The 56,521-nt window shown below is 72.0% G+C and carries 50 protein-coding genes (2 of these 50 cut by a window edge); 22 read left to right on the plus strand and 28 right to left on the minus strand.

Annotated elements, in window-relative coordinates:
* From ACFRKB_RS13485 to ACFRKB_RS13510, 6 genes are all read left to right on the plus strand, one after another.
* Positions 1-2,609 carry the 3' portion of an FtsX-like permease family protein gene (locus ACFRKB_RS13485; RefSeq protein WP_383105777.1) on the plus strand. 802 nt of this gene lie to the left of the window's left edge, so 2,609 of the gene's 3,411 nt are visible here — the last part of the coding sequence; the start codon falls outside the window, past its left edge; it ends in the stop codon at positions 2,607-2,609.
* A gap of 1 nt (position 2,610) precedes the next feature.
* Complete coding sequence (locus tag ACFRKB_RS13490) at positions 2,611-5,424, plus strand: ABC transporter permease (protein WP_383105779.1); 2,814 nt, start codon at positions 2,611-2,613, stop codon at positions 5,422-5,424.
* Positions 5,421-6,482, plus strand: a complete 1,062-nt coding sequence (locus tag ACFRKB_RS13495) for an ABC transporter ATP-binding protein (RefSeq protein ID WP_383105781.1) — start codon at positions 5,421-5,423, stop codon at positions 6,480-6,482. The genes ACFRKB_RS13490 and ACFRKB_RS13495 overlap by 4 nt, the downstream gene beginning before the upstream one ends.
* 150 nt (positions 6,483-6,632) lie before the next feature.
* Positions 6,633-6,989 (plus strand): YciI family protein, encoded by a 357-nt coding sequence (locus ACFRKB_RS13500; RefSeq protein ID WP_383105783.1) that lies wholly within the window; start codon positions 6,633-6,635, stop codon positions 6,987-6,989.
* A gap of 48 nt (positions 6,990-7,037) precedes the next feature.
* On the plus strand, positions 7,038-8,270 hold the full coding sequence (locus tag ACFRKB_RS13505; RefSeq protein ID WP_383105784.1) for an RNA polymerase sigma factor: 1,233 nt from the start codon (positions 7,038-7,040) through the stop codon (positions 8,268-8,270).
* Between the two features lie 68 nt (positions 8,271-8,338).
* Positions 8,339-8,530 carry a DUF1059 domain-containing protein gene (locus tag ACFRKB_RS13510; protein WP_030355315.1) on the plus strand — a complete coding sequence of 64 codons (192 nt, stop codon included), beginning with the start codon at positions 8,339-8,341 and terminating at the stop codon, positions 8,528-8,530.
* A gap of 18 nt (positions 8,531-8,548) precedes the next feature.
* Here the strand turns inward: ACFRKB_RS13510 and ACFRKB_RS13515 are convergent, their stop codons facing one another.
* Positions 8,549-9,325 (minus strand): VOC family protein, encoded by a 777-nt coding sequence (locus ACFRKB_RS13515; RefSeq protein ID WP_383105786.1) that lies wholly within the window; start codon positions 9,323-9,325, stop codon positions 8,549-8,551.
* 157 nt (positions 9,326-9,482) lie between these two features.
* Here ACFRKB_RS13515 and recQ point away from each other — a divergent pair, with 157 nt between their 5' ends.
* Together recQ and ACFRKB_RS13525 are read left to right on the plus strand one after the other, a co-directional pair.
* Entirely contained in the window at positions 9,483-11,426 is a 1,944-nt protein-coding gene (gene recQ / locus ACFRKB_RS13520; protein WP_383105788.1) for a DNA helicase RecQ, read from the plus strand.
* Positions 11,427-11,504: 78 nt separating this feature from the next.
* Positions 11,505-12,284, plus strand: a complete 780-nt coding sequence (locus ACFRKB_RS13525) for a hypothetical protein (RefSeq protein WP_383105790.1) — start codon at positions 11,505-11,507, stop codon at positions 12,282-12,284.
* A gap of 36 nt (positions 12,285-12,320) precedes the next feature.
* Here the strand turns inward: ACFRKB_RS13525 and ACFRKB_RS13530 are convergent, their stop codons facing one another.
* Both ACFRKB_RS13530 and ACFRKB_RS13535 read right to left on the minus strand, forming a co-directional pair.
* Positions 12,321-12,896, minus strand: coding sequence for a histidine phosphatase family protein (locus ACFRKB_RS13530; protein WP_383105791.1), 576 nt, complete (start codon positions 12,894-12,896; stop codon positions 12,321-12,323).
* A 126-nt stretch (positions 12,897-13,022) separates the two neighbouring features.
* A complete protein-coding gene (locus ACFRKB_RS13535; protein ID WP_376581134.1) occupies positions 13,023-14,459 on the minus strand; it encodes an aminotransferase-like domain-containing protein in 1,437 nt (478 codons plus the stop codon).
* Here ACFRKB_RS13535 and ACFRKB_RS13540 point away from each other — a divergent pair.
* Positions 14,458-15,426, plus strand: coding sequence for a DMT family transporter (locus tag ACFRKB_RS13540; RefSeq protein WP_383105793.1), 969 nt, complete (start codon positions 14,458-14,460; stop codon positions 15,424-15,426). The two genes, ACFRKB_RS13535 and ACFRKB_RS13540, sit on opposite strands and share 2 nt — an antisense overlap.
* Positions 15,427-15,530: 104 nt before the next feature.
* Here ACFRKB_RS13540 and ACFRKB_RS13545 read toward each other — a convergent pair whose 3' ends face one another.
* On the minus strand, positions 15,531-16,769 hold the full coding sequence (locus ACFRKB_RS13545) for a glycoside hydrolase family 10-like protein (RefSeq protein ID WP_383105795.1): 1,239 nt from the start codon (positions 16,767-16,769) through the stop codon (positions 15,531-15,533).
* Between the two features lie 194 nt (positions 16,770-16,963).
* Here ACFRKB_RS13545 and ACFRKB_RS13550 point away from each other — a divergent pair, with 194 nt between their 5' ends.
* Entirely contained in the window at positions 16,964-17,824 is an 861-nt protein-coding gene (locus tag ACFRKB_RS13550; RefSeq protein ID WP_383106038.1) for a 3-hydroxybutyryl-CoA dehydrogenase, read from the plus strand.
* 175 nt (positions 17,825-17,999) lie between these two features.
* Positions 18,000-18,257, plus strand: coding sequence for a hypothetical protein (locus tag ACFRKB_RS13555; protein WP_383105797.1), 258 nt, complete (start codon positions 18,000-18,002; stop codon positions 18,255-18,257).
* A 29-nt stretch (positions 18,258-18,286) separates the two neighbouring features.
* On the opposite strand, the gene ACFRKB_RS13560 is transcribed toward ACFRKB_RS13555, so the two are convergent.
* The 10 genes from ACFRKB_RS13560 to infC all read right to left on the minus strand — a co-directional run bounded on the left by ACFRKB_RS13560 (position 18,287) and on the right by infC (position 29,478).
* Positions 18,287-18,817 (minus strand): NUDIX hydrolase, encoded by a 531-nt coding sequence (locus tag ACFRKB_RS13560; protein WP_383105799.1) that lies wholly within the window; start codon positions 18,815-18,817, stop codon positions 18,287-18,289.
* 85 nt (positions 18,818-18,902) lie between these two features.
* On the minus strand, positions 18,903-20,243 hold the full coding sequence (locus ACFRKB_RS13565; protein ID WP_383105800.1) for a transcriptional regulator: 1,341 nt from the start codon (positions 20,241-20,243) through the stop codon (positions 18,903-18,905).
* 392 nt (positions 20,244-20,635) lie between these two features.
* Entirely contained in the window at positions 20,636-21,760 is a 1,125-nt protein-coding gene (locus ACFRKB_RS13570; RefSeq protein WP_383105802.1) for a PP2C family protein-serine/threonine phosphatase, read from the minus strand.
* Positions 21,761-21,964: 204 nt separating this feature from the next.
* The gene (gene pheT / locus ACFRKB_RS13575) at positions 21,965-24,493 is read right to left on the minus strand and encodes a phenylalanine--tRNA ligase subunit beta (RefSeq protein WP_383105804.1); all 2,529 of its coding nucleotides are present in this window, start codon (positions 24,491-24,493) and stop codon (positions 21,965-21,967) included.
* Positions 24,493-25,620, minus strand: a complete 1,128-nt coding sequence (pheS, locus tag ACFRKB_RS13580) for a phenylalanine--tRNA ligase subunit alpha (protein WP_383105806.1) — start codon at positions 25,618-25,620, stop codon at positions 24,493-24,495. The genes pheT and pheS overlap by 1 nt, the downstream gene beginning before the upstream one ends.
* A 135-nt stretch (positions 25,621-25,755) precedes the next feature.
* Positions 25,756-26,961, minus strand: coding sequence for a sensor histidine kinase (locus ACFRKB_RS13585; protein ID WP_383105807.1), 1,206 nt, complete (start codon positions 26,959-26,961; stop codon positions 25,756-25,758).
* An 84-nt stretch (positions 26,962-27,045) separates the two neighbouring features.
* Positions 27,046-27,885 carry a TrmH family RNA methyltransferase gene (locus ACFRKB_RS13590; protein WP_383105809.1) on the minus strand — a complete coding sequence of 280 codons (840 nt, stop codon included), beginning with the start codon at positions 27,883-27,885 and terminating at the stop codon, positions 27,046-27,048.
* Between the two features lie 118 nt (positions 27,886-28,003).
* A complete protein-coding gene (gene rplT, locus ACFRKB_RS13595) occupies positions 28,004-28,390 on the minus strand; it encodes a 50S ribosomal protein L20 (RefSeq protein WP_030355332.1) in 387 nt (128 codons plus the stop codon).
* 101 nt (positions 28,391-28,491) lie between these two features.
* The gene (gene rpmI / locus ACFRKB_RS13600; protein WP_030355333.1) at positions 28,492-28,686 is read right to left on the minus strand and encodes a 50S ribosomal protein L35; all 195 of its coding nucleotides are present in this window, start codon (positions 28,684-28,686) and stop codon (positions 28,492-28,494) included.
* Between the two features lie 129 nt (positions 28,687-28,815).
* Positions 28,816-29,478, minus strand: a complete 663-nt coding sequence (gene infC, locus ACFRKB_RS13605) for a translation initiation factor IF-3 (RefSeq protein WP_365975446.1) — start codon at positions 29,476-29,478, stop codon at positions 28,816-28,818.
* Positions 29,479-29,845: 367 nt separating this feature from the next.
* Here infC and ACFRKB_RS13610 point away from each other — a divergent pair, with 367 nt between their 5' ends.
* A complete protein-coding gene (locus tag ACFRKB_RS13610; RefSeq protein WP_030355335.1) occupies positions 29,846-30,208 on the plus strand; it encodes a DUF1844 domain-containing protein in 363 nt (120 codons plus the stop codon).
* A gap of 14 nt (positions 30,209-30,222) precedes the next feature.
* On the opposite strand, the gene ACFRKB_RS13615 is transcribed toward ACFRKB_RS13610, so the two are convergent.
* Entirely contained in the window at positions 30,223-30,957 is a 735-nt protein-coding gene (locus ACFRKB_RS13615) for an SseB family protein (protein WP_383105811.1), read from the minus strand.
* Between the two features lie 41 nt (positions 30,958-30,998).
* Here ACFRKB_RS13615 and ACFRKB_RS13620 point away from each other — a divergent pair, with 41 nt between their 5' ends.
* Complete coding sequence (locus ACFRKB_RS13620) at positions 30,999-31,679, plus strand: serine hydrolase (protein WP_383105813.1); 681 nt, start codon at positions 30,999-31,001, stop codon at positions 31,677-31,679.
* On the opposite strand, the gene mycP is transcribed toward ACFRKB_RS13620, so the two are convergent.
* Positions 31,654-32,892 carry a type VII secretion-associated serine protease mycosin gene (gene mycP / locus ACFRKB_RS13625; RefSeq protein ID WP_383105815.1) on the minus strand — a complete coding sequence of 413 codons (1,239 nt, stop codon included), beginning with the start codon at positions 32,890-32,892 and terminating at the stop codon, positions 31,654-31,656. The two genes, ACFRKB_RS13620 and mycP, sit on opposite strands and share 26 nt — an antisense overlap.
* Before the next feature lie 44 nt (positions 32,893-32,936).
* Entirely contained in the window at positions 32,937-33,809 is an 873-nt protein-coding gene (locus ACFRKB_RS13630) for a hypothetical protein (protein ID WP_383106040.1), read from the minus strand.
* 822 nt (positions 33,810-34,631) lie between these two features.
* On the opposite strand from ACFRKB_RS13630, the gene ACFRKB_RS13635 reads away from it, so the two are divergent.
* Complete coding sequence (locus ACFRKB_RS13635; RefSeq protein ID WP_383105817.1) at positions 34,632-35,834, plus strand: amino acid deaminase/aldolase; 1,203 nt, start codon at positions 34,632-34,634, stop codon at positions 35,832-35,834.
* A gap of 37 nt (positions 35,835-35,871) precedes the next feature.
* On the opposite strand, the gene ACFRKB_RS13640 is transcribed toward ACFRKB_RS13635, so the two are convergent.
* From ACFRKB_RS13640 to ACFRKB_RS13655, 4 genes are read right to left on the minus strand one after another with little or no spacing between them, the layout of a single operon-like run.
* Entirely contained in the window at positions 35,872-36,768 is an 897-nt protein-coding gene (locus tag ACFRKB_RS13640; protein ID WP_383105818.1) for a DUF2510 domain-containing protein, read from the minus strand.
* Between the two features lie 34 nt (positions 36,769-36,802).
* Positions 36,803-37,594 carry a 3-oxoacyl-ACP reductase gene (locus ACFRKB_RS13645; protein WP_365975456.1) on the minus strand — a complete coding sequence of 264 codons (792 nt, stop codon included), beginning with the start codon at positions 37,592-37,594 and terminating at the stop codon, positions 36,803-36,805.
* Positions 37,595-37,600: 6 nt separating this feature from the next.
* Positions 37,601-38,977, minus strand: coding sequence for an aldehyde dehydrogenase family protein (locus ACFRKB_RS13650; RefSeq protein ID WP_383105820.1), 1,377 nt, complete (start codon positions 38,975-38,977; stop codon positions 37,601-37,603).
* Between the two features lie 8 nt (positions 38,978-38,985).
* Positions 38,986-40,350 (minus strand): glutamine synthetase family protein, encoded by a 1,365-nt coding sequence (locus tag ACFRKB_RS13655; protein WP_383105821.1) that lies wholly within the window; start codon positions 40,348-40,350, stop codon positions 38,986-38,988.
* Positions 40,351-40,449: 99 nt separating this feature from the next.
* Here ACFRKB_RS13655 and ACFRKB_RS13660 point away from each other — a divergent pair, with 99 nt between their 5' ends.
* The 3 genes from ACFRKB_RS13660 (at position 40,450) to ACFRKB_RS13670 (ending at position 43,618) form a co-directional block, all read left to right on the plus strand.
* Positions 40,450-41,181, plus strand: coding sequence for a FadR/GntR family transcriptional regulator (locus ACFRKB_RS13660; RefSeq protein WP_383106041.1), 732 nt, complete (start codon positions 40,450-40,452; stop codon positions 41,179-41,181).
* A gap of 174 nt (positions 41,182-41,355) precedes the next feature.
* A complete protein-coding gene (eat, locus tag ACFRKB_RS13665) occupies positions 41,356-42,840 on the plus strand; it encodes an ethanolamine permease (RefSeq protein WP_383105823.1) in 1,485 nt (494 codons plus the stop codon).
* A gap of 73 nt (positions 42,841-42,913) precedes the next feature.
* Positions 42,914-43,618, plus strand: a complete 705-nt coding sequence (locus ACFRKB_RS13670; protein ID WP_383105825.1) for a gamma-glutamyl-gamma-aminobutyrate hydrolase family protein — start codon at positions 42,914-42,916, stop codon at positions 43,616-43,618.
* Between the two features lie 131 nt (positions 43,619-43,749).
* On the opposite strand, the gene ACFRKB_RS13675 is transcribed toward ACFRKB_RS13670, so the two are convergent.
* Entirely contained in the window at positions 43,750-44,679 is a 930-nt protein-coding gene (locus tag ACFRKB_RS13675; protein WP_383105826.1) for a LysR family transcriptional regulator, read from the minus strand.
* Positions 44,680-44,750: 71 nt separating this feature from the next.
* Here ACFRKB_RS13675 and ACFRKB_RS13680 point away from each other — a divergent pair, with 71 nt between their 5' ends.
* Positions 44,751-45,902, plus strand: coding sequence for a TDT family transporter (locus tag ACFRKB_RS13680; RefSeq protein WP_383105828.1), 1,152 nt, complete (start codon positions 44,751-44,753; stop codon positions 45,900-45,902).
* Between the two features lie 43 nt (positions 45,903-45,945).
* Here the strand turns inward: ACFRKB_RS13680 and ACFRKB_RS13685 are convergent, their stop codons facing one another.
* The 3 genes from ACFRKB_RS13685 to ACFRKB_RS13695 form a co-directional block, all read right to left on the minus strand.
* The gene (locus tag ACFRKB_RS13685; RefSeq protein WP_365975467.1) at positions 45,946-46,491 is read right to left on the minus strand and encodes a helix-turn-helix domain-containing protein; all 546 of its coding nucleotides are present in this window, start codon (positions 46,489-46,491) and stop codon (positions 45,946-45,948) included.
* Positions 46,492-46,745: 254 nt separating this feature from the next.
* Complete coding sequence (locus ACFRKB_RS13690; protein ID WP_383105830.1) at positions 46,746-49,382, minus strand: ABC transporter permease/substrate binding protein; 2,637 nt, start codon at positions 49,380-49,382, stop codon at positions 46,746-46,748.
* Complete coding sequence (locus ACFRKB_RS13695; RefSeq protein ID WP_383105832.1) at positions 49,375-50,520, minus strand: quaternary amine ABC transporter ATP-binding protein; 1,146 nt, start codon at positions 50,518-50,520, stop codon at positions 49,375-49,377. The genes ACFRKB_RS13690 and ACFRKB_RS13695 overlap by 8 nt, the downstream gene beginning before the upstream one ends.
* Positions 50,521-50,828: 308 nt before the next feature.
* Between ACFRKB_RS13695 and ACFRKB_RS13700 the strand changes: the two genes are divergently transcribed.
* Complete coding sequence (locus ACFRKB_RS13700; protein WP_383106042.1) at positions 50,829-51,734, plus strand: 5'-3' exonuclease; 906 nt, start codon at positions 50,829-50,831, stop codon at positions 51,732-51,734.
* A 48-nt stretch (positions 51,735-51,782) separates the two neighbouring features.
* Positions 51,783-52,628: a siderophore-interacting protein gene (locus ACFRKB_RS13705; protein WP_383105833.1), complete on the plus strand. Its 846-nt coding sequence runs from the start codon at positions 51,783-51,785 to the stop codon at positions 52,626-52,628.
* Positions 52,629-52,708: 80 nt separating this feature from the next.
* Here the strand turns inward: ACFRKB_RS13705 and ACFRKB_RS13710 are convergent, their stop codons facing one another.
* From ACFRKB_RS13710 to ACFRKB_RS13720, 3 genes are all read right to left on the minus strand, one after another.
* A complete protein-coding gene (locus ACFRKB_RS13710) occupies positions 52,709-53,488 on the minus strand; it encodes an ABC transporter permease (protein ID WP_383105835.1) in 780 nt (259 codons plus the stop codon).
* On the minus strand, positions 53,485-54,537 hold the full coding sequence (locus ACFRKB_RS13715) for an ATP-binding cassette domain-containing protein (protein ID WP_383105837.1): 1,053 nt from the start codon (positions 54,535-54,537) through the stop codon (positions 53,485-53,487). Before ACFRKB_RS13715 ends, ACFRKB_RS13710 begins: the two co-directional genes overlap by 4 nt.
* 230 nt (positions 54,538-54,767) lie before the next feature.
* On the minus strand, positions 54,768-55,448 hold the full coding sequence (locus ACFRKB_RS13720; protein ID WP_383105839.1) for a PadR family transcriptional regulator: 681 nt from the start codon (positions 55,446-55,448) through the stop codon (positions 54,768-54,770).
* A gap of 238 nt (positions 55,449-55,686) precedes the next feature.
* On the opposite strand from ACFRKB_RS13720, the gene ACFRKB_RS13725 reads away from it, so the two are divergent.
* Positions 55,687-56,271, plus strand: coding sequence for a sigma-70 family RNA polymerase sigma factor (locus tag ACFRKB_RS13725; protein ID WP_383105840.1), 585 nt, complete (start codon positions 55,687-55,689; stop codon positions 56,269-56,271).
* Positions 56,268-56,521, plus strand: partial view of an anti-sigma factor gene (locus tag ACFRKB_RS13730; RefSeq protein ID WP_383105842.1) — the beginning only. It continues 502 nt past the right edge of the window; 254 of the gene's 756 nt are visible here — the first part of the coding sequence; the start codon lies at positions 56,268-56,270; its stop codon lies beyond the right edge, outside the window. The genes ACFRKB_RS13725 and ACFRKB_RS13730 overlap by 4 nt, the downstream gene beginning before the upstream one ends.

The raw sequence follows: 56,521 nt of genomic DNA on the forward strand, positions 1-56,521 counted from the left end.
AACCGGCTCTCGGGCAGAACACGACGGTGACCACCGCGCTGCCGTCCCTGCTGGACCGGACCGAGCGGGCGCTGCTCGTGTCCCGGTCCACGCTGCTGATCGTGGCCCTGCAACTGCTCCTGCTGGCCGGGTACGCGCTGCTGCTGGTGGCCCGGGTCCTCGGCGCGGAACGGGCGGGCGAGACCGCTCTGCTGCGGGCGCGCGGTGCCTCGCGCGGCCGGCTCGCCGCTCTCGCCGTGCTGGAGGCGCTGCTGCTCGCGGCTCCGGCCGCGCTCTGCGCCCCGCTGCTGTCGGGTCCGCTGACCGGCCTGTTCGTACGGCGGTCCGCGCTCGGCGAGGGCGCCGGGGGGCGGTGGGGCGAGCTCGCGGCCGGGCCGGTGTGGCTGGTCTCGGCGGCGGTCGCCGTCTGCTGTGCGGCGGCGGTCGTCTCGCCCGCGCTGGCCGCGACGGCCGGCCCGGCCTCCGGGACGCGGCGTGGCCGCGCCGCCGCGCTGCCCGGCCCCGTACGCGCGGGGGCGGACGTCGCGCTGCTGCTGATCGCGGCGGTGGCCTACTGGCAGCTGGACCAGCAGACCCGGACGTCCGGCGGTGGAGCGCTCAGCGGCGACCGCCAGGGCGTTCTGGGCGTGGACCCGCTGATGGTCATGGCGCCCGCGCTGGCACTGCTCGCCGGAACCGTGCTCACGCTGCGGCTGCTGCCTCCCGCAGCGCGGCTCGCGGAGCGGCGGGCCGCCGGAGGCCGCGGACTGACGGCCGCGCTGGCAGGCTGGCATTTCAGCCGCGGGACGGTGCGCGGCGCCGGGCCCGTCCTGCTGCTGGTGCTGGCCGTGGCGATGGGGATGCTCGCGATCGGCCAGAGCGCGTCATGGGACCGGTCCCAGCGCGACCAGGCCGACTTCGGTACGGGTGCCTCGGTACGGGTGCTGGACAACAGGCCCGCCGGGCCCGGTCAGGCCGGGCTGTACGCGTCGCTGCCGGGGGTACGGCAGGCTGCGCCCGCCCACCGTACGGTCACGGATCTGTCCGGCGCCCGTACGGCGACGGTCCTCGCGCTGGACACGGCGCATGCCGACGAGCGGATGCTGATGCGCGGGGATCTCGCCGACGAGCCGGTGGCGGGGCTGCTGCGGGCGGCCGGGCCGCGGAAGGCCCCCGCGCGGGCGGTGGTGCCGTTGCCCGACGGCACCCGCCGGCTCGCCCTCGACCTGCGGATCGAGAATCTCGACGCGCGGAGCGAGAAGAGCGAGAAGGAGGAAGCGGCGAAGGCGGGAGCGGCGCCGGGCCGGGCCGCCTCCGGGTTCGCGCCCCAGCTCCAGATCACGGTCGAGGACCGCTACGGCATTTCCTACCGGCTGAGCGGCGGGCAGGTGCCCGTCGACGGCCGTGTCCACCGGGTCGTCGTCGATCTCGACACCACCACGTCGGGCACGCGCGGCGCCCCCGCCGGACCGCTGGGCGTGACCGGGTTCCAGCTCGGCGGTGAGGTCCCGGCCCAGGGGTCCGAGCGGCACCGGCTGAGTGTCGAGCGGCTGCTGGCCACGGGCGCCGACGGCGCCGAACGCCCGGTGTCCGTACCCGGCGAGGTGCGCTGGCGGGGCAGCCTGAGCGTGACGGCGAACGAGGAGGAGGGCACAGCGATGGCGCTGAGCCCGGCCGCGTCGCGGACCGCGCCGCTGACCGTCCCGTACACCACGGGGAGCGCGGGCGAGAGCGGCGGCCATCTCTCCGTACAGCTCGATGTCGCGCGCGCCGCCGCCCGCGAGGGGATCTCGGCCGTCGCCACGGACGGCTTTCTGCGCGCGTCCGGGGCCGGGCTCGGGGACAGCGTCGATCTGAATCTCGCCGGGGAGCAGCTCCGGGTGACGATCGTCAAGGCGGTACGGGAACTGCCCACGACCGGGAGCGCGGTGGCCTCCGGTGGCGGCGCCGCCCCGGTGACCGCCGCGGGTGAGGGCGACGACGCGGCGGCCGGCGGCGCGCTGCTGGTGGATCTGCGGGCCGTCAACGCGGTGCTGGCGGACCGCGCGGGCGCGGCTCTCGCGCCCAACGAGTGGTGGCTGAGCACCGCCCCCGGCGCCGCCGCGGACGTCGCGTCCGCGCTGCGCGACCGCCCGGACAGCACGCCCGGACAGGTGCTCGTACGCGACGAAGTGGCGGCCGGTCTGGCCGGCGACCCGCTCGGCAGCGGGCCGCGCTCGGCGCTGATGGCCGTCGCGGTGGCCGCCGCCGCGCTCGCGGCGGTGGGGTTCGCGGTGAGCGCCGTGGGTTCCCTGCGGGAGCAGTCCGCCGAACTCTCCGTCCTGCGTGCCCTCGGGGCATCGCGCCGGAGCCTCGCCCGACTGGTCGCGACGAAGCAGGGGCTGCTGATCGGTATCGGTCTGCTCGCCGGCGCGGTGCTCGGAACGCTCCTGACCCGGGCCGTGGTGCCGCTGGTCGTCCTGACCGCGCAGGCGGCCCAGCCGGTGCCCCGGGTGCTCGTGGAACTTCCGGTGTCCCAGGTCGCCCTGTTCCTCGCGGGCGTCGCCGCCGTGCCCCTGCTGATCACCGCGGCCATCGCCGTCCGGCGCGCCGATCCCGTCGGCTCGCTTCGCCACCAGGGGGACAACTGAGATGACACGCGGGCCAGTCGATGTACGTACGAAGGGCGCGAAAGGCACGGGGCGCGCGGAGCGCCCGGGGCGCCCGGTCGCGCCATGGGTCCGGACGCGGTTGCGGACAGCTCCCGGGGCGACCGTGGCCTTCGGTCTGCTCGTGCTGATCACGGCGTTCCTCGCCGCCGCGCTCCCGCGGGCCGTGGACTCCTACGAGACCGGAGGACTGCGGCGGGAGATCGCCGGCGCTCCCCCGAGCGCGACCGCGCTCCAGCTGACCACACCCCAGCCCGGACTGGAGATTCCGCTGCCCTCCCGTGAGGAGGAGATGCGGCCCGCCGCGCTCTCGGCAGTCCACCGCGAGGTGCTGGCGAGTCTGCCGGCACCGCTGCGGGCGGACGCGGCGCAGTCGGCGTACGGGGTACGGACCTCCGAGGCCCTCAGCGGCCAGGACCGCTGGCTGCCGCGTCCCGACGGGGTTCCTCCCGCGTTCACGCTGGCCGCGCAGTCGGACCTGGCCGACCACGCCGCCGTGCGCGAGGGGCGGCTGCCCGCCACCGACGGGCCGGTCACGGCGCGGACGAAGGAGCTGGAGGCGGCCGTGACCTCGGCGACCGCCCGTGATCTGCGTCTGCGGGTCGGCTCGGTGATCCGGCTGAGTGACTCCACCGGGTCCACGGATCTGGCCGTACGGATCACCGGGATCGTCGAGCCCCGTGATCCGCGGGGCAGTTACTGGTCCGTCGAGCCGGTCCTGCGCACCCCTGGTCTGACGGTCCTGCCGAGCAGCCCGCCGCTGTACCACTGGAGGGCGGGCCTCCTGCTGGCGCCGGACGCCGCGCCCGCCCTCCTCGGCACCCAGTCGATGCCGGAGAGGTACTGGCGCGTCGCGCCCGCGACCGAAGGGCTCACCGCGCAGGACACGCCCGGACTCCTCCAGCGGATCGCGTCCCTCGAAGGCGGACCCGAACTGCTGAAGATGCGTGAGATCGCGGGCGGCACCGCGGTCCTGAGCACCGACCTGGAGACGGTGGTCGGCTCCCATGTCGCGACGCGTGAGGCGATCACCCGCATCGTCGTCGTCGCGGCCTTCGGGGTCGGGTCGGTCGCCGCCGTCGTGCTCGCGATGGCCGGTGGTCTGATCGCCGCGCGCCGTACCGACGAACTCGCCCTCCTGCGCTCGCGTGGCGCCTCCCTGCGCGGCATCGGCGGACGGCTCCTCGCCGAAACCGCCGTGATCGCGCTGCCCGCGTCCGGGGCCGGTCTGCTGCTGGCCCTGGTCGCGGTGGACGAGGCGCGTCCGCTGCCCGCCGTGTACGGCGCGAGCGCCGTGGCGCTGCTCGCCTGCGCCGCCCTGCCGGTGCGGGCCGTCTTCCTGCACCGGCGGCCCCGGGCGCACGGCGACCGCGACGACCTGGCCCTCGCCAGGCCCGGCAGACAGCGGACCGTCGCCGAACTGACCCTCCTGTTCCTCGCCGTCGCCTCCGTGGTGACGCTGCGCCGTCGCGGCACGTCCGGCGCCGGTGACCTGCTGGTGAGCGCGGCTCCGGTGCTCGTCGCGCTGATCGCCGCGCTCGTGCTCGTACGGCTGTATCCGCTGCCCCTGCGCTGGGCGGCCCGTCCGGCGGCGCGGCTGCGCGGAGCGATCGGTTTCCTGTCGCTGGCCCGCGCGGGGCGGTCGTCGGCGACGGGTGCGCTGCCGCTGCTGGCGCTGCTCATCGCGCTGACGACGGCGGCGTTCGGCGGCTCGGTGCTGTCCGGGGTCACGGAGGCACGGGACCGGGCCGCGCTGCTGGCGGTCGGCGCCGACGCCCGCGTCTCGACCCCGCGCGACGCCACCCCACTCCCGGCGGAGGCGGAACGGACGGCGCGGAACGTGGCGGGCGTACGGGACACGACGGCCGTACGCGTCGAGTCGACGGCGGAGCTCGCGCCCGGCGAGGGCGCCGGCACCGCGTCGCAGAAGCCGCTCACGCTCATCGGGGTCGAGCCGGAGTCGTACACGCGGCTGGCCCGGCAGCTGGACCTCGGGGCCTTCCCCGCCGACGCGTTGAAGAGCACGGGCGGGGTGTTCGACGCGGTCGCCTCACCCGGTCTCGCCGAGCGGCTCGGTACCGCGCCGCGCCGGATCAGCTCGCCGGCCGGTGAGATCACCGTACGGATCGTCGCCGTACGGCCCGTTACGCCGGTCGCTCCCCGTTCCGAATTCCTGCTGGTCGACCGCGCGGGCCTGGAGCACGCCGAGCCGACGACGCTGCTGGCCACGGGCGCGGGGATGGACGCGCGGGCGCTGCGGGCCGCGCTCGGCGCCGGAGCCGGGCAGGAGGCCGAGGTGTCGCTCCGCAGCGAGGAGCGGGCGGCGCTCACCGGTTCACCGCTCCAGTCGGGCGCCGAGCGGATCTATGCCACCGCCGTGGCCGCGGGCGCGGTCTACGCCGTCGCCGCCCTTCTGCTGTCGCTGCTGCACTCGGCGCCGGAACGGGCCGCGCTGCTGGCCAGGCTGCGCACCATGGGGCTGAAGCCCCGTCAGAGCCGGCAGTTGCTGGGTCTTGAGGCGCTGCCGCAGGCGCTGCTCGCCGCCGGGGGCGGCGTCCTCGTCGCCTGGGCCACCATCCGGCTGCTCGCTCCGGGCGTCGACCTGGCCCGGCTCGCCCTGACCGCCGCGTCCGGTCTCACGCCGGTGGGCGGCGTCTCACTGCGTACCGATGTGTGGACCCTCGCGCTGCCCGCGGCCGGCGTGGTCGCGCTGACGGGGGCCGTGGCCCTCGGCCAGTCCTGGTGGACGGCGCGGCGCGGATCGATCACCGAACTCAGAGCAGGAGACACGCGATGACCGACACGACGACCGATCCGGCGGCCGGAACGCCGAGCGCGCGGCCGACTCTCGCGGAGCTGGAGCGGCGCGCGGCAGCGCGCGGGGGCCGTCCCTCGTACGGTCATGACGCGCTGATCGCCTGCGACCGGCTGGTGCGGATCTTCACCACGGACGGGGTGGAGGTGCAGGCCCTCCAGGGGCTGGATCTCACGGTCCAGGAGGGCGAGCTGATGGCCCTCGTCGGCGCCTCCGGCAGCGGCAAGTCGACGCTGATGAACATCCTCGCCGGCCTGGACGTCCCCACGGCGGGCGCGGCCAAGGTCGCGGGCCGCGATCTGCTCGCGATGGACGCCAAGTCCCGGCTGGACTACCGCCGTCACGTGGTCGGTTTCGTCTGGCAGCAGACGGCCCGCAATCTCCTCCCCTATCTGACGGCGTCCCAGAACGTGGCGCTTCCCATGCAGTTGCGCGGACGCGCGGGCCGGGGCGGGTCGAAGCGGAAGGCCGAGCGGGCGGCGGAGCTCCTGGCGATGCTGGGGGTGGCCGACTGCGGCGACCGCCGGCCGCACCAGCTGTCCGGCGGGCAGCAGCAGCGCGTCGCGATCGCCGTCGCCCTCGCCAACTCCCCCTCCGTACTGCTCGCCGACGAACCGACCGGAGAGCTGGACTCGGCGACGGGCGAACAGGTCTTCGCGGCGTTCCGGCGGGCCAACGAGGAGCTGGGCACGACGATCGTGATCGTCACCCACGACCAGGCCGTCGCGGACGAGGTCCGCCGTACCGTCGCGATCCGTGACGGCCGCACCGCGTCGGAGGTGCTGCGCCGCACGGAGGTCGACGCGGAGGGCCGGGAGTCGGTGGTGGCCCGGGAGTACGCAATGCTGGACCGGGCCGGACGGCTTCAGCTGCCCGCGGAGTACGCCGCGGCGCTGGGCATGGAGGACCGCGTGATGCTGGAGCTGGAGCAGGACCACATCGGGGTCTGGCCCGACGACGCGGGCGGGAACGAGAAGGAGACGCGTCAGTCCGAGCCGGGCTCCAGGCCCTCGGGGAGTGGTGGGCACACCCACGGGTGAGGTTCGGCCGAACCTCCTCATGACGCCCGTGGCCGGGTCCGGAAAAATCTTGGAAGATTTCCGGAGGAGCTGTCGATCCGGCCGTGTCCCGTTCGACGCAAGGGTGTGAGAGGCGGGGAAGGCCCCCGTCCTCCCGACCGAGGAGTCACCATGCCGCGTTTTCTGACGATGGTCCGCGTCGACGAGCGGAATCTCCCCGCCGAGGGCCCCGACCCCGAGTTCGAGGCGCGCATGGGCGCGCTGTTCGAGGAGATCACCAAGGCCGGGGTGATGCTGGAGACCGCCGGGCTCACCCCGACGTCCGAGGGCACCCGGATCACCTGGTCCGACGGCAAGCTCAGCTACACCGACGGGCCCTTCACCGAGAGCAAGGAAGTCATCGGCGGCTACTCCCTCACCCGCTGCGAGACCAAGGCGGAGGCCCTGGAGTGGGCGAAGCGGTTCCTTGAGGTCCACCCGGAGAACTGGACCGTCAGCGTCGAGGTTCGCGAGATCGCCGAGGGCTGACCGGGCCGCGCTTGCCCCACCCCCACCCGGCTGCTCTGATGGGTGGTCGTGACATCAGCAAGCCCGACCGACACGGTCGAAGCGGTATTCAGGATCGAGTCCGCGCGGATCATCGCGGGTGTCGCCCGCATCGTGCGGGACGTGGGCATCGCGGAGGAACTCGCGCAGGACGCTCTGGTCGCCGCGCTGGAGCAGTGGCCGGAGTCGGGCGTCCCGGACAAGCCGGGCGCCTGGCTCATGGCCACCGCGAAGCACCGCGCCATCGATCTCGTACGCCGTAAGGAGACGTACGCGCGCAAGCTGGCGGAGGTCGGCCGGGAGCTGGAGGATGTGGCGCCGCCGCCCGAGCCCATGGGCGATGACGACATCGACGACGATCTGCTGCGGCTGATCTTCACCGCGTGCCATCCCGTGCTGTCGACGGAGGCCCGGGTCGCGCTCACACTGCGGCTGCTGGGCGGGCTGACGACGGAGGAGATCGCCCGCGCGTTCCTGGCCCCGGAGCCGACGGTCGCCCAGCGCATCGTCCGCGCGAAACGGGCACTCGCCAAGGCCGGGGTCCCCTTCGAGGTCCCGGGCGCCGCCGACCGGGCCGCCCGCGTCGCGTCGGTCCTCGAAGTCATCTACCTCATCTTCAACGAGGGCTACTCGGCGACGGCCGGGGACGATCTGGTGCGCCCGGCCCTGTGCGAGGACGCGCTGCGGCTGGCGCGTGTCCTGGCGGGCCTGATGCCCGAGGAGCCCGAAGTCCACGGCCTGGCCGCTCTCCTGGAGCTCCAGTCCTCGCGCATCGCCGCCCGCACGGGCCCCGACGGCGAACCGGTGCTGCTCGCCGACCAGAACCGGCACCGGTGGAACCGCATGCTCATCCTGCGTGGCGTCGAGTCGCTCCAGCGCGCGGGCCACGGCCCGTACTCCGTCCAGGCCGCGATCGCCGCCTGCCACGCGCGGGCGGTCCGCTACGAGGACACGGACTGGACGGCGATCGCGGCGCTGTACGGCCGGCTGATGGCGCTGACCCCGTCCCCGGTGGTGGAGCTGAACCGGGCGGTCGCCGTCTCCGTGGCGGAGGGTCCCGCGGCCGGGCTGAAGCTGGTGGACGCCCTGGCGGAAGGACCGGCCCTCAAGGGCTATCACCTGCTGCCGAGCGTCCGGGGAGATCTGCTGGAGCGCCTGGGGCGGAGGGACGAGGCGCGCGCGGAGTTCGAGCGGGCGGCGTCCCTGACCCGTAACGCACGGGAGCGTGGACTTCTCCTGGAACGGGCCGCTCGCTGTGTGTAGCCGTACCCGGCATTCCATATGGCCACAAACGGTGCAAAAAGGAGGAAACTGGGACGAGGAGGTGCGTCATGCGCAAGGTAGCCGACTGCCGGGACTTCCCGAGCGAGACGAATTGCACCCTCGCCATCTCCGGCGAGGAGGAAGAAGTGGTCCGCGCCGCCAGCGAGCACGCTGTGTCCATGCACGGCCACAAGAGCAGCCCGGAACTGCGTGAACAGATCCGAGCCGCGCTCAAGGACGAGATGCCCCAGCACGCCTGAGGCCCGGCCGACCCGGCCCTACAGAGTACCGACGAGCCGGGAGCCCACCTCGAAGGTGGTGCCGAAGGGATCGGTGATCTTCACCATCCGCGCATAGATCGTGTCCGAGGGGACGCCCGCGGTACCGCCGGCCGCCCGGGTCCGTTCCGCGGCCGCGTCGGCGTCGGCGACCTCGAAGAGTGTCTGCCACGCGGCGGACGGCGCCTCCGGGACCCCCAGGATGCCCCCGATCTCATGACCGTCGGGTCGGCGCAGGAAGCTGAAGTCCACGCCCGGCAGATCGTCGTTGCCGTCCAGCGTGAAGTCGAAGACCGCCGGGTAGAACGCGCGCGCCGGTACCGGGTCCGGGGTGGTCAGGTCGTTACGGAGGAGAGCGTCCGGCTCGTTCACGATCTCGCAGCCGAGGAGCGCGCGCCCCTGCCAGAGGCCGAACCGGGCGCCCGACGGGTCGGCGGCGAGCGCCAGCGTCCCCTGGTCCCCGATCTCCAGCGGGCCCCGCGTCAGGGTGCCGCCCGCGTCGGCGATCCGCTTCGCGGTGGCGTCGCAGTCGTCGGTCGCGAAGTACACACACCACAGCGGCGAGGGGGCGGTATCGGTGGAATCCGGGGCGGGGACCTGCCGGAATCCGGCGACCGCCCGGCCGCGCAGCCGGCACACCGTGTAGGCGGCGGCTCCCGCCTCGTACTCCCAGCCGAACAGCGCGCCGTAGAACTCCTTCGCGCGCTCGACATCGGGCACGTCGAGGTCGATCCAGGTGGGGGTGCCGACCGGCTGATTGCGGGTGACATGGCTCATCGTTCGCTCCTGATCGCTTCGCGCCCGGAGGTTTCCTCCGTGCCGGGTCTCCGACGCTAGAGGCGATGCAGGTCAGAACATGTCCTACAGCGTCTGTCCCGCGGCGGAGATCGCGATCGGCCTGATCGATGTCGGCGGTCCCTCATAGAATCGGCGGATGAGCTCCCCGGAAACCGGCACCCCTCCCGAGACGCGCACCGAAGCAGAACCTGAAGCGGGTTCCGAAGCGGCTTTTCCCGAAGCGGGTCCCGAAGCGGGGGCCGAGGCGAGTGAGGCGCTTGAGGTCCTGCGTCGCGTCTTCGGATACGACTCCTTCCGCGGGAGCCAGCAGGAGATCATCGAGCATGTGGTCGCGGGCGGCGACGCGCTCGTGCTCATGCCGACGGGCGGCGGCAAGTCGCTCTGCTACCAGATTCCCTCCCTGGTCCGTAAGGGTGTCGGGGTCGTCGTCTCACCGCTCATCGCGCTCATGCAGGACCAGGTCGACGCCCTGAGGGCGCTCGGCGTACGGGCCGGATTCCTCAACTCCACCCAGGATCTCGACGAACGGCGCCTCGTCGAGGCCGAGTTCCTCGCCGGTGAGCTGGATCTGCTCTATCTGGCGCCGGAACGGCTGCGCGTCGAGTCGACCGTACGGCTGCTGGAGCGCGGCACGATCTCGCTGTTCGCCATCGACGAGGCGCACTGCGTGGCCCAGTGGGGACACGACTTCCGCCCCGACTATCTCGCCCTCTCCTCGCTGCACGAGCGCTGGCCCGAGGTGCCGCGTATCGCGCTGACCGCGACCGCCACCGAGGCCACGCACGCGGAGATCGCGTCCCGGCTCGGCCTCCAGGACGCGCGGCATTTCGTGGCCAGCTTCGACCGGCCCAACATCCAGTACCGCATCGCGCCGAAGAACGACCCGAAGCGTCAGCTGCTCCAGCTGCTGCGCGCCGAGCACCCCGGCGACGCGGGCATCGTCTACTGCCTCTCCCGGGCATCGGTGGAGAAGACCGCCGAGTTCCTGGTGAAGAACGGCGTCGACGCGCTGCCGTACCACGCCGGCCTCGACACCCGTACGCGCGCCGCGAACCAGGCGCGCTTCCTGCGGGAGGACGGGATGGTGATGGTCGCGACGATCGCGTTCGGCATGGGCATCGACAAGCCGGACGTACGGTTCGTCGCCCATCTCGATCTGCCGAAGTCCGTGGAGGGCTACTACCAGGAGACCGGACGCGCGGGGCGTGACGGGCTGCCGTCCACGGCCTGGCTGGCGTACGGACTCCAGGACGTCGTGCAGCAGCGGAAGATGATCGACACCTCCGAGGGCGACGACGCGCACCGCCGGCGGCTGAGCGCCCATGTCGACGCCATGCTCGCGCTGTGCGAGACCGTCGAATGCCGGCGCGTCCAGCTGCTCGCGTACTTCGGGCAGCGGAGCACGGCGTGCGGCAACTGCGACACGTGTCTGACGCCCGCGGAGTCCTGGGACGGTACGGTCCCCGCGCAGAAGCTGCTGTCGACCGTGGTCAGGCTGAAGCGCGAGCGCAACCAGAAGTTCGGCGCGGGACAGATCACCGACATCCTGCTGGGCAGGAAGACGGCCAAGGTCATCCAGTTCGACCATGACGCGCTGAGCGTCTTCGGTATCGGTACGGAGCTGCGCGAGGCCGAGTGGCGGAGCGTGGCGCGGCAGTTGCTGGCGCAGGGGCTGATCGCCGTGGAGGGCGACTACGGGACGCTGGTCCTCACGGACGAGAGCGGAGAGGTGCTGGGCGGGCGGCGCCCGGTCGTCCTGCGGCGCGAGCCCGAGAAGGCGGCCAGGCCGGCGCGCGCGGAGAAGTCGTCCAGGCAGCGTTCCGCACCGGTCGATCTGCCGGCGGAGGCCATGCCGGTGTTCGAGACGCTGCGCGCCTGGCGGGCGGCGTCGGCGAAGGAGCAGGGCGTACCGGCGTATGTGATCTTCCATGACGCGACGCTGCGCGAGATCGCGACGCTGGCCCCGTCGACGCTGGCGGAGCTGGGCACGGTCACCGGGGTCGGCGAGAACAAGCTGGCGAAGTACGGGCAGCAGATCCTGGAGACGCTCGGTACGGCCGCGGTCGGTACCGCGGAATGACCCGGCCGCAGCCGCCGTCGCACGCGCTGCCCCAGGTGCTCTGGATCGGCGGACCGCCGGGCGGCCGGCAAGACGACCGTGGCCCGGCTGATCGCCCGGCGGTACGGACTGCGCTGGTACAACGCCGACGCCCACACCTGGGAGCACCGCGACCGCGCGATCGCCGCCGGGCACCCGGCCGCTATCCGGTTCGAGGCGCTGCCGCGCGCGGAGCGCTGGTCCGTGCCCCGGGCGGAGCTGATCGCGATGTCCCTGCATCATGAGCGCGGGCAGATGATCGTCGACGACCTCAGCGCGCTGCCGCCGGCCCCGCTGATCATCGCCGAGGGCACCCCGATCACCCCGGCGGTCGTCGCCACGGTCCCCGGCGGTCCGGCCGCGTCCGTCTGGCTCCAGCCGTCGGCCGGGGTCCAGCGGGCCCGGCTGCGGGAACGCGGGCTCTCCGCCGGGCAGCTCACGCTCTACCGGTCGTTGGCCGGCGAGATCGAGACCGAGGTGGCGGAGTACGGCGCCCGGCGGCTGGTGATCGACGGGGAGAACGGGGTCGAGGAGACCGTGGCGGCGGTCGAGACGATCTTCGCCGAGGTCCTGAGCGGGGGACCGGTGGCGGCGACGGGCGACGAGCGCGCGCGGCTGCTGCGGTCCGCCAACCGGGCCACGGTCGCCCAGTACGAGGCGTTCTTCGCGCGCCCGTGGTCCCCGGGGGACGCGCGGACGACCGCCCATGCCTTCGCCTGCGAGTGCGGAAGGACGGACTGCCAGGACGACATCGACCTCGCCGTCGCGGACTTCCCGGCCCCGCCCGACGATGCCGCGTCCCCACCGGTCCTGGCCCCGGGGCACCACCGCACTCGCTAGCGCCCACGTTCGGCCGGACCGTTCAGGCCGGGCCGCTCAGGCTCCGCCGTCCAGCCGCAGACTCCACCTGCCCGGGGTGCCCGTCAGCGTGATGGTCGACAGCGGCTGGACATCCACGTACCAGTACGTGCGCGGCGGCGCCTTGAGCGCGTATACCAGCGCCGCCCGTACGACGGCCGGTTCGGCGACCGCCACGATCGCGGCGATGTCCTCGGCGGGCCGGGTGTCCAGCCAGCCCCCTATCCGGGAGATGAAGGCCAGCAGTGTCTCGCCGCCGTGCGGGGCGAAGCGCGGGTCCGCGATCCAGGCGTCGACGGCGGCCGGTTCGCGGGCGATCACCTCGGCGAGGGTGAAGCCGCGCCAGCGGCCCATGTCGCAGTCGCGCAGGGCGGGTTGCGCGAGCGGCGCGTAGCCGAGGGCGTCGCCGGTGGTACGGCTGCGCAGCGTCGGCGAGCAGTAGCGGAGGTCGGCGGCGGACAGCGGGACAAGGGCGTGGGCGACGCGCTGCATCTCGTGCCAGCCGGCCCGGTCGACGGGACGGTCGTCGTCGAAGCGCTCGTCGTACAGGTCCGAGCCGCGCGCGGCGGCGACCAAAGTGACCCGAACACTCATGGCCGTGATCGTGGAGCCGAAAGCCGGACCGGTCAAGAGGCAGCGGGTGGCGCGGAGGACACGATTCCGGATATTCACCGGGCATGTGCCCCGTCCGTACGGGACGCTCGGCCCTACCGTGCCCGTTCAGCCGGGCGTCTCGTCCCAGGCCGTACGGAGCCGTCGCACGCCCTCGGTGATCTCCGCGGGCCCCGCCACCGCGGCGAAGCTCAGCCGCAGATGGGCGGCGGGCGGTTCGGCGCTGAAGTACGGGCGGCCCGGGGCGACCGCGACGCCCGCGCGCAGCGCGGCCGAGACGACGGCCTGTTCGTCGGTGCCGTCCGGGAGGCGGAGCCAGAGGTGGTAGCCGCCGGAGGGGATGTGCGGGAGGGCCGGTTCGGGCAGTTCGGTGCGCAGCGCGGTGGTCAGGGTGTCCCTGCGGGTCTTCAGCGCGGCGGAGACGGAGCGCAGATGGCGGTTCCAGGCGGCGGAGCCGACCAGTTCCAGGGCGGCTTCCTGGAACGGGCGCGGTACGAAGAAGGTGTCGACGACATGGATGGCGCGCAGCCGTTCGAGGACCGGGCCCCGGGCGGCCAGTACGCCGACCCGCAGGCTCGGGGAGGTCGCCTTGGTGAGGGAGCAGACATGGACGACGACACCGTCGGGGTCGTCGGCGGCGAGCGGTCCGGGCAGCGGGCCCGCGTCCTCGTGCACCAGCCGCCGTACGAAGTCGTCCTCCACGATGAACGCCCCGGCCTCCCGCGCGATCCGCAGCACTTCGGGTCTGCGGGCCGGGGAGAGCACGGCTCCGGTGGGGTTCTGGAAGAGCGGCTGGCAGACGAAGACCCGGGCGCCGCTGGCCCGGAAGGCGGCGGCGAGCAGCTCGGGCCGTACGCCGTCGGGGTCCACCGGCACCGGTACGGGGCGCAGCCCGGCGGCGCGGGCGATCGCCAGCATCCCCGGGTAAGTGGGCGATTCGACCAGGACCGGAGCGCCGGGCGGGGCGAGTGCGCGCAGCGCGGTGGTCAGCGCGCTCTGGCCGCCGGCCGTGACCAGGACTTCGGCGGCCGTCCAGGTGTCACCGATCCCCCGCGCGAACCAGTCGCGCAGTTCGGGCAGGCCGTCGGTGGGCGGTCGGCCCCAGGCGCCCGGCCGTCTGCCCGCCCGCGCCAGCGCGGCGGCCATCGCCTGCTCGGGCTGGAGCGAGGGGTGCAGATAGCCGCCGTTGAACTCGATGACGCCGGGCGGTGGCGCGGCGAGGGTGACCAGCACCCCGGTGGCGTCGACCGAGCGCGGTACGAGCTCGGTGGCGGCGTCGGCACTGAGGGCGACCTCCTGCCAGGAGGTGTCCCCCGACGGCGCGGTCTCCGTTCTGGCCGGTGCGCGGAAGGCACCGGCGCCGGGGCGGGTGACGACGAGCCCTTCGGCGGCGAGCCTGGCGAGGGCCCGGGAGACGGTCACCGGCGAGACGCGGTAACGGTCGACCAGCGCCCTGCTGGACGGCAGCTTTCCCCCAGGTGAGTAGCGGTTCAACTCCTGCCGCAGCGAATTCGCCAGCTCCGCCACGCTGCTACGCTCATACATGACAGCACAGGATAGCGCTACTCCCCCGACCTCGATAGCGGTCAGCGGCGCCGCGACCGCGCCCGGCATACGCGGCTCACACAACACGCACGGCACGCACGGCACGCACGGCGCGCACGGCGGCACGCTCCTCGCCGTGCTGGGCGTCGTCGCCTTCTCGCTCACCTTCCCGTCCACCGTGTGGGGCCTGGAGAGCTTCGGCCCCTGGTCCCTCGTCGCCGTACGCAGCGCGCTCGCCGCCCTCATCGCGGGCGGCTTTCTGCTGGCCCTCCGCGTCCCGGTCCCCGAGCGCCGGCACTGGGCCGGGCTCGCGGTCGTCGGCGGCGGGGTCGTGGTGGGCTTCCCGCTGCTGACGACGCTCGCGCTGGAGACCTCCACCACCTCGCACGCCGCCGTGGTGGTCGGGCTGCTGCCGCTCACCACGGCCGCGTTCGCCGCTGTCCGTACGGGCAGGCGCCCCTCCAGGGCCTTCTGGCTGGCCGCTCTCGCCGGCGCGGCCGTGGTGATCACGTTCGCGGTGCAGCAGAGCGGCGGGGCCCTCTCCTCCGGGGATCTCTATCTCTTCGGCGCCCTGCTGGTGTGCGCGGCGGGCTATACGGAGGGCGGCAGGCTGGCCGGTGTGATGCCCGGCTGGCAGGTGGTGGGCTGGGCGCTGATCGGCTGTCTGCCGCTCGCGGTGGCGGGCGCGGCGGTGGCGCTGTCCTTCGAACCGGTCCGGCTGACGGCCCACGGCGTGATCGGACTCGCCTGGGTCGCCGCGGGCTCGACGTTCTTCGGCCTCTACGTCTGGTACCGGGGCATGGCGTCGATCGGCATCGCCAGGGCGAGCCAGCTCCAGCTCGCCCAGCCGGTCCTCACCCTCGTCTGGTCCGTACTGCTGCTCGGCGAGCACCTGACCCCCGCCGCGCCGGTGGCGGCCGTGGCGGTGCTCGTCTGTATCGCGGTCACCCAGCGGGCGGGTACCTGACGATCACCCAGCGGGCGGGCACCCGACCGGCCCCCGGGGGAGCCGATCAGGAAGTCCGGACAGGAAGTCCGGTCAGCACGTCCGGCACGGCTGGGGTCACTGGGTCACTTCCCGGCGCGCTTCCCGTAGTGGTCGGCCACCACCCTCGACATCGCCCCGATCGGATCCGCGCCGACCTCCTTCGCCGAGAAGAAGCAGTGCCCCCGCGCCCCCGCGTACTCCTTGGCGAGGCTCAGATGACGGGACAGCTCGGACGGGTCCTGCCAGGCGGCAGGCTGGGCCGGATCGCCCACCTTGTAGAGGGCCTCGCCGATGTACAGATCGACGCCCGTCCCCCGGACGACGCCGTCCCACCAGCTCAGCAGCTTCGCGTAGTCGGCGGCGGCGAAACCGATGTTCCAGTACAGCTGCGGGACGATGTAGTCGATCCAGCCCTTCTTGACCCACCCCCGGGTGTCGGCGTGCAGATCGTCGTACGTCTGCACCCCGGCCCGGGTGTCGGAGCCGAGCGGGTCCGTGGCGGCGTTGCGCCACACCCCGAACGGGCTGATCCCGAACCGCACATGCTTCTTGATCTTCTTGATCCGCTCGGCCGTCTCCCGCACCAGCCGGTCGGTGTTGTCCCGCCGCCAGGCCGCCTTGTCCGGGAAGCCCGCGCCGTGGCGCGCGTACGCCTCGTCGTCCTCGAAGACCTGTCCGGCGACGGGATACGGATAGAAGTAGTCGTCCCAGTGCACGGCGTCGATGTCGTAGCGCTTCACCGCGTCCAGCATCGCGTCCTGGACGAACGTCCTGACCTCGGGCAGACCGGGGTTGTAGTAGAGCTTCCCGCCGTACGGCAGCACCCAGTCCGGATGGACCCGGGCCGGATGTGTCGCGATGAGCCGCGAGGGGTCGGTGTGGTTGGCGACCCGGTACGGGTTGAACCAGGCGTGCAGCTCCAGTCCGCGCGCGTGTGCCTCCCGTACCGCCGTGCCCAGCGGGTCCCAGCCGGGGTCCTTGCCCTGGGTGCCGGTGAGGTACTGCGACCAGGGCTCGTACGGCGAGGGCCACAGCGCGTCCGCCGTGGGCCGTACCTGGAAGACCACGGCGTTCAGCCCGCGGGCGACCGCCGTGTCCAGGTGCCGGAGCAGCTCGGCCTTCTGCTGTGCGGCGGTGAGCCCGGGCACGGAGGGCCAGTCACGGTTGACGACGGTCGCGATCCACATCCCGCGCAGCTCCCTGCGCGGGGCGCGCCGGTGCGGTACGGACGCGGCGACGGCCGCCACGTCCCCGGCGGCCACCAGCGAGGTCACGACCCCTGTCGCCGCCGCCACGAACCGTCTTCTGCCGATCTGCCCCATGCGCCGTCCTCCGCGTCCGGTCCGCGCGGACGGGTCACCGGAACCCGCCCCGCCGTACGGGCTGAGCATGCCCGCCCCGGCACCCCGTCCACACACCCTGGCGGAGTAACGTCCTTTCTCGCGGCGGGCGCCGGAATCACACGGGGGACCTGCCGGGACACCGGACCAGCGAAAGGCACGATGTGACCGACACCCTGACCGATATCGCCCGCGTCGGAGTGGTGGGCTGCGGCCAGATGGGCGCAGGCATCGCGGAGGTCGCCGCACGCAGCGGCCTGGAGGTCAAGGTCGCCGAGACCACCGGCGAGGCCCTGGAGATCGGCCGTACCCGGCTGCAGAACTCCCTCGCGAAGGCCGCCGAACGCGGCAAGATCACCGAGGCGGAGCGGGACGAGGCGCTGGGCCGGCTCAGCTTCACCACGGACCTCGGGGAGTTCGCCGACCGCGATCTCGTCATCGAGGCCGTCGTGGAGAACGAGCAGGTCAAGACGGAGATCTTCCAGGTGCTCGATCAGGTCGTGACGCGTCCGGACGCGATCCTGGCCTCCAACACCTCCTCCATTCCGCTGGTCAAGCTGGCCGTCGCGACCTCACGTCCCGACCAGGTCATCGGCATCCACTTCTTCAACCCGGCCCCGGTGCAGAAGCTGGTCGAGCTGATCCCCGCGCTCACGACCTCCGACGAGACGGTCAAGCGTGCCGAGGCCGTGGTCCAGGGGGTGCTGGGCAAGCACGCGATCCGGGCCCAGGACCGCTCGGGGTTCGTGGTGAACGCGCTGCTGATTCCGTATCTGCTCGCCGCGATCCGGATGTTCGAGTCGGGGATCGCCAGCCGCGAGGACATCGACAACGGGATGGAGCTGGGCTGTGCCCATCCGATGGGCCCGCTCAAGCTCTCGGATCTGATCGGTCTCGACACCGTCGCGTCGGTCGCCGATTCGATGTACGCGGAGTTCAAGGAGCCGCTGTACGCGGCGTCCCCGCTGCTCCAGCGGATGGTCGACGCGGGCAGGCTGGGCCGTAAGACGGGCGCGGGTTTCTACTCCTACGGGTGATAATTACGGAGGGTCACAAAATTCGCACGGCGTGTGCGAAGGGTGCTCGAATATGCCATTCACACACCCTGCTGCCCCGCGCGCAAGGGGAGTTGACTCGGTTCCGCTTGGTCCCGGCACCCGCCGGGGCCGGGCGGAGAACCGTTGGACGACTTTCCCGAACAGGAGCGGATTCGTGACCACCCCCTCTGACCATTCTCTGGTCGGCGAAGAGTGCGCCGAGTTACGGCGCGGCCTCGACGTCGGTCTCGCCAGGACCGACGGCAGGCTGGCGTTACTGGCCCAGCGCAACGACCAGACCGACAAGGATGTGACCGATCTGGCCGCGCGCGTCGCGGCCCTGGAGCACGCCAGGTGGCCGCTGCCCGCCGTGGCGGCGCTCTGCTCGCTCGGAGCGCTGGCGGTGGCGGTCTGGCAGTCCCTGGGCCGGTAAGTGAGCCAGGACTCGGGCGTGTTGTTGTGCTAGCCCAGCCTCAGGTGATGGAGCATCAGCAGCCCGGCCGTCATATTGGCGGCCGGGATCTCACCCCGGGCGATCATGTCCGGCACCAGCTTGAGCGGGACCCACTCCCGGCGCGAGGACTCGAAGTCGTCCTCGGGATGGCCGATGTACGTGGCGTCCTCCGCCCAGTAGAGATGGTGTCGGGCGTCGGTCAGGCCGTTGGACGGCTCGACCGTGAGCAGATGCCGGAGCGGTCCCGGGCGCCACCCGGTCTCCTCCTCCATCTCCCTGGCGGCCGCCGTCTCGATGTCCTCGCCGTCCTCGACGACCCCGGCGGCCAGCTCCCAGCCCCAGCTGTCGGTGATGAAGCGGTGCCGCCAGAGCATCAGCACCTCGTTGGCGGAGTTGACCGCCGTCGCCACGGCGACGGGGCGGAGCCGGATGAGGAAGTGGTCCAGATGCCGGCCGTCGGGGAGCTTGACGTCCGCGAGATTGACCCGGAACCAGCGGTTCTCGTACACGGTCTGTTCGTTAAGTTTCGTCCACTGCACGTTTCTGCCACCTTCCGACAAGTTGATGGCAATATCGCAGCAGCAGTCTGGGCGGACGGGAACGTGCGGGGGCTCATAAAGGGGCTCACAGAGGAACGCGCAGCGCGCCTTCGATGAGTTCCGCCGTCTCCTCGGCGTCCGTGGATCCGCTGGCCACCAGCTGTTCCCGTACGGCGCGCAACCGGTCTCGCAGGCGCTGGGACTCCATCCCCCGCGCGCGTTCGGCCATTTCGGCCGCTGTTCTGGCGGCGCGGTCGGCCTCGCCCTGCCGCAACTCGATATGGCTGAGCATCGCGAGCCGGTGGACCCGGCCGCGGTCGTGCGCCGGGGTGTCCACGGCCGCCGCCGCGTGCGCCCGTGCGGCGGCCAGATCACCGAGGCTGAGCAGCGCCTCCGCCACCTGTACATTCACCAGGCCCGGCTGTACGTAGCCCGTCTCGTCCGGTTCGTGACCCGGGCGGATGCGCTCCGCCTCCGTCTCCGCGCGCCGGATACAGCCGAGCGCCCCGCTGCCGTCGCCGAGATGCGCATACGACTTGGCCTGCATCGCGTACAGATCCGCGGCGAGCGCCGGGGTGATCTGGCGCCCGGCCGTCCGCAGCGCCGCCTCGGCGAAGGCGACGGCCTGGCGGTACTCCCCCATGTGCAGCGACTGGTTGACCAGCAGCGCGATCACATACGCGCCGAGCCCCCGGTCCCCGCTCGCCTTGGCCAGCCGCAGCGCCTGGTGGAAGTAGCGCTGGGCGAGGCCGTGGGCGTCGGAGTCGTACGCGCAGATACCGGCCACCGCGACCAGACCGCCCGTGGCGCGGTGCAGTTGGCGGCCCAGCGCGTCGCTGTACCCGCCGCGCAGCAGCGGGGCGGTCTCCGCGTTGAGGAAGCGGACGATCCTGGCGCGGGTGGCGACTCCGCCCGCCCGCCGGTACATCAGCTCGTAGTGCGCCCTGGCCGAGCGCAGCAACTTGATGTCGGCCGGGCCGACCTTGTTGCGTCCGCTGCGCGAGACATCGGCGTCCTCGGGAGGGTTCTCCCACTCCCAGACGGGCATCACGGCGGGCGTGCCGGTGACGGTGGGGGCGCCCACTATGTGCGGACGCTGCTGTTCGTCGCAGCGCCACAGCGCGGTGGCCCGTTCCACGAAACCGGAGAGCGGGGTGCCGTGCGGTACGAGCGACTCCCCCATCACCCCGAGGCCGATGTCGTCCAGCGTGAGCGAGCGGTGCAGCCGCTCGCTCAGCACCGCGCAGATCAGGTCGGGCACTTGGCCGCGCGGACGCTGCCCCTTCAGCCACCGTGAGACGGCGGTGTGTTCGTAGCGCAGGGCGAGACCTCTGGCCCGGCCCGCCTGGTTGACCCGCGCGGCGAGACCGGCATGGGAGATACCCGCCTCGTCGAGCAGGGAATCGAGCAGAGAATTGGGGTGCATGAGTGCCCCTCCGGTGGCTCGGCCGAACCAGCGTAGTGGAACGGGAAACGCACGGGGTGTGAACGTAATGCCCGGAAACAGGCCCCGTGCACCCTGCCGCCGGGGTCGCGGGACCGGTTGACTGAATCGCCTCGCAAAAGAGGCGCCGGGCCGCCGGCTCCCCCTCGTACAGTGCGGTGGCCCGCAACCGCGCCGTCCGCCCCGCCGACCTGCCCGACACTCCGCGGCGGAGCGGACGGCGCGCGTACGGGGCGGGGAGGCCGGGGCGGTGGTACGGGGCAGCGCGTACGAGGCAGGGAGGCCGGGGCGGCCGTGGGGCGTTCCAGCGGGCCGTCCGGCAGCGGTCGCCGGACGCGGAGCGCAGGGGGTGTTCGACGGGAGAACGCGCCGGGTCATCCCGGGCCGGGCGCGTGGGTGGTGGCTTCCCGCGCGGAAACCCACGTACGGCACAGGCCCGGTGCGCCGGGCTGCGCGGGCACGCGTGAGGAATCGCCCACCGGTGGGCGGTCGTTGCGCAGCACGAGCAGCGCCATGTCGTCGGTGATCCGTCCGCCGGTGTGCCGCAGCAGCGCCGCGTGCACCTGGCGCACGACGACGGCGGGCGCCAGGGGCGGGCCCGCCGCGGCCTCCGCGAGCGCTTCCTCCAGAGCGAAGAACCGCCCCGCGGAGTCCCGGGCGTCCTCGGCCCCGTCGGTGTGCAGGAACAGCGCCTCACCGGGCAGCAACGGACCGCACTGGTACGGCAGCAGATCGGCGGGCAGCGGAAAGGCCCCCAGCGGCGGCAGCGGCTCGCCGGAGGCCAGCCGCGCGGCGCCCTGGCCGAGCCGATAGGGCCAGGGATGGCCGCAGTTGAGGGCCCGTACCTCCGCGTCGGCCCCGATCTCCAGCAGCAGTACGGTGACGAACTCCTCCGCCGACAGGGAGTCCAGTTCCTGGCCCGCGGCGGCGGGCGGCTCCTGACGCGCCAGCTCCCGCAGATGGCGCTGATGGGCCCGGTCGAGCCGGCGCAGGACACCGTCGAGCCCGGCCTCGTCATGGGCTGCCTCCCGGAAACTGCCGAGGACGGCGGCCACCGCCCCGATCGCGGGCAGTCCATGGCCGCGCACATCCCCGATGACGACCCGCACCCCGTAGGCCGTGGCCACCACCTCGTACAGATCGCCGCCGACATCGGCGCCGCGCGAGGCGGAGAGCTGGCGGGCGGAGAGCGCGAGACCGTCCAGCCGGGGCGGCAGGGTCCTGATCAGCGCCTCCTGGGCGGCCCGCGCCACGGCCTTGACCTCCCGCAGCTCCCGCGCCGCCCGCCGCCGTACGCGCATCAGCAGATACGCCACCACCAGCACGAAGACGACGCAGTTCACGATGCGCGAGAGCAGGTCGTCGCGGTCCGCCGCCGGGCGGGTCAGCTCCCAGGTGATCACCGCTGTGAGCAGACCGCCCGGGAGCGCGCATTCGACAAGGCCCCAGGAGGCCGGCGCTTCCTCCTGCGCGTCCTCTGTTGCCTTGGTCCGGTTCATCCGTCGGCCTCCCTCGGCCGCCCGGCCGCTAAGCCGTGGGGCGTACGTCGACCGTCTCGGCCGGATCGATTGTGTCGATCACGGAAGCCCCATGACGTGACACGCCAGGACTTCTCACCCGAATGAGTGAGGGGCGCATCCGGTGATCCGGATGCGCCCCTCAGGGGCCGAGAGCCAGTACAACGACGGCGCGCGGCCGTTTCGTCACGCGCCGCGCAGGACCGCCCCGGTCCGTTCGGCGGCGAGCGCGACGGCCGCGTCACGGGCCGCCGTGGCCTCGTCGACCGTCAGTGTGCGGTCCGCCGCCCGGAAACGCAGGGCGTAGGCAAGCGACTTGTGCTCCTCGCCGATCTGCTCGCCGGTGAAGACGTCGAACAGCCGCAGGGATTCGAGGAGTTCCCCGGCGCCCTCGCGCAGCGCCCGCTCCACCTCGGCGGCCGGGACCTCGCTCGGTACGACAAGCGCAACATCCTGCGTGGCCACCGGATAGGTGGAAATCCGCGGCGCCTTGATCACGCCGGCGCCCGCGCGCTCCAGCAGATCGAGATCGATCTCCATGGCGCAGGTGCGGTCCGGCAGCCCGAGCGCCTTCACGACGCGCGGATGCAGCTCTCCGGCGTGGCCGAGGAGCGTCTCCTCGCCGTCCACGGCGGCGAACAGCGCGGCGCAGCGGCCGGGGTGCCACGGCTCGTACCGAGCGGCCCGTACGGTCAGTTCCGCCCCGGCCTCGCGGGCGACGGTACGGGCCGCCTCGACGGCGTCCGCCCACTCCGCGGGGCGTCCCTTGCCCCACCAGCCGGCCTGCTCGCGCGCGCCGGCCAGCACGACGGCTGCGTACCGCGGCTGGTCCGGCAGCGCGGCGTCGAGCGCGGCCACTTCCTCCTCGGTCGGCCGCCGGTCGACGGGCAGTCGTACCGGCACGGTCTCGTGGCCGGTGGGCCGGAAGACCAGCCCGGTCTCGAAGAGCGCCGGATCGTGCGACCCGCGGCCGTCGTTGCGGCGCAGCGCCGTGAGCAGACCCGGCAGCAGCGTGGTCCGCAGCGCGGGCTCCTCGTCGGAGAGCGGGTTGACGAGCCTGACCGTACGGCGCCGGTCGTCGTCGGCCGGCAGTCCGAGTGCGTCGAGCGCCGCGTCGCCGAGGAACGGGTAGTTCAGCGCCTCGACATAACCGGCGCCGGCCAGGGCGCGGCCGACGCGGCGGTGCAGCCGCTGGCGCTCGGTGAGCCCGCGGCCGGACGGCGGGGTGGGCAGCGTCGAGGGGAGGTTCTCGTACCCCTCCAGCCGGATGACCTCCTCGGCGAGGTCATTGGGCTCGCCGAGGTCGGGCCGCCAGGACGGGACGGTGACGACCAGCTCGTCCTGGCCGTACACGTCGCAGCCGATCTGCTGGAGCCGCCGTACGACGGTCTCGCGGCCGTACGTGACACCGGCGACCCGGTCGGGGTGGTCGGCGGGCATGGCGATGGTGTGCGGCGCGGAGGGCGCGATGATCTCGGTGACGCCGGCCCCGGCGGAGCCGCCGGCCAGCAGCACCAGCAGGTCGACGGTCCGCTGCGCGGCGGCGGCCGCGGCCTGCGGGTCGACCCCGCGCTCGAAGCGCTTGGACGCCTCGGAGGCCAGCTTGTGGCGGCGCGCGGTACGGGCGATGGAGATCGCGTCGAAGTGCGCGGCCTCGATCACCACATCGGTGGTCCCCTGCGCCTCGCCCGTCACCGGGTGAGCCGTGGTGTCGGCGATCTCGGTGTTCGCGCCGCCCATCACACCCGCGAGGCCGATGGGCCCGCGGTCGTCGGTGATGACCAGGTCCTGGGCGTCCAGCACCCGCTGGACACCGTCGAGCGTGGTGATCTTCTCGCCCGCGGTGGCACGGCGGACGCCGATCGCACCCTCCAGCCGGGAGCGGTCGTACGCGTGCAGCGGCTGGCCCAGCTCCAGCATCACGTAGTTGGTGATGTCGACCGCGAGCGAGATCGGCCGCATCCCGGCCTTCTGGAGCCGGCGGCGCAGCCAGATGGGGCTGTGCGCCTCCGGGTCGAGGCCGGTGACCGTACGGGCCGTGAAGCGGTCGCAGCCCCTCGGGTCGGCGATCTTCACCGCGTGGCCGTACGAGTTCGGCGCGGGCACGTCGAGCAGTGCCGGGTCGCGCAGGGTCAGCCCGTACGCGATGGCGGTCTCGCGGGCGACTCCGCGCAGCGAGAGGCAGTAGCCGCGGTCCGGGGTGACGGCGATGTCCAGGACCTCGTCCACCAGCTCCAGGAGCGCGATGGCGTCGGTGCCGGCCTCGTGCTCGGGCGGCAGCACGATGATGCCGCCCGATCCGTCATCGCCCATGCCCAGCTCGTCGCCGGAGCAGATCATTCCGTGCGAGGTCCTGCCGTACGTCTTGCGCGCGGAGATCGCGAAGTCGCCCGGGAGGACGGCACCGGGCAGGACCACGACGACCTTGTCGCCGACGGAGAAGTTCCGGGCGCCGCAGACGATCTCCTGCGGCTCGCCGGTGCCGTTGGCCGTGCCGACGTCGACCGTGCAGAAGCGGATGGGCTTCTTGAAGCCCTCCAGCTCCTCGATCGTGAGCACCTTGCCGACGACGAGGGGGCCCTTGAGGCCCGCGCCGAGCTGCTCGACGGTCTCGACCTCCAGACCGGCGGAGACGAGCTTGGCCTGGACGTCACGGCCGGTCTCCGTCGCCGGCAGGTCAACGTACTCCCGCAGCCAGGAAAGCGGGACGCGCATCAGATCTCCATCCCGAACGGCCGGGTGAACCGGACGTCACCCTCGACCATGTCTCGCATGTCTTCGACGTTGTGGCGGAACATCAGCATCCGTTCGATCCCGAACCCGAAGGCGAATCCGCTGTACTTCCCGGGGTCGACACCACAGGCGATGAGCACCTTGGGGTTGACCATGCCGCAGCCGCCCAGCTCGATCCAGCCCTCGCTGCCGCAGGTGCGGCAGGGCCGGTCGGGGTTGCCGACCGAGGCGCCCCGGCACACGTAACAGACCATGTCCATCTCGGCGGACGGCTCGGTGAAGGGGAAGAAGTTCGGCCGGAGCCGGGTCTTCATGTCCGCGCCGAAGAGCGCCTGGACCATGTGGTCCAGGGTCCCCTTGAGGTCGGCCATGGTCAGGCCCTCGTCGACGGCGAGCAGCTCGATCTGGTGGAAGACCGGGGTGTGCGTGGCGTCCAGCTCGTCGGTGCGGTAGACCCGCCCCGGGCAGACGATGTACACGGGCGGCTCGCGGTCGAGCAGGGCGCGCGCCTGGACCGGCGAGGTGTGGGTACGGAGCACCACACCCGATTCGTCGCCCTCTGTCCCGGCCGGGCCCTGGACGAAGAAGGTGTCCTGCATCTGGCGCGCCGGGTGGTCGGGCACGAAGTTGAGCGCGTCGAAGTTGAACCACTCCGCCTCAGCCTCGGGGCCCTCGGCGACCTCGTAGCCCATGGCCACGAAGACATCCGCGACCCGCTCCATGAAGCCGGTCAGCGGGTGGCGGGCGCCGGGCGGGGTGCGGTCGTACGGCAGCGTGACATCCACCGCCTCCTCGACCAGCACCCGGGCGTCCCGCTCCGCCTCCAGCTCGCTCTGGCGTGCGGCCAGGGCCTTGCTGACGGCGCCGCGGGCCTGGCCCACGCGCTTGCCCGCCTCGGCCTTGGCCTGCGGTGGCAGGGCGCCGATCTCCCGGTTGGCGAGGGCGAGCGGCGAGGTACCTCCGGTGTGCGCGGTTTTCGCGTGGGCGAGCGCGTCGAGATCACCGGCGGCGGCGAAGGCGGCGAGCGCCTCGTCCCGCATCCGCTCGATCTCTTCCGGTTTCAGTGCCTCGACCTCGACTGGGTCGTACGACTTGTTGGGTGCCGACATCTCTTCCGTACTTCCGTTTGGCTGGCGAAACGACCCTGCTCGATCACTGGCTCGATCACTGGGGAGCGCGAAGGCGCGAAGGTGCCAAAAGTCGAGTCTAAAGGTCGTACGAAGGTGAAGAAGCCCGTGGGCCGCTCAGGACAGGTAGGCCGGAGCGCCGACGGGCAGGATAAATCGGAACTCGGCACCGCCGCCGGGTCCGCGGCCGACGGTGATCGTCCCGCCGTGCGCCTCGACGATGCCCTTGACGATATACAGGCCCAGGCCGGTCCCGCCGCGCTTGCTCCCCCGCCAGAAGCGGGTGAAGACACGGCCCATCGACTCCTCGGGGATGCCGGGACCCTCGTCGCACACGGTGACGGCCGTTCCCTTCTCTGTCTCCGTCTCGGTTTCCGGCCGCGTCGCGTGGCTGAGCGTCGCGGCGGCCACCTCGATGGTGACGGTTCCCTCGCCGTGGCGCACCGCGTTTTCCAGCAGATTGCCGAGCACCTGATCGATCTTGTCGGGATCCGCCCACAGAGCGGGCAGCGGCTGCTGTATCCGTACGAGGAACCGGTCCGGCGACTGGCCCGACGCGGTGTGCGACTGGACATGGCGGTTCACGGCCGCCCCGATGTCCACCGGCTGGCGGCGCACCTCCAGCCGGCCCGAATCGATTCGGGAGATGTCCAGCAGCTCCGCGATCAGCCGGGTGACCCGGTTGGCGTCGGCGTCGACGGTCTCCAGCATCAGCCGCTTCTGGTCGTCGGTGAACCGCTCCCATTTGGCGAGCAGCGTCGCCGTGAAGCCCTTCACGGAGGTGAGCGGGGAGCGCAGTTCATGGGCGACGGTCGCGATCAGCTCCGCGTGGCTCAGTTCGGTACGGCGCCGCGCCTCCGTGCCGCGGAGGGAGATGACCAGCCGGCGTACGGGCCCGGTCGGATACGCGCGTACGTAGCGGGCGGAGACCAGAACCTCCCGGCCGCCCGGCAGCAGCAGATTGCGCTCGGGCTGGCCGGCCCGGGTGGCGAGCCCGCCGTACGGGTCGGTCAGCGCCCACCAGCGGCGGCCCTTCAGATCCTCCAGCGGCAGCGCCCGCTCCAGCGGGTGGCCGAGGACGTCGGCGGACGGGACGGCGGTGATCCGGGCGGCGGCGGCGTTGAAGCAGATCACCCGGCCGCTCTCGTCGGCGACGACCAGCCCGTCGGGCAGTTCGTCGGGGTGGATCCCCGCCTCGCCCGCGCCGATCCGCTCGTCCATACCGGTCCGCTCGTCCGCGCCGGGCGGCTCACCCGCGCCGGTCCCGTACGGGGGCGGTAAGGCTCCCTGGACCGCGGCGGGTCCGCTCGCCCCGACACTCATCCCCGCATCCCACCTCTTCCGCGTAGCTCAGTGGGCCCCAGAAAGCGCAACAGTACTAGCTGAACGTGACGGAGCGGGACCCCCTCAGCACGTACCGCGCACGCGCTGGGCGCGAGCCGAGGCATAGAGACATACGGCCGCGGCCGTCGCGAGGTTCAGACTCTCGGCCTTTCCGTGGATCGGCACCCGGACCACCGCGTCCGCGAGGGCGCGGGTCTCGGCCGGCAGCCCCCACGCCTCGTTGCCGAAGATCCAGGCGGTGGGCCCGCCCATGGTGCCCGCGTCCAGCTCGTCGTCCAGGTCGTTCTCGCCCGCGCCGTCGGCGGCCAGGATCCGTACGCCCGCGTCCCGGAGCCCCTGGACCGCCCGTTCCGCGGGGACGCCGACAACGACCGGCAGATGGAAGAGCGAGCCGACCGACGCCCGGACCGATTTGGGGTTGTAGAGATCGACGGAGGCGTCGGTGAGGACGACGGCGTCGGCGCCCGCCGCGTCGGCGCAGCGCAGCACCGTACCGGCGTTCCCGGGGTCGCGGACATGCGCCAGTACGGCGACGAGCCGGGGCCTGGCGCCCAGGATCTCCTCGAAGGGCGAGTCGAGGAACCGGCACACCCCGAGCAGCCCCTGCGGCGTGACGGTCTGGGACACCTCGGCGAGCACCGCGTCGGGCGCGAAGTGCACCCGGGCCCCGGTGGCACGGGCGGCCTCGACGATGTCGGCGTACCGCTCGGCGGCCTCGACGGTGGTGAACAGCTCGATGAGCGTGGGCTCCCCGCCGTCACCGCGATGGGCCACCGCTTCCCGTACGGCCTGCGGCCCCTCGGCGATGAACCGGCGTTCCTTGCCGCGGAACGCCCGCTTGGCCAGTCTCCTGGCGGCCGTGACACGCGGGGAACGCGGGGAGATCAGCTCGGGGGTGCCCATGGACGGCGGTTCTCACTTCTCGTATGGGACGTACGGACGCGGGGGTACGCGTGGAAAGCGCCGGACCCGCAGGCGCGATGCCTGCGGGTCCGGCGGGAAGTACGGCGGCCTGACGGGATCAGGCGGCGGCCTTCGGGGCGTTGACATCGCTCGGGAGGGCCTTCTGGGCGACCTCTACGAGCGCGGCGAACGCGCTGGAGTCATTGACGGCCAGCTCGGCGAGGATCTTGCGGTCCACCTCGACGTTGGCGGCCTTCAGACCCTGGATGAAGCGGTTGTAGGTGATGCCGTTGGCGCGGGCAGCGGCGTTGATCCGCTGGATCCACAGCTGACGGAAGTCGCCCTTGCGCTTCTTGCGGTCGTTGTAGTTGTAAACGAGGGAGTGGGTGACCTGCTCCTTCGCCTTCCGGTACAGACGCGAGCGCTGGCCGCGGTAACCGCTGGCCGCCTCGAGGATTGCCCGGCGCTTCTTGTGGGCGTTGACTGCCCGCTTGACGCGTGCCACGTGTTAACTCCTTGTAGCTGGGTCACGGGTGGTGGCGTGACCCAAGAACGGCTTGGTCCCTGTAGGTGTCCCGGCCCCGCCCGGTCGGCGGGACGCGCGGACTACAGGCCGAGAAGCTTCTTCGCCTTGGCGGCGTCGCCCGGCGCGAGCTCGACGGTGCCGGCGAGGCGGCGCGTCAGCGTCGAGGGCTTGTGCTCCAGGTAGTGGCGACGGCCGGCGCGCTGCCGGAGCACCTTGCCCGAGCCGGTCACGCGGAAGCGCTTCTTTGCACCGCTGTGCGTCTTGTTCTTCGGCATGGCGCCGCTCTCTCCTCGTCAGTGGCGCTCCCAGCCGGCCGGTCGGCCGGCGCTCGGGAGCGTCATATCCCTGTATGTGGTTCTGGTCCGGACCGGATCCGAGGCGCCGCCTGTCGGCGCCCCCCCGGATCACGCTTCGGAAGATGCCTCGGCCGGAGCCTCGGCCGCGGTGTCCGCGGATTCCTCGGTCGCGTACCCCTGGCGCCCCGCCTTGCGGGCGGCCTGCGCCTCACGGGCCTCGGCCATGGCCTCGGTCTTCTTCTTGTGCGGGCCAAGAACCATGATCATGTTCCGGCCGTCCTGCTTCGGGTTCGACTCGATGAAGCCGAGCTCCTCGACATCCGAAGCGAGCCGCTGGAGCAGTCGGAAGCCCAGCTCGGGGCGGGACTGCTCACGACCACGGAACATGATCGTGATCTTGACCTTGTCACCCTGCTTGAGGAACCGGACGACATGACCCTTCTTGGTGTCATAGTCGTGCGGGTCGATCTTCGGCCGGAGCTTCATCTCCTTGATGACCGTGTGCGCCTGGTTCTTGCGCGCCTCACGGGCCTTCATGGCCGACTCGTACTTGAACTTCCCGTAGTCCATGAGCTTGCACACGGGCGGACGGGCGTTCGCCGCGACCTCGACCAGGTCCAGGTCGTACTCCTGCGCAAGCTCTAGGGCCTTGGCGAGCGGGACGATGCCCACCTGCTCGCCACTGGGACCGACAAGTCGCACTTCGGGAACGCGAATCCGGTCGTTGATGCGGGGCTCGGCGCTGATGGATCCTCCTCGGTAGCACCACACGACTGTCTGGCAGACAGCCGCGTAACGTCTCTGTATACGAACCAACCGCGGCGGAACATCAAAAATGCCCCGGACGGCACACAGGCAGGAGCTCCTCGAATACCGGAGCACCGCCGCGCGTATGCCACGGGGCGCATCGGGCGGTTCCATCGTCCGTACGGAACGATGGGCACCACCTGACCGGTGACCCGCCGCCCCTGAGGAGCGGCCAGGTGGGAGATCGGAGCCTCCACTTGTGGGCCGGGCACACACGTGTCCGACCGGTCGTTACACAAGGTTAGCAGCTCCTCGGGGGTGGTGCGAACCCCCGTGTACGACCCCGCTCCCGCGGCCGGGACCACTCGGGCGTACGCCTATCGTGTGGGGCATGAGCGACGCGACCTCCCCCCAGGAAACCCCCGGCTATGACGCCATGGCCCGCGACATCGCGGAAGTGCCCGCCGTCGAGGTGATCGTCACGGTCGCCGTGAATCTGATGAGTGCCGCCGCCGTCAAGCTCGGGCTGACCGAGGAGGGCGACGAGCACAAGGACCTGGACGAGGCGCGCAAGCTGGTGCACGCGCTGGCCGGGCTGATGGACGCGAGCGCGACGGAGATCAGCTCCTTCCACGCGGCTCCGCTGCGTGACGGGCTGAAGTCGCTCCAGCTGGCGTTCCGCGAGGCGTCGCTCGTGCCGGACGAGCCGGGGAAGGGCCCCGGTGAGAAGTACACGGGGCCGGTCTACGGCTGATCCGGCCGCTTACGTCACGCGCGTACGAAGAGGGGCTCGCCGGGTGGCGTGGCCTCGGCCGGCAGCAGTGCCAGGTCGAGTCCGCGTACCAGGCGGGCCCTGAGTACGTCATCGGCCGCGAGGGCTTCGGCGATCCTGCGGGCGGCCTCGGCCGGACGCGCCGCCGGGTCCAGCACGAGCGCGAGCGTGCCGTCCGCGCTGCCGGGGCCGAGATGCGCGCGCAGCACGGCGGGCTCGGCGGCGACGGCGGACCGTACCGCCGCGCTGACGGCGGGATCGGCGAGCGGATCGGTGCTGGTGCGGCCCTCGGCGAGCGCGACCAGCGCGGGGCCGGTGAGCTGGTACGCGACGGGGCCCGCGAGATCGATCACGACCGTGTCCGCCCGCTCGTGCGCAGCGGCCTGGAGCGCCTGCCGCAGGGGTACGGCGACGGGCCGGGCCTCCGGGTTCCAGCGGGCCAGCGACGCGACGGAGGTGAAGGCCGGCAGCGCGCGGCGGTCGCCCGCCTGGAGGGTCGGCACGGCCATGTCGCTGGTCTTCTCGCGGCGCAGGCCGGTCTCCTCGTCCTCCTCCGTCTCACCGAGCACGGCGACCACGGGAACCAGCAGCCGGGCGTCCTTGAGAGCCGCCAGGACGCGCGGTTCGGCCGACCGGTCCCCGGCCCAGGCGGCGAGGGCCGCCGTCAGCTCGGGAGCGGCGGTGCCGTCGTCGTCGGAGAAAGCGGGGTCGGGGATGTTCTTGAGGGCCACGGGACGAGCCTAAGGGGCCCGTGGGGACGTACGGTCGTCGGGTGGATCTCTCGGTCGCGGTGTACGACCTGGCAGGCGGGGGCGCGTGGGCGTCCGGCGAGGACCGGACGTATGTCACCGCGAGCGTGGTCAAGGTCGCGGTCCTGGCGGCGCTGTTGCTGCGGGCGCGGGACTCGGGGCGGTGGCTGACGGCCGGCGAGGCGCGCCTCGCGGAGGCCATGATCGAGCGCAGCGACAACGAGGCGGCGACGGAGCTGCGGGCGGCGGCCGGGGGCGTGGCGGGACTGGACGCGGCGCATGCCAGGCTCGGGATGACCCGGACGTCGGCGGCGCCCGCCTGGGGGCTCACCCGCACGACCGCGCGCGATCAGCTGACGCTGCTGAAGGCGGTGTTCGGCGGCGCGGATCCGGCGGCGGACGCCGTGACGGTCCCGGCGGCGGACGCCGGTCTTGACGAGAGGTCACGTCGCTATCTGGCGGGGCTGATGGGGCGGGTGGTGCCCGGACAGGACTGGGGCATCTCCGCGGCGACGGCGGACGGCGACTGGGCGCTCAAGAACGGCTGGCTGCCGCGCGGCGACCGCGGTCTGTGGGTCGTCCACTCGGTCGGGCGGGTACGGAACTGTCTGGTCGCCGTGCTGTCCGACGGCCATACGACAAAGGACGAGGGGATCGCGCGGGTCGAGGAGGCCGCCGTCAGCGCCGTACGACGGTTCGGCTGAGACCGCCGCGCCACAGCAGGACCGCGCAGGCCAGCAGCAGGGCTCCGGCGCCGCCCGCTGTGGGGGCGAGCCAGGCGGCGGGTTCCGAGTCCTCGCGCGGGGCGTCGGGGCCGCTGCCGAAGTACTGCTTGTCGTACCCGTCGGCGCCCGCGGCCTCGCTCTTCAGATCCGTACGGGAGAGCTTGGCCCCGGCCTTGATCGCGGCGGCGGGATCGACCAGACCGTGCCCGCGGGCGTCGTCATGACCGTCCTGCGGCGCGTCGCGCGCGGTGTCCGCGAGGAGCTTCTTGATCTGCGCCGGGGTGAGATCGGGGTGCGCGGAGCGTACGAGCGCGACGGCGCCGGAGACGAACGCGGCGGCGGCGCTGGTGCCCCAGCCCTCGTAGTAGCGGCGGTCAGGATCGGCGATGACCACATTGACGCCGGGTGCGCTGACGGTGGCGTACCAGCGGCGGGTGGAGAACGCGGCGCGCGTCCCGTACTCGTCGACGGCCGTCACCGCGATCACCCCGGGATAGGCCGCGGGGTACGAGACGTGGTCGCCCTTCTCGCCGCCGTTCCCCGCCGAGGCGACGACGACGGCGCCCTTGGCCAGGGCGTACTGGACGGCCGCGTCCTCATCCGGCTCCGGATGGGCGGACTCGCTGTCGTCGCCGAGGGAGAGGTTGATGACGTCGGCGCCGTGGTCGGCGGCCCAGCGGATGCCTTCGGCGAGGGCGCCGCCCTTGGAGGAACGGGCCTTGGCGCGGGCGGGGTCGGTGCCTTCGAGGATGACGCGCACGGGGAGGATCTTCGCCTCGGGCGCGATCCCGAGGACGCCGTCGGCGCGGTTGGGGCCATGTCCGTGTCCGGCGATGATGCCGGCCATGGCGGTGCCGTGCCGGGCCCAGGCGCGATCGCCGCTGCGCGCCCCGAAGCCGATCAGATCCCGGCCGGGCAGCACCTGTCCCTCCAGGTCGGGATGGGTGGCGTCGACACCGGTGTCCAGGACGGCGACGGTGATGCCCCTGCCCTGCGCGGTGCGCCACGCCTCCTCGGTGTGCATGGCGTCGAGGGCCCACTGCTGCGCCCGGATCGCGTCGGCGTGCGCCGGAGGGGCGGCGACGAACAGCAGGACGGACGCGGCGGCGAGGGTGGCGGCGAGGCGGTGGCGGCGCGCGGGACGGCCGGGAGGGTTCTGGGGTGCCGCGGTTCGCGACGGTGTCGGGAGCATGTGCGCACCGGGAGGGTTCGGAGTCGTACCGGGAGCGTTCGGAGTCATGGAGAGGCCGCCGTTCGCTCGCTGACGGTCTTGCGCAGACCTCGTTCTATCCGGTCCGCGATGCCCTTGGCCTCGTGGCCGAGTCCGGACTGCGCGGGCGCGGTCGTGGCGCCCTTGGCCATGGCCTTGTCGACGGGCTGGGGAGCGGCGATCTTCCGTCCGTCGGCGAAGCCGGAGACGGCGAACACGACGACGGGCGCCTCGGTGAGCACGTTCACCGTCCAGCTCGCGCGCTGGGCGTCACCGAACCCGCCCGCGACGGTGCCCTTGACGGGGAACGTACGGGGCATCAGATCGGCGCGTTCATCAAGGCTCTCGTCGTGGAACCGGCTGCGCAGGGTGTCCATCGCGAGGGCGTCGGCCTGGGTGAAGACCAGACCGACGGTGGTGACGTTGCTGGACGTGGCGTCGACGTAGGTCGCGCGCAGCACGCGCGCGCAGCCGACCGGGCGCAGCGTTCCGAGGAGCAGCGGGTCGAGGGTGCCGGCGCAGCCGCTGTCCGGTGCGACGCCGATCCTCGTCCACTCACGGTCCGCTCCGCCGGGCCCGGCACCGTCCCCCGCGAGGGTGCGGGGGAAGAGGGTGTCGACGGGCACGCTGTGCCAGAGGCCGCGCGCGGTGGCGAAGGTGTCCCGGGCGGCGGGGTCGGCGGCCGAGTCCCCGGTCAGCCAGCTCCCGGTGGCGGCGCCGCCGATCAGCCCGAGCCCGAGCACGACGCAGGCGACGGCGGCGGCGACCCTGAGGAGATGATGCCGGGAGGGCACGGGGAGCAGCCTGGGGGCGGTCTCCTCGGGCGTCTCGGAACGCTGCCCGGCCCAGGGGTAGGGGTACGACGGCGGTGGCAGGGTCCCGGGCGGGTGCGGGGGCACGCTTTGGGGTACGGGCGGCGCGGAAGGCCGGGGCGGAACGCGCGGCACCGCTCCGGTGGGAGCCGGGGGCACCGGCCGCAGCCGAGTGGTGGTCTCGACGGGCGTCGGCGCGGGCGTAGTGCCGGTGGGCGCGGGGGGCACCGGCCGGAGCCGGGTGGTGGTCTCGACGGGCGTCGGCGCGGGTGCTGTGCCGGTGGGCGCGGGAGGCACCGGCCGGAGCCGGGTCGTGGTCTCGACGGGCGTCGGCGCGGGTGCTGTGCCGGTGGGCGGTGCCGGGGGTGCGGTGGTGGGTGCCGGGGCCGCTGTCGGGGCCGTTGTCCGCGTCGGGGGTGCCGCCTGCGCCGGGGTGCCGGCCGTGCGCGGGGCCGGGGCCGGGGTCGCTGCCGAGGGCGGATTCGCTGCCGGGGCCGGGGACTTGGCGGCCGGTGGAGCGGGCGTTCCGGACGGCGGTGCCGGTATCCGCACCGGCTCGGGCGGGGGCAGCAGCGCGTCGGAGATCCGTGATCTCGGCGGGCGCGGGGCGTCGGACGGCGCGTCCTCCCCGGACTTGGCCGTTCCGGACTCCGGCGCGGGCGGTGGTGTCGCGGGGCGGGGTGGTACGGGAGCGCGTCGCGCTTCGGTACTCATCCGTCCCCCTGTGCCACCTGTGCAGACCAGTCCCACCACATACCGATCGCCGTACGGAACAGGCCCGTTCGACGCGGCGTGTGCGTCACTCTACGGGGTGGAGCGGGCCCGGCGGGACCGGCCGCGAAGGCCCGTGCCGATCTGGCCCGGATCATCCCCCTACCGTGCGGTAATCCCGTCTGGCAAGCTCGGTCCATGACTCCGCGCGCCACTGACCGGGCACGGTACGACCGCGCCACCGCTCATCTCGACGCCCCCCTCGCCCTGGTCGATCTCGAAGCGTTCGACGCCAACGCGGACGATCTCGTCCGGCGGGCGGCGGGCAAGCCGATCCGGGTGGCGAGCAAGTCGGTGCGCTGCCGCGCGCTGCTGGAACGTGTGCTGGGGCGCGACGGCTTCGCGGGGATCATGTCGTTCACGCTGGCCGAATCGCTGTGGCTGGCGCGGGCCGGGTTCGAGGACGTGCTTCTCGCCTATCCGTCGGCGGACCGCGCCGCCTACGCGGAGCTGGCCGCCGATCCCAAGCTCGCCGCCGCTGTCACCGTGATGATCGACGACCCGGCGCAGCTGGATCTCATCGACGCGGCGCGGGACGGCGGACGTGAGGAATTCCGGATCTGTCTTGAACTGGACACGGCCTTGCGGCTGTTCGGCGGACGGGTCAGGATTGGTGCACTGCGCTCCCCGCTGCGCGAGCCGGCCCAACTGGCCGAGCTCGCCAGATCGATAGCCCGACGCCCCGGATTCCGGCTGGTCGGGCTCATGGCATACGAAGGACATGTGGCCGGGGTAGGGGACGCCCTGGCAGGACGGCCGCTGAGGTCGCGTGCGATCCGGCTGATGCAGTCCGCGGCCCGCAAGGAGCTGGCGGAGCGGCGCGCGGCGGTGGTGCGCGCGGTGCGGGCCGTCGCGCCGGAGCTGGAGTTCGTCAACGGCGGCGGCACGGGCAGCGTCCAGCACACGGCGGCCGAGGAGGCGGTGACGGAGATCGCCGCGGGCTCGGGGCTCTACGTACCACGGCTCTTTGACAACTACACATCGTTCACGGGCCGTCCGGCGGCGCTCTTCGCCCAGCCCGTGGTGCGCAGGCCGGGTGTCGGGGTGGTGACCGTGCTCGGTGGCGGCTATCCGGCCTCGGGGGCGCCGGGGGCGGACCGGCTGCCCGTGCCGTATCTGCCCGAAGGGCTGCGCTACGACGGGCAGGAGGGGGCCGGTGAGGTGCAGACCCCGCTGCTCGGGCCGGCCGCCGACGATCTGCTGATCGGCGACAAGGTGTGGTTCCGGCATGCCAAGGCGGGTGAACTGTGCGAGCGTTTCGACACGTTGCAGCTGGTCGAGGGCGACCGGGTGGTGGCGGCCGTGCCGACGTACCGGGGTGAGGGCCGCACGTTCCTCTGAAGGTGTTCCTCTGAACACGCTCCTCCGGGGGCGCGCGTCAGGGGCCGATGGAGCTGCCCACGCCGCCCGAGACATCTCCGATCGGGCGGATGCCCTCGGTGATCGTGTCCATCAGGGCGAGCGGCGGGCCCTCCGTGCCTTTGTCGAAGGCGAAGCGCACGACGATCAGGGACTCGGTCCCGGAGGTCGACGGGAAGACCAGCGACTGGACATAGCCACCGGGGCCCGCGCCGGTGGTGACCTGCCACCGCACCAGATATCCGGTGCGTCCCGCGACCACGGCGGACTCGGACGCGAGCACCTTGTGGGACGTGATGCCGCCGTAGTGGCGGTCGCCGAGGGCGGTCTCCTCGTAGGTGGCGTCGGCCGCCCTGGAGATGTCCTTCTTGGCCAGGGCCTCGGCGGAGAACCCATCACTCTCGCTGGTGCTGCGGGAGGTGACCGTACCCCAGCGGCAGAACCGCCCGGAGTCGTGCGGGCAGTCGTAGGTGTCCACGGTCGTCATGGTGACGACGTCGTCGACCGTGGACTCGGGCCGCTCCCAGCCCTGTGGGATCGGCAGTGTGATGCCGTTCAGCTGGTCGACAAGGACTCTGGGGTCTTCGCCGGGTGTCGCGCCCCCGGGCGTCGTGTCGGGGGTGCCGCTGCTCTTCTCCTGTGCCGGGGAGGGCGCGGACGTGCCGCCTCCCGTGGCCTGGGGCCGGCCCGCCGGTTCGTCGTCACCGAGCAGGGCGACTCCGGCGACGACGACCCCCACGAGGACGACCCCGGCGACAAGAACAGCGACCGGCCCGCCCCGCCTGCCGCCGCCGTCAGCCGGGCCGGCCGCGCCGAGCGGTCTGGTGTGCCCGGTCCAGGAAGTCCCGTCCCACCAGCGTTCGGTGGTGGGGACACCTGGATCGGGATACCAGCCCGGCGGGGTCGTCATGCTCATCCGTCCACCCTAGAGGTGGCTCCATGGGCGGGGGCTAGACAGGTGTCACGTACGCGCCCGAGATACCGCCGTCGACGAGGAAGTCCGTGGCGTTCACGAACGAGGAGTCGTCACTGGCGAGGAAGGCGACCGCCGCCGCGATCTCGTCGGCCTCGGCGAACCGGCCGACCGGGATGTGCACGAGCCGGCGCGCGGCGCGCTCCGGGTCCTTGGCGAACAGCTCCTGCAACAGAGGGGTGTTGACGGGCCCCGGGCACAGCGCGTTCACCCGGATCCCCTCGCGGGCGAACTGCACGCCCAGCTCACGGGACATCGCGAGCACCCCGCCCTTGGACGCGGTGTAGGAGATCTGGGAGGTCGCCGCGCCCATGCGCGCCACGAAGGAGGCGGTGTTGATGATCGAGCCCCGGCCCTGCCGCCGCATATAAGGGATGGCCGCCTTGCAGCACAGATACACGGAGGTGAGGTTGACCTCCTGGACCTTGCGCCAGGCGTCCAGGCCGGTGGTGAGGATCGAGTCGTCCTCGGGGGGCGAAATGCCCGCGTTGTTGAAGGCGATGTCGACGCTGCCATAGGTCTCGTGGGCGATCCTGAACAGGGCGTCGACCTCGTCGGCGTTGGTGACATCGACGCGTACGAAGGTGCCGTCGACCTGTTCGGCCACGGCCTTGCCCGCGGTCTCGTCGATATCGCCGCAGACGATATGCGCGCCCTCGGCGGCGAGTCGGCGCGCGGTGGCCAGGCCGATGCCGCTGCCGGCTCCGGTGATCACGGCGGTGCGGCCGACCAGGCGGCGGCAGATGGCGTCGTTGGTGGGGGCGGTCATGATGGCTCAGGCCTCCGTGCTGATGAAGACGTTCTTGGTTTCGGTGAAGGCGGCCAGGGCATCGGGGCCCAGTTCGCGGCCGAGTCCGGACTGTTTGTAGCCGCCGAACGGTGTCCCGTACCGGACGGCACTGTGCGAGTTGACGGAGAGATTGCCGGCGGCGACGGCACGCGAGACCCGCAGGGCGCGGCCCACGTCGCGGGTCCATACCGACCCGGCGAGCCCGTAGTCGGTGGCGTTGGCGAGCCGGACGGCGTCTTCCTCGTCGTCGAAGGGCAGGACGACCGCGACCGGGCCGAAGACCTCCTCGGTGGCGACCGGGGAGTCAACGGCGGCATCGGTGAGGACCGTCGGCGGGAACCAGAATCCTGGCCCCTCGGGCGCGCTGCCGCGGATGCCCTTCGCGCCGTCGGGTACGTACGACCGTACGCGCTCCAGCTGGACCGCCGAGATCAGGGGCCCCATCTGGGTCTTCTCGTCGGACGGATCGCCGACGACGACCGACTCGACGGCGGGGGCGAGCAGTTCCAGGAACCGGTCGTGGACCTCGCGCTGGACGAGGATGCGGGTACGGGCGCAGCAGTCCTGTCCGGAGTTGTCGAGGAAGGCCATGGGGGCCGTCGCGGCGGCCAGGTCGAGATCGGAGTCGGCGAAGACGATATTGGGGCTCTTGCCGCCGAGTTCGAGGGTCACGCGCTTCAGCAGCGCGCTGCCCTTCGCCATGATCTGCTTGCCGACACGGGTGGATCCGGTGAAGACGATCTTGGCGACGCCCGGGTGCTCCACCAGCGCGTTGCCCGCGATGTCGCCCGCTCCGGGAAGGACCTGGAAGAGATGCTCGGGAAGCCCGGCCTCCAGGGCGAGTTCGGCCAGCCGCAGCGCGGTGAGCGGGGTGGTCTCGGCGGGCTTGAGCAGCACCGCGTTGCCCGCCGCGAGCGCGGGTGCGGTGCCCCAGGCGGCGATCGGCATGGGGAAGTTCCACGGGGCGATCACGCCGACGACGCCGAGTGGTTCCAGAAGGGTGATGTCGAGTCCGCCCGCGACCGGGATCTGCCGGCCGGTCAGCCGCTCCACTCCCCCGGCGCTGTAGTCCAGGAGATCGCGGACGTTGGCCGCCTCCCAGCGGGCGTTGCCGAGGGTGTGCCCCGCCTCGCGGACCTCCAGCCGGGCCAGTTCCTCGTTGTGTTCGTCGACGACGACGGCGAAGCGGCGCAGCAGCCGCGCGCGGTCGGCGGGGGCGGCCGCCGCCCAGCCGCGTTGGGCCGCCGCGGCCCGGCGTACCGCCGTGTCGACCTCCGCCGCGGTCGTCGCGGCGACCGTCGCGATGGTCTCGCCGGTGGCGGGGTTGAGGATCTGATGTCCGGCGGCGTGGTGTTCGTGCACGTCGTTCCTCACAGACGTTCGAAGGAGCGGCGAAGCTCCCAGTCGGTCACCGCGGCGTCGAAGGCCTTGACCTCGACGCGCGCCATATTGCGGTAGTGCGCCACGACCTCGTCACCGAAGGCCGCGCGCGCGATGGGGCTGTTCTCCCAGAGCTCGGCGGCTTCGCGCAGGGTGGTCGGGACCTGTTCGTAGATGGACGTATAGGCGTTGCCCGCGCAGGGTTCGGGGAGCTCCAGCTCGTTCTCGATGCCGTACAGACCGGCGGCGACCATGCCCGCGACGGCGAGATGCGGATTGACGTCACCGCCGGGGAGACGGTTCTCGAAGCGCAGGGACCGGCCGTGGCCGACCACCCGCAGTGAACAAGTGCGGTTGTCGTAGCCCCAGGCGACGGCGGTGGGGGCGAAGGATCCCGGCTGGAAGCGCTTGTAGGCGTTGATGGTGGGCGCGTACAGCAGGGAGAAGTCCCGGAGCGCGGCGAGCTGACCGGCCAGGAAGTGGCGCATCACGGGCGACATCCCACCGGGCCCGTCCCCGGCCATGACGTTGGTGCCGTCCTCGTCCTGGAGCGAGAGATGGATATGGCAGGAGTTGCCCTCGCGCTCGTTGTACTTGGCCATGAAGGTGAGCGAGACGCCCTCCTGGGAGGCGATCTCCTTGGCGCCGTTCTTGTAGATGGCGTGCTGGTCGCAGGTGACGAGGGCTTCGTCGTACTTGAAGGTGATCTCGTGCTGGCCGGGGTTGCACTCGCCCTTGGCGGACTCGACGGTCAGTCCGGCCGCGCCCATCTCCTTGCGGATCCGGCGCAGCAGCGGTTCGACACGGCCGGTGCCGAGGATGGAGTAGTCGACGTTGTACTGGTTGACGGGGGTCAGTCCGCGGTAGTGGCTGTCCCAGGCCTGCTCATAGGTGTCCTTGAAGACGAGGAACTCCAGCTCCGTACCGGCGTGCGCGGTGTAGCCGAGCGCGGCGAGGCGCTCCAGCTGGCGGCGGAGGACCTGGCGGGGCGCGGCGACGACGGGCGTGCCGTCGTTCCAGGTGAGGTCGGCGATGACCATGGCCGTGCCGTCGTTCCAGGGGACGCGCCGCAGGGTGGAGAGGTCGGGGCGCATCGCGAAGTCGCCGTAGCCATGGTCCCAGGAGGACATCGCGTATCCGTCGACGGTGTTCATCTCGGTGTCGACGGCGAGGAGATAGTTGCAGCCCTCGGTGCCGTGCTCCAGAACGTCGTCAAGGAAGAACTGTGCGGCGAACCGCTTTCCCTGGAGTCTGCCCTGCATGTCGGGGAAAGCCAGGACGACCGTGTCGATCTCGCCGCCCTCCACGAGGACGCGCAGCTCCTCGACACGGAGCGGGGGTGTGCGGTCTGCCACGGGATTACTCCTCCTTCGGTCAGCCGGAAGCCATAAGGTATTCCTGAAGACCTTTGATTGGGAAGGGGAAACGGCCACGTGGCGACAACGGACGAGCCGATGGACCCGCCGGACGCGGACCCGCTGACGCCGGTACTGCGTCCCGTGCGGGCGGGAAACGGCTTCGAGGAGGCGCTGGAGCAGATCCTCCAGGTGGTACGGCTCGGGCTGGTGGCGAGCGGTGAACGGCTGCCCGCCGAGCGGGAGCTGGCCGAGCGGCTGCGCATCAGCCGGGTCACGCTGCGCGAGGTCCTCAAGGTGCTTCAGGATCAGGGCCTGCTGGAGAGCCGGCGTGGCAGATACGGCGGCACGTTCGTACGGCCACGCCCCGACGCGCGGGCCCGGGGGGCGGAGGAGGAGCTGCGGCGCCGGGTGGCGGGCGTGGACATCGAGGACGTACTGCGCTTCCGCGAGGTGCTTGAGGTGGGCGCGGCCGGGCTGTGCGCGGCGCATGGGCTCACCGGCGATCAGCCGGACCGGCTGCGCTCCGCGCTGGCCGCGACGCAGGACGCGCCGTTGACGGAGTACCGCAGGCCGGACACGATGCTGCATCTCACGCTCGCCGAGCTGTCCGGCTCCGCGACCCTGACCGCGCAGTACGCCGCCGTGCGGGCGACGGTGAACGATCTGCTGGACTGCATCCCGCTGCTGGTACGGAATCTGGAGCACTCGCAGCAGCAGCACACGGCGCTGGTCGAGGCAGTGCTCGACGGCGACGCGGACGGGGCGCGCGAGATCGCGCGCGAGCACTGCGGCGGTACGGCGGCGCTGCTGCGCGGCTTTCTGGCCTGAGCGCGCGGCCGCGCGGCCCGACCCGGCGACCCGGCGGCCGGGGCCGCAGGCCGGCTCCCCCGGGCCGGTGGCTTTCCGGATCCGTAACAGCTGTTTAACGCGTGGGTCTTGCGCCGGGCCGCTCATGGAGCAAAGGTATGGCCCCACACCATTACTCCGAGGCAGGAGCGGATCATGTCCGAAGGCACGGACTCGCGCGTCCCACCGGCCGCCGCGGCCGACGGGGCCGCCGAGCGGGACACGCCCCAGGGAGACGCCGAGTATCTGCGACGACGCATGCTGCGCCGGGGCAGCGCGGGCTGGCTGCTGCTCACCGGCCTCGGGGTCGCCTATGTCGTCTCCGGTGACTTCTCGGGATGGAACATCGGTCTCTCCCAGGGGGGCTTCGGCGGTCTCGCGATCGCCACACTGCTGATGGGGGTGATGTACGCCTGTCTGGTCTTCTCGCTCGCCGAACTGTCCGCCATCCTGCCCACCGCGGGCGGCGGTTATGGTTTCGCCCGGCGCGCGCTCGGCACCTGGGGCGGCTTCCTGACCGGTACGGCCATCCTCATCGAGTACATCCTCGCGCCGGCCGCCATCTCCATCTTCATCGGCGAATATGTCGAGTCCCTCAACCTCTTCGGCCTGACGGCCGGCTGGCCGGTCTATCTCGCCTGCTTCGTGGTCTTCATCGGGATCCATCTCTGGGGTGTGGGCGAGGCGCTGCGCTTCAGTCTGGTGGTGACGGCGATCGCGGTGGCCGCGCTGCTGATCTTCGCGGTCGGGGCCTTGACCGAGTTCGACGCCAGTGGTCTCAATGACATCCCCGTCGACCAGGACGCGTTCGGCTCCGGGTCCTGGCTGCCGTACGGAGTCCTGGGCATCTGGGCGGCCTTCCCCTTCGGTATGTGGTTCTTCCTGGGGGTGGAGGGCGTACCGCTGGCCGCCGAGGAGGCCAAGGACCCGGTCCGGTCGATGCCGAAGGCGCTGTCGATCGCCATGGGCGTGCTCGTACTGCTCGCGCTGATCACCTTCTTCGCGGCGACGGGGGCCCGCGGTTCGGCCGCCGTCCAGGACGCTGGCAATCCGCTGGTGGTCGCGCTCCAGGGGGACGGGGATCCGACCGCGCTGAGCCGGTTCGTGAACTACGCGGGTCTCGCGGGGCTCGTGGCCTCCTTCTTCTCCCTCATCTACGCCGGGTCCCGGCAGTTGTTCGCGCTGTCCCGCGCGGGCTATCTGCCCCGGTTCCTGTCCCTCACGAGCGGCCGCAAAGCCCCCTATCTGGGTCTGCTGATCCCGGGCGCGATCGGTTTCGCCCTCGCGGCGGGCACCGGCGACGGCGGCCGGATGCTCAATGTCGCGGTGTTCGGCGCGACGATCTCGTACGCGCTGATGGCGCTGTCGCATCTCGTGCTGCGCCGCCGCGAGCCCGAGCTGCCCCGCCCCTATCGCACGCCCGGCGGCATGCTCACCTCGGGCGTCGCCTTCGTACTCGCGCTGTCGGCGCTGGTCGCGACGTTCCTGGTGGACAAGGACGCGGCGTTCATCGCGCTGGGCGTCTATGTCGTCGCCCTCGCCTACTTCACGTTCTACAGTCGGCACCGGCTGGTCGCGGCGGCCCCGGAAGAGGAGTTCGCGGCGCTGGCCGCGGCCGAGGCCGAGCTCGAACGAGACTGACGCGGACACATACGCGGACACATACGCGATCGCGCACGAGAACGACGAACGAGGAACGACGGAGGCCGGATCGATGAAGCCGCTCATCGGCGTCAGCACCTATCTGGAGAAGTCCGCCGCGTGGGGCGTCTGGGAACTGCCGGCGGCGCTGCTGCCGGCCGGTTATCCCGGGCTCGTCCAGCGCGCGGGCGGGCTGGCCGCGATGCTGCCGCCGGACGATCCGTCGGCCGCGGCCCGGATGGTGGCGCGGCTCGACGGGGTGGTGATCGCGGGCGGTCCCGATGTGGAGCCCGTACGGTACGGGGCCGAGCGGGACCCCCGTACCGGACCGCCCGCCCGGGAGCGGGACGCCTGGGAACTGGCCCTGATCGACGCCGCGTTGGCCTCCGGCACGCCCCTGCTGGGGATCTGCCGGGGGATGCAGCTGCTCAATGTGGCGCTCGGCGGGACGCTCCGCCAGCATGTGGACGGCCATACCTCACCGGTGGCCGGTACCTTCGGCGAGCATCCGGTGACGCCGGTGGCGGGCACTCGCTACGGCGCTCTGGTGCCGGAGGAGTTCACCGTACCGACGCACCATCACCAGACCGTGGACAGTCTCGGGAAGGGGCTGACCGTCTCGGCGGTCGCGGCGGACGGCACGGTCGAGGCGGTCGAACTGCCCGGTCCTCACTGGGTCCTGGGTGTTCAGTGGCATCCCGAGATGGCCGATGACACCCGTGTCATGACCGCACTGGTCGAAGCGGCCGCCGCCCCGGACGCGCACTCCGGGCCCTGACGGGTCACGTGAACCGGCGGCCCTGAAGGGCCCCACGGACCAGCCGGTCAGTCCAGCGGACCGGCCGGTCAGTCCAGCGGACCAGCCGGTCAGTCCAGCGGACCGGCCGGTCAGTCCAGCGGACCGGCCGGTCAGTCCAGGGTTCCGCGTGTCAGGGACAGCAGGTCGCGGGCCGGGCCCGCGGGGCGGTTGCCGACCGGCCAGACCGCGCGCAGATCACGGCGGAGCCGGATGCCCTCGACCGGCACCCTGACGAGCCGGCGGGCGGCCAGTTCCTCGCCGACCGCGAGTTCGCTCAGCACGCAGGGACCGGCCCCGCTCACCGCGGCGGCCTTCAGCGCGGTGGTGGAGGCCAGTTCGAGCAGCGGCACGGCGGGACCGCCGTACGCACGGAGCCCGGCGTCCAGTACCTGACGAGTGCCGGAGCCCGGTTCGCGCAGGATCAGCGGGGTCGCGGCCAGCTCCGCCGGGTCGAGCGGGGTACGGCGGCGGGCCCAGGGATGGCCGGGGGCCGCGACCACCAGCAGCCGGTCATGGCCGATGACGGCGGAGTCGAGCCCCTCCGGCGCGGCCACCCCCTCGACGAAGCCGAGGTCCGCCTCATGGCTGAGCAGCCGCTCGGCCACCGCCACGGAGTTTCCCGCGTGCAGCGAGACGGCGGTGTCCGGCCGGGCCCGGCGGAGCGCTATCAGCCAGCCGGGCAGCAGATACTCGGCGATCGTCATCGAGGCGGCGACCCGCAGCCGCGAGTCCCGGCGGTCGCGCAGCGCCTGCGCCCCCGCGTCGAAGGCCTCGGCGGCCTCCACCACGCGGCGGGCCCAGTCGGTGACGAGCGTGCCGGCGTCGGTGAGCCGGGAGCCGCGCGGTGAACGGTCCACCAGCGCCACCCCGAGCAGCCGCTCCATGGCCCGGATCCGGCTGCTGGCGGCGGGCTGGGAGATCCCGAGCTCGCGGGCGGCCCGGCCCAGACTGCCGAGCCTGGCCACGGCGAGCAGCAGTTCCAGCGCGCCGAGATCCGGCACCCGGTGGGCGAGCTGAGCGGCGAGCGGTCCATCGGTCATAAGTCCAGGTTATGACCTCATAGAGACAGCGGGGCTGGTGGGGGCCGTATGCGACGGCGAGGGTGGAAGCCATGACCACCCTCGCGCACCCCACCACCCTCGCCACGCGCACCACCGCGCGCGTACGGCTTCCGGCGCTCCGGTATCTCGGGCCCAATTGGTACGCGACAGTGATGGGTACGGCGATCGTGGCGAGTGCCGGTGCCGGGCTACCGCTGGAGATACCGGGGCTGCGGGCCGCCTGTGTCGTGGTGTGGGCGTTGTCGGCGGTGCTGCTCGCCGTCGTCCTGACCGCCCGCGCCGGGCACTGGCTGTACCACCGCGACCGGGCGCGCGCCGATCTGCTCGACCCGGCCGTGGCGCCGTTCTACGGCTGCGCGGCCATGGCGCTGCTGGCCGTCGGCGGCGCCACGCTGCTGGTGGGGCGCGATGTACTGGGCGAGCGGGCGGCGGTCGCCGTGGACGCGGTGCTGTTCGGCGCGGGGACGCTGCTCGGTCTCGTCGTCGCCGTGGCGATCCCGTATCTGATGGTCGTACGCCATCGCGTCGGCGCCGGGGACGCCTCGCCCGTCTGGCTGCTGCCGGTGGTGTCCCCCATGGTTTCGGCGGCGCTCGGCCCGCTGCTGGTGCCGCATCTGGCGGCGGGCCAGGGGCGCGAGGCGCTGCTGCTCGGCTGCTACGCCCTGTTCGGGGTGAGCCTGCTGGCGACGCTGATGATGCTGCCGCTGATCTTCGGCCGGCTGGTGGCGCACGGTCCGCTCCCGCTCGGGATGACCCCGCTGCTCTTTCTGGTGCTCGGTCCGCTGGGGCAGTCGACCACCGCCGTCAGCCAGCTGGCCGATGCGGCGCCCGGGGCGATCGGCGCTCCGTACGCGGGCGCGCTGGGCGCCCTCGCCGTGGTGTACGGGGTGCCGGTGATCGGGTTCGCCCTGCTGTGGCTGGCGCTGTCGGCGGCGCTGGTGGTACGGGCCGTCCGGCGCGGGATGCGGTTCACGATGACGTGGTGGGCCTTCACCTTCCCGCTCGGTACGTGTGTGACGGGCGCGGCGGGGCTGGGCCGGCACACCGGTCTGGTGGCCCTGGAGTGGCTGGCGGTGGGGCTGTACGCCCTGCTGGTGGCGGCCTGGTCGGCGGCCGGGTGGCACACACTGCGCGGGGTGATCGGCGGCACGCTGCCCGCGGCACCGCCGGTGCCGAGGCCGGCGGCGGTCCGTACCGGGTGAGGACGCGCCCGTCCACCAGTGCGGCGGTCCCCCCTCCGCGCCCTCAGCGCGGCGGATCGATGGTCGCGTCGATGTTCTCGGCGACGGCGACGACCAGGATGCGGGTGCCGGGCTCGGTGGCGCGCCAGCGGTGCCGTACGCCACCGGACAGATACAGCGTGTCACCGCGCTCCAGCCGGTAGGCCCGGCCCTCGGCCTCGACCTCCGCGGCGCCGTCGGCGATGTACATGACCTCGTCGTTGCGGTGCTGGTATTCGCGGCCGGTGTCCTGCTCACCGGTGAATTCCTTGGCGTTCAGCTGGTGCCCGCCGCGCACCACACGGCGGACCCCGGGCCCGGGGGCGGCTCGTACGACATCGACGGTACGGGCCGAGTCGGCGGCGGCGCGCAGCTGGGCGGGGGTCGTCTCCAGGGCGTCCGCCACCCGCTCCAATGAGCGGGTGCTCGGCCTGGCGCGCTCATTCTCGATCTGGCTGAGGAACGGGACGGACAGTCCGCTCCGGCCGGCGACCGCCGCCAGCGTCAGGCCCAGGGACCTGCGCCTCCTGCGGACGGCCGCGCCCACCCTGAGCGCTTCCTTGTCGTCCATGACTGGCTCCCTCCCGCCCGGATCGTCATCCTCTCAGAGTTGACGCCCGGACAAGAGCTGTCCTGCCTCACCCGGTGCCGGACCCGGCGAATCCGCCGTCCGTGCGCACACACGAGCGAAAGGGGACGTGTGGCCCCCTGGAACAATGATGCGCGCGAGCGGGCCGAAGCGGAATGCGGGAGGGGTGGGCTCCGCCCCAGGCGATGCCCACCCCTCCGCCGAACGCGCTCCCTCGAACGCGTCTCGGCGAACCGCTACTGCGGGGCCATGGTGTCCGCGATGCCCGGATTATCGGCCATCCACGCCGCGACCGCCTCTTCTTCGTGTCCCGTGCCGCGCTTCTGGATCTCGTTCTCCAGCCCGGCGAGCTGCTTCTCGCTCAGCTTGAAGTCCTTGAACCACTTCGTCAGCTGCGGGTAGTTCCCGGGGAAGTCCTTGTGGGCGACGGTGGTGAGCTGGTCACCCTCGCCGAAGGCCTTCTTCGGGTCCGCCAGCTTGGTCAGGTCGTACTCGTTGTAGGACCAGTGCGGGGTCCACAACGTGACCGCGATCGGTTCCTTCTTCGCGTAGGCGCGCTTCAGCTCGGCGAGCATCGCCGGGGTGGAGCCGTCGACGACCTTGTATTCCTTGTCGAGCCCGTAGTCCGGCAGCACCGTGTCCTTGAGGACGTTCATCTCCTCGGTGCCCGGCTCGATGCCGACGATCCGCCCCTTGAACTCGTCGCCCCGGCCCTTGAGATCGGCGAGGGAGTCAACACCCTTGACATACGAGGGGACGGCGATCTCGCGGGAGGTCGGACCGTACCAGGACCCGAGCGTGGTGAGGCTGTCCTGGTACTTGTCCCAGTATCTCTTCTGCGCGTTGGGCAGCCAGCCGTCGAACTGGACATCCACCTGGCCCTGCGCCATCGCGGCGTACATCGGTCCGAGCTCGAACTGGCTGAGCTCGATCTTGTACCCGCGCTCTTCGAGGACCGCCTTCCACAGATAGGTGGCGGCGATGTCCTCCTCCCAGGGGAACCAGGCGACCTGCACGGGCCGGTCGCGTTCGTCCTTGCCGTTCGCGGCCTTGCCCGCCTTTCCCGACGGGGCGACCGGGGTCCACTTGTCGGCGACGCCGGGGTTCTCCTTGAGCCAGGCGCGGACGGCCTCCTGCTCCTTGCCCTTGCCGGTCACCTGGATCTTGGCCTCAAGGCTGGTGAGCTGCTTCTCGGTCATCGAGAAGTCCTTGAGCCACGTGGCCACCTGCGGGTTGTCGGCCGAGAAGCCCTTGCGCGCCAGGGTGTGGACGCCGTCGCTCTCCGCGCCGAATGCCTTCTTCGGGTCCGCGAGTTTGGTCAGGTCGTAGTCGTTGTAGGCCCAGTGCGGGGACCAGAGCACGACCGCGATCGGCTCCTTCTTCGCGTACGCCCGCTTCAGCTCGGCCAGCATGCCGGACGTGGAGCCGTCGATCAGCTTGTACTCGGTGTCGAGGCCGTACGCCTTGAGGACCTTGTCCTTGAGCAGGCCCATCTCGCCCGCGCTGGGCTCGATGCCGACGATCCGGCCCTTGAAGGTGGCGGACTTGCCCTTGAGGTCGGCCAGGGAGTTGATGCCCTTGACGTACGAGGGCACGGAGATCTCCAGGGAGGTCTTGTCGTACCAGGCCCCCATGTCCTCCAGTTTGTCCTTGTACTTGGCCCAGTAGGTGGCGTGGGTGATGGGCAGCCAGGAGTCGGTCTGGATGTCGATCTGACCGGCCGCCTGGCCGGTGTAGAGCGAACCGGCCTCGTACTGCCGGGCGTCGACCTCGTAGCCGCGCTGCTCCAGCAGTTCCTTCCAGAGGAAGGTGGAGGCGATGCCCTCGTCCCAGGGGATGTACCCCATGCTGATCTTCTTGCCCTGGCCGACGTTCTTGGCGTCGGCGGTGGTACCGCCGGACGAGGAGCCGCCGAACAGGCCGATGCCGCCGGCGACGAGCGCGAGGACGACCACACCGGCGATCGCGACCACGGGCTGGGGGCGGTGGTTCCAGATCTTCGGTCCGCCGGTCAGTTCCTTCGCCTTGGCCAGCGCGCGGCGGCCGACCGGGGAGACCTGGAGGCTGAGCGAGCCGGTGATCCGGTCCAGGTACACGGCCAGGATGACGACGGAGAGACCCGCCTCGAAGCCGAGGCCGATGTCGATGTTCCCGAGCGCGCGGTAGACGGCGCCGCCGAGGCCGCCGCCGCCGACCATGCCGGCGATGACCACCATGGACAGGCCCAGCATGATGACCTGGTTGATCCCCGCCATGATCGTCTGGAGGGCCAGCGGCAGCTGGACCCGCAGCAGGGTGTTACGGGGGCTGGTGCCGAACGCCTCGGCGGCCTCGACCAGTTCCCCGTCGACCTGCCGGATACCGAGCTCGGTCATCCGGACGCCGGGCGGCAGGGCGAAGATGATCGTGGCGATGATGCCGGGCACCACGCCGATCCCGAAGAAGACGACACCCGGGATCAGATAGACCATGGCGGGCATGGTCTGCATCAGGTCGAGCACCGGACGGACGATGGAGCTGACCGTCTTGGAGCGCGCGGCCCAGATGCCCAGTGGTATCGAGATGACCAGCACGATGATGGTGGCCACGAGCACCAGCGAGAGAGTCTCCATCGACTCGTCCCACAGCTCGATGGAGTCGATCAGCGCGAATCCGCCGAAGGTGAGGACACCCGCGACGAGGCTGCGCAGCCACCAGGCGAGCACGGCCAGGATGCCCGCGAGGAGCAGCGGCTCAGGCGCTGAGAGCACCGCGTTGATGCCGTCGTACATGCCCGAGACGACCGAACCGGTCGCGTCGAACAGCCAGGACAGGTGGTTCTGGAGAAAATCGACAGCGTTGTCGACCCAGTCGCCGAGAGGGAGCCTAGGCACTGGCTACCGCCTTGTCGGCCGGGGCCTTCGAGACCGCGATCCCGGCGGGCGCGTCGACGGGCACGGAGGGCGCCATCGGCTCACCGAGGACGGCCAGCAGCCTGGCGCGCGGGACGACTCCCACGAGCTTGCCCGTGTCGTCCGTGACGGCGACGGGGATCGCGCTGGCCGAACAGGGCGTGAACAGCTCGATGATCGGGGTGGACTCGGCCACGCTGGCGGGCGCCGCGTCGAGCACCTCCTGCGCGGTACGCAGCTCCTCGCCGCCGTCCGAACGGGCGCCGAAGGCGGTCTCCGGGTCGGCCATGATCGCCGCGGCGGTGAGCACCCGGGTGCGGTCGACGTCCTGGGTGAAGGAGGCGACATAGTCATTGGCCGGGGTGACGAGGATGTCCTCGGCGCTGCCCTGCTGGACGATCTCGCCGTCGCGCATGACCGCGATCCGGTCGCCGAGGCGCATGGCCTCGTTGAGGTCGTGGGTGATGAACACGATGGTCTTCTTGAGCCGCTTCTGGAGCTGGAGCAGCTGATCCTGCATATCGCGGCGGATCAGCGGGTCGAGTGCGCTGAAGGACTCGTCCATCAGCAGCAGATCGGCGTCGGTGGCGAGCGCGCGGGCGAGGCCGACGCGCTGCTGCATACCGCCGGAGAGCTCATCGGGCCAGGACGCCTCCCAGCCGCCCAGGCCGGTGAGTTCCAGCGCCTCGGCGGCGCGCTTCTCACGCTCGGCCCGGGGCACTCCCTGCACTTCGAGGCCGTACCCGGCGTTCTCCAGAACGCTGCGGTGCGGGAAGAGCGCGAAGTGCTGGAAGACCATGCTGATCTTGGTGGAACGGACGTGGCGCAGTTCCTGCGGGCTCAGCGCGGTCAGGTCCTGGCCGTCGAAGAGCACCCGTCCCGAAGTGGGTTCCAGCAGCCCGTTGAGCATGCGCAGCAGCGTGGACTTGCCGGATCCCGACAGACCCATCACCACGAATATCTGGCCGGGCTCGACCGAGAACGAGGCGTCGATCACCGCTGCGGTCGTCCCGTCGGTGCGCAGCTCATCGCGGTCCGTACCGTTTTCGAGCTTCGTCACGGCTTCGTCTGGTCGTCTGCCGAATACCTTGTACAGGTGTTCGGCTTGCAGCCTGGACACATACACCTCACGTGTTGAACGGAAAACGGCCCGTCACCCCCGCGGGCGGGCCGTGGAGCGGGCGGATTCCGTCCGCCTACCGGACGCGGCGTGTGACATCGCGACCTGGTTCGCTCCAGTCGCGCGCCTGCCCGCGCTTACACGGACCAAACAGAAAGGTGTCCCAGGTCACTCCCCCGGGGGAACACTTCGGCGTGAAAGGCCCTTTCCCGGGCGGCCCGGTCACCGACGGTCACCGGGACATGTGCCCGCGCGGCGACGGCGTTGTCAGTGGGCTGGGGCATCATCGGGGTGTGACGCGACGCCTGATGCTCCTCGACACCGCCTCCCTCTACTTCCGGGCCTACTTCGGGGTCCCCGACTCCGTGCGGGCCCCCGACGGCACCCCGGTCAACGCGGTGCGCGGTCTGCTGGACTTCATCGGCAGGCTGGTCCAGGACCACCGCCCGGACGAGCTGGTGGCCTGCATGGACGCCGACTGGCGGCCCGCGTGGCGGGTGGAGCTGATCCCCTCCTACAAGGCCCACCGCGTGGCGCGCCCCCACGAGGAGGGGCCCGACGAGGAGGAAACCCCGGACACGCTCGCGCCACAGGTGCCGATCATCGAGGCGGTGCTCGACGCGCTGGGCATCGCCAGGGTGGGCGTCGCGGGATACGAGGCGGACGATGTGATCGGTACGCTCGCCGGCCGCGCGACGGGCCCGGTGGACATCGTCACCGGCGACCGCGATCTCTATCAGCTGATCGACGACAAGCGCGGTGTGCGCGTGCTCTACCCCCTCAAGGGGGTGGGGACGCTGCATCTCACCGACGAGGCGGCGCTGCGGGAGAAGTACGGCGTCGACGGCCCCGGCTATGTCGATCTGGCGCTGCTGCGCGGAGACCCGAGCGACGGGCTGCCCGGGGTGCCGGGGATCGGCGAGAAGACCGCGGCCAAGCTGCTCGACGCCTTCGGTGATCTGGCGGGGATCATGGCGGCGGTCGACGACCCCCGCTCGAAGCTCACCCCGTCCCAGCGCAAGCGGCTGGACGAGGCCCGGGAGTATGTGGCGGTCGCGCCCACGGTGGTCCGGGTGGCCGGCGACGTACCGCTGCCGGACTTCGATCCGGCGCTGCCCACCGCGCCGCGCGATCAGGCCATGGTCGACGCGCTCGCCGCCCGGTGGGGGCTGGGTGGCGCACTGCGGCGTCTGCTCGCCACCCTCCAGTCGTGAGTGTTAACTTAGGTAAACCTAAGCAGCGCAACCGTCAGGGAGACCGCCGTGGCAGAAAAGCCGGCCCGCACGTCGCCGAAGGCCCACGAGGGGCAGGTCGTACGTACCGAGTGGCTCACCCCGCACATGGTGCGCGTGGTCCTGGGCGGTGAGGGGCTGGCCGCGGTGGAGTGCGGCGAATTCAGCGATCACTACGTCAAGGTGCTGTTCGCCCCCGAGGGCGTGAGCTACCCCGAGCCGTTCGACATCGAGCGCATCCGCGCGGAGTTCCCGCGCGACCAGTGGCCCGCCAACCGCACGTATACGGTCCGCAGTTGGGACCCGGCGGCGCGGGAGATGGCCATCGACTTCGTCGTGCACGGCGACGAGGGGCTGGCGGGTCCGTGGGCCGCGCGGGTGCGGCCGGGCGAGACGGTACGGTTCCTCGGCCCGGGCGGCCTCTACGTACCGGACCCGGCGGCCGACTGGCATCTGCTGGTGGGCGACGAGAGCGCCCTGCCCGCGATCGCCGCGTCGCTGGAGCGGGCGCCGGCCGGCGCGCTGGTGCACGCCTTCGTCGAGATCTCCGGCGCCGAGGAGGAGCAGAAGATCACGACGCCCGACGGGACCGGGATCACCTGGCTGCACCGCGGGGAGCGTCCGGTGGGCGAAGCCCTGATCGCCGCCGTCCGCGGCCTCGACTTCCCCGCCGGGGATGTCCACGCCTTCGTGCACGGCGAGGCGGGCTTCGTGAAGGAGCTGCGCCGCCATCTGCGGCTGGAGCGGAACGTGCCGCGCGAGCGGCTGTCGGTCTCGGGGTACTGGCGGCTCGGCCAGACCGACGAGGCGTGGCGGACCGTCAAGCGGGAGTGGAACGAGCAGGTGGAGCGCGAGCAGGAGGCCCCGGCCGCCTGAGCGCGGCCCCCCGGCCCCGTGCGAGGACGGGGCCGGGGGTGCCAGGCGTCGCGGGCCCCCGAAGATCGGCGGGACAGGACCTAAACGGACTTCTGGTACGAGCGGAACGTACGGGTCGACAGCCAGACCGCCGCCACCGCCAGGGCCAGCAGCGCGCCGCCCCTGGTCAGCACGTCGCCCCAGTCGGGATCGGCCGCCAGCGCGGAACGTCCCGCGACCATCGCCCAGTTGACCGGGTTGAAGTCCGCGATCGTGGCCATCCAGGACGGCATCTGGGAGGGCGCCATGAAGGCGGAGGAGAGAAACGTCAGCGGCAGCAGCAGAAACGTATTGATGCCGATGATCGACTCGCGCTCGCGCACCAGCATGCCCAGCGCGTTGGAGAGCGCCCCGAAGACCGTACCGAGCAGGATCGAGGCCGCGACCAGCACGATCAGCCCGCCCGCGCCGCCCGGGTAGCGTGCCCCGCCGAGCAGACCCAGCAGCACGATGATCACGGACTGGCAGGCCGTGCTGATGCCGTTCTGCACGACATTGGCGTTCATCAGGGCGCTGCGGCTGACCGGGGTGGTCAGGAAGCGGTTGAGCGTGCCGCGTTCGATCTCCTCCAGCGTGCCCATCCCGGCCCACATGCTGGAGCCGAGCGCGCTCATCACCACGATGCCGGGCACCAGATAGTCCAGATACGTCGTGGTGCCGAAGCCGCCCAGCTCGACCACTCTCCTGAAGAGATTGCCGAAGAGGAACAGCCAGATCACCGGCTGGATCAGGGAGATGAGCAGAAAGACGGGCTGGCGCACGATCGCCATCAGCTGACGCTGCGTCATATACCAGGTGTGGGAGAGGGTTTCGGTACTCATCGGGCACCTCCGGCGGTGGCCTGGACGGGGGTGCCGGCGCCGGCGGTGTCCGCCTGGGCCTCGGCCTCGGAGAACCGGCGTCCCGCGTACCGCAGATAGACATCATCCAGCGAGGGTCGGGCCACGGTGGCGGCGGCCACGGCCGCTCCGGCGCGCTCCAGCGCGGCGAGCAGGACAGGCACGGCGGCGGCGCCGTCGTCGGCGCGCACACTGACCCGGCGGCCGTCGACCGCCAGGTCGTGCAGACCTGCCAGCCCGGCGAGTACGGCGGTGAGGGCCGCCAGGTCGCCGTCGGCGCGCAGCTCCAGATGGACGGCGTCACCGCGCAGTTCACCCTTGAGCGCGTCGGGCGTGCCCTCGACCACGATCCGGCCGCGATCGACGATCGCGATGCGCTCGGCGAGCCGGTCGGCCTCCTCCAGATAGTGCGTGGTGAGCAGGATGGTCAGGCCCTCGTCACCGGCGAGCCGGGTGATCTCGTCCCACATCGCGGTACGGGCCTCCGGGTCGAGCCCGGTCGTCGGCTCGTCCAGGAAGAGCACCTCGGGCCGGTGGACCAGACCGAGCGCCACATCGAGCCGGCGCCGCATACCGCCGGAGTAACCCTTGACCATCCGCCGCGCGGCGTCGGTGAGGGCGAACCGCTCCAGCAGTTCATCGGCGCGCCGGTTCAGTTCCCTGCCTCTCAGGCCGTACAGCCTGCCCTGGAGGACGAGGTTCTCCCGGCCGGTCGCGGCGGGATCGGCGCCGGACTTCTGGGCGACGACGCCGATCGCGCGGCGTACCCGGCCGGGGTGGCGCAGCACATCGTGGCCGGCGACCGTGGCCGTGCCGCTGTCGGGGCGGGCGAGGGTGGTGAGGATCTTGACGGTGGTGGACTTGCCGGCGCCGTTGGGGCCGAGCAGTCCGAGGACGGTGCCGGCCTCGACGGTGAGGCCCAGGCCGCTCAGGGCGGTGACTCCGCCGGGATAGGTCTTGACCAGATTGTCCGCCCGTACGACGGGCGTTCCGGTGCGTGGGGATCCGGTACTCATGGTTCCGGTACTCATGTAGGGGCTCTCCTGTGATGAGCGGTTGCTCTGGGCAGGCCGAGCCGGTCCACGTGAAGGGCGCCGGGCTATCCTGGGCGTGCCGCGCCTCGATCGCCGGGGCGCCTTCACGGTGGTCCGGTCCGGGGTGAGAGACCCTGGCGGGAGCTGCTGCAACAGCGACCGCCGGGGTCGTTGCCGTTCAGCGGCCGGAGTCGGCCGGGTCACGGTCGGGGTGAGTTCGGGGTGGGTCAGGGTTTCCGGGAGCCGTCCCCCTCCCCCTCGATGTCCAACGGCAGTTCGCGCTCCAGCTCCTGCCACTCCGGCGGCGGCCGGCCGGTCTCGTGCAGGGTCCGCCAGCCGTCGAGGCCGGAGAGCGTTCCCGCGCCGAGCTCCTTGAGGAACCCTTCGACCCAGGTCTCCTCGGCCTCGATCATGTGCAGCTGGAACTCGGTCTCTATGACGAAGAGCCGCGGCAGCGTCCCGTAGAGCTGCTCCAGCACGCCCCGTATCCCCGCGGCCTGGACGCGCAGCGCCGACAGCCTGTCCGCCAGCAGCGAGGTCACCTCGTCCGGCGGCAGGACGCCCATCAGCGAGAGGCCGGTCTCGAACAGGGGGAACTCACGGGCGGGGACGGCCAGCAGATCCGCCATCCACTCCAGCATCTCCTCGCGCCCGGCGGAGGTGAGGCCGTACAGCGTGCGCTCGGGCCTGTTGCCCTGCCTCTGCACCTCCGCCACCTCGACGAAGCCGTGCTTCTCCAGGTTCTGGACGACGGTGTAGAGCGACCCGAAGTTGATCTTGACGCTGTTCTCCTTGCCGCGCTGCCGCAGCGTCTGCGCGATCTGGTACGGGTGCATCGGCCGCTCCGAAAGCAGCGCCATCACCGCGAGCGCCAGCGGATTGCCCAGCTTGCGCCGCTTCGCCCCCATCGCGACCACTCCTTCTCCCGTTACCCCATCCCAAATACTCGGCAGCGAACATATCGCGAGGACGCGATGGCCGTCAATCGCGATACATCGCAAAACTCGACGTCAACCGATACCGGATCAGTCCACAGAACGGACCAATCCGCCGGAGCCTCCGCTCCGAATACGCGGTGAAGTCTGCTCGGATGGCCCGGACCGGGACGACATCACACGACAGGTTCACACCGTGGAGGAAAGCCGCGTGGAAGAAGCTGTACACATCGGCGGGCCCGCTGCGGCGGGGCCCGATCTGCAGGAACTGCTGGGCCAGGTGGCCAGGGGCGATCAGGAGGCGTTCTCCCGCGTATACGACCAGGTCTGCGGCCCCGTCCTGGGCCTGGTGCGCTCCGTACTGCGCGACCCGGCCCAGTCCGAGGAGGTGGCACAGGAAGTGCTGCTGGAGGTCTGGCGCACCGCCACTCGCTTCCAGCCCAGCCGGGGCAGCGCCATGACCTGGGTGCTGACCCTCGCTCATCGCCGGGCGGTGGACCGGGTCCGCTCGGCGCAGGCGGCCGGCGACCGGGAGCGCCGGGCCGCGCTGCTCGACCGGACCCCGGCCTTCGACCAGGTCACGGAACAGGTCGAGGCCACCCTCGAACGGGAACAGGTGCGTCGCTGTCTGCGCACGCTCACCGAGCTCCAGAACCAGTCCGTGACCATGGCGTACTACCGGGGCCTGTCCTATCGCGAAGTGGCCGAACTGCTCTCGGTCCCGCTGGGCACCGTCAAAACACGACTCCGCGACGGCCTCATCCGGCTGCGCGACTGTCTGGGGGTGAACCCGTGACCAGCGCGGATCTGCACACGCTGACCGGCGCGTACGCACTGCACGCCCTGGCGCCCGGCGAGCGTGCCGAGTTCGAACGTCATCTGGCGGCCTGCCCCGCCTGCGCCCAGGAGGTACGCGAACTGACCGCCACGGCGGCCCGGTTGGGACAGGCGGTCACCGTCACGCCGCCGCCCGCGCTCAAGGAACAGGTCTTGCGCCGGATCGCCACCGAGCGGCAGGAGCCGCCGAAGGTGACCCCGCGGCCTCG

The sequence above is a fragment of the Streptomyces scopuliridis genome (assembly GCF_042790125.1).
GTDB classification, from domain to species: Bacteria; Actinomycetota; Actinomycetes; order Streptomycetales; family Streptomycetaceae; genus Streptomyces; species Streptomyces scopuliridis_A.

Bases quoted from the DNA above. Each gene is read 5' to 3' on its own strand.
- ACFRKB_RS13540 (WP_383105793.1), top strand. From the start codon at position 14,458: ATGACAGCACAGGATAGCGCTACTCCCCCGACCTCGATAGCGGTCAGC.
- ACFRKB_RS13490 (WP_383105779.1), top strand. From the start codon at position 2,611: ATGACACGCGGGCCAGTCGATGTACGTACGAAGGGCGCGAAAGGCACG.
- ACFRKB_RS13585 (WP_383105807.1), bottom strand. From the start codon at position 26,961: ATGAGTGTCGGGGCGAGCGGACCCGCCGCGGTCCAGGGAGCCTTACCG.
- ACFRKB_RS13500 (WP_383105783.1), top strand. From the start codon at position 6,633: ATGCCGCGTTTTCTGACGATGGTCCGCGTCGACGAGCGGAATCTCCCC.
- ACFRKB_RS13635 (WP_383105817.1), top strand. From the start codon at position 34,632: ATGACTCCGCGCGCCACTGACCGGGCACGGTACGACCGCGCCACCGCT.
- ACFRKB_RS13660 (WP_383106041.1), top strand. From the start codon at position 40,450: ATGGACCCGCCGGACGCGGACCCGCTGACGCCGGTACTGCGTCCCGTG.
- ACFRKB_RS13680 (WP_383105828.1), top strand. From the start codon at position 44,751: ATGACCACCCTCGCGCACCCCACCACCCTCGCCACGCGCACCACCGCG.
- ACFRKB_RS13515 (WP_383105786.1), bottom strand. From the start codon at position 9,325: ATGAGCCATGTCACCCGCAATCAGCCGGTCGGCACCCCCACCTGGATC.
- ACFRKB_RS13495 (WP_383105781.1), top strand. From the start codon at position 5,421: ATGACCGACACGACGACCGATCCGGCGGCCGGAACGCCGAGCGCGCGG.
- eat (WP_383105823.1), top strand. From the start codon at position 41,356: ATGTCCGAAGGCACGGACTCGCGCGTCCCACCGGCCGCCGCGGCCGAC.
- ACFRKB_RS13685 (WP_365975467.1), bottom strand. From the start codon at position 46,491: ATGGACGACAAGGAAGCGCTCAGGGTGGGCGCGGCCGTCCGCAGGAGG.
- ACFRKB_RS13535 (WP_376581134.1), bottom strand. From the start codon at position 14,459: ATGTATGAGCGTAGCAGCGTGGCGGAGCTGGCGAATTCGCTGCGGCAG.
- ACFRKB_RS13645 (WP_365975456.1), bottom strand. From the start codon at position 37,594: ATGACCGCCCCCACCAACGACGCCATCTGCCGCCGCCTGGTCGGCCGC.
- ACFRKB_RS13670 (WP_383105825.1), top strand. From the start codon at position 42,914: ATGAAGCCGCTCATCGGCGTCAGCACCTATCTGGAGAAGTCCGCCGCG.
- rpmI (WP_030355333.1), bottom strand. From the start codon at position 28,686: ATGCCGAAGAACAAGACGCACAGCGGTGCAAAGAAGCGCTTCCGCGTG.
- ACFRKB_RS13715 (WP_383105837.1), bottom strand. From the start codon at position 54,537: ATGAGTACCGGAACCATGAGTACCGGATCCCCACGCACCGGAACGCCC.
- ACFRKB_RS13545 (WP_383105795.1), bottom strand. From the start codon at position 16,769: ATGGGGCAGATCGGCAGAAGACGGTTCGTGGCGGCGGCGACAGGGGTC.
- ACFRKB_RS13590 (WP_383105809.1), bottom strand. From the start codon at position 27,885: ATGGGCACCCCCGAGCTGATCTCCCCGCGTTCCCCGCGTGTCACGGCC.
- ACFRKB_RS13710 (WP_383105835.1), bottom strand. From the start codon at position 53,488: ATGAGTACCGAAACCCTCTCCCACACCTGGTATATGACGCAGCGTCAG.
- ACFRKB_RS13700 (WP_383106042.1), top strand. From the start codon at position 50,829: ATGCTCCTCGACACCGCCTCCCTCTACTTCCGGGCCTACTTCGGGGTC.
- ACFRKB_RS13510 (WP_030355315.1), top strand. From the start codon at position 8,339: ATGCGCAAGGTAGCCGACTGCCGGGACTTCCCGAGCGAGACGAATTGC.
- ACFRKB_RS13570 (WP_383105802.1), bottom strand. From the start codon at position 21,760: ATGAACCGGACCAAGGCAACAGAGGACGCGCAGGAGGAAGCGCCGGCC.
- ACFRKB_RS13565 (WP_383105800.1), bottom strand. From the start codon at position 20,243: ATGCACCCCAATTCTCTGCTCGATTCCCTGCTCGACGAGGCGGGTATC.
- ACFRKB_RS13675 (WP_383105826.1), bottom strand. From the start codon at position 44,679: ATGACCGATGGACCGCTCGCCGCTCAGCTCGCCCACCGGGTGCCGGAT.
- ACFRKB_RS13610 (WP_030355335.1), top strand. From the start codon at position 29,846: ATGAGCGACGCGACCTCCCCCCAGGAAACCCCCGGCTATGACGCCATG.
- ACFRKB_RS13530 (WP_383105791.1), bottom strand. From the start codon at position 12,896: ATGAGTGTTCGGGTCACTTTGGTCGCCGCCGCGCGCGGCTCGGACCTG.
- recQ (WP_383105788.1), top strand. From the start codon at position 9,483: ATGAGCTCCCCGGAAACCGGCACCCCTCCCGAGACGCGCACCGAAGCA.
- pheS (WP_383105806.1), bottom strand. From the start codon at position 25,620: ATGTCGGCACCCAACAAGTCGTACGACCCAGTCGAGGTCGAGGCACTG.
- ACFRKB_RS13640 (WP_383105818.1), bottom strand. From the start codon at position 36,768: ATGAGCATGACGACCCCGCCGGGCTGGTATCCCGATCCAGGTGTCCCC.
- ACFRKB_RS13720 (WP_383105839.1), bottom strand. From the start codon at position 55,448: ATGGGGGCGAAGCGGCGCAAGCTGGGCAATCCGCTGGCGCTCGCGGTG.
- mycP (WP_383105815.1), bottom strand. From the start codon at position 32,892: ATGCTCCCGACACCGTCGCGAACCGCGGCACCCCAGAACCCTCCCGGC.
- pheT (WP_383105804.1), bottom strand. From the start codon at position 24,493: ATGCGCGTCCCGCTTTCCTGGCTGCGGGAGTACGTTGACCTGCCGGCG.